This window comes from Massilia norwichensis (assembly GCF_024753245.1).
Lineage (GTDB): Bacteria > Pseudomonadota > Gammaproteobacteria > Burkholderiales > Burkholderiaceae_D > Telluria > Telluria norwichensis.
Genome location: NZ_JANUGX010000001.1, coordinates 341631 through 399157, shown reverse-complemented (window position 1 = coordinate 399157; position 57527 = coordinate 341631). Strand labels below are relative to the sequence as shown.

Below are 57527 nucleotides of genomic sequence, written 5' to 3'. Positions count from 1 at the left end.
CGCAGCCAGCGGTCGCTCAGGTAGCCGCTAAGTAAAGTACCGCCCAGGCCCGCCGCAGCGATGATTGCGCCGAGGACAATGCCGGCGCGGCTGGATGGCATGTGGAAGCGCCGGTCGAACAGGGCGGGCGCCCACGACAGCATGCCGTAGCCGATCATCGCCAGCAACGCAGGATACGTCAGCAGGCGCGCGAAGGCAGGTCGGTGCTGACCAAGGAAAGCCAGGAACTCACCGACGGTGCAATGCTTCGCATCTGCGCTTTGCTCGCGCCGCACTGGTTCGCGTACGCTGAACAGCAGGGCGCCGAGCACGATGCCGGGTGCGGCGGCTGCCAGGAAACAGATGCGCCAGGCTGGCAATACGCCCAGCAGGGGCAGCGCCATCCCTTCTTTCGGGATCGCACCAAGGAGCCAGCCCCCCAGTAGCATGGATGCGCCGGAACCCACCGCCAGCGAGGTGTAGTAGAAGGCCAGAGCCCTCCCACGTCGCTCGGGTGCCACGTAGTCGGCGATGATCGAATAGGCAGCGGGAGCAAGCACCGCTTCGCCGACGCCAACCCCCATGCGTGCGAGGAAAAGTACTGTGTAGGAGTTGGCAAACCCGGACAGAGCAGTCATCACTGTCCAGAACAGCAAGCCCCAGAAAATCAGGTTACGCCGCACTGCGCGATCGACGAGACGCCCGAGAGGCAGTCCCATCAAGGTATAACAGATCGAAAAGGCATAACCCTGCAACAGGCTGAACGAGGTGTCCGAGATCTGAAAATGGGCGCGGATCGGACGCACCAGCAGGGCCGGCAACTGGCGGTCGAGCTGGGAAAACAGGGTGACCAGGAACAGCACGCCGATTACCCAGGCGGCGTAGCCCAGGCTGGGATAGGGGGCTGCCAGCCGTTGTCGGGGAAGGATTTCCATGTCGTTTTCCAGGTTCGCGTTAGAAGCGGAGCTCGAGCTTGATGCCGAAGGTGCGCGGGTCGCCAGGGGTCTGGTTGTTATAGCCCTGGATGTAGAAGGAGTTCGAACGGGCCCAGTAGTATTTGCCGGCCAGATTCTTGCCCCACAGGCTGACGCGCGTCCGGTCGCCCGCCAGCTTGAGCGTGACCATGGCATTCAGCAGTCCGAATGCCGGCTGGGTGTTCGAGGCGACTTGCCCGGCCGTCAGGGGCTGGAAGGGCAAGGTATTGGTGTTCACTGGCTGGAAGTAGGCCACTTTGGAGCGCCAGTTGTAGTCGAGGTGCAGGTCGAGCTGCCCGAGCGGCGTGACCAGCGGATAATCCGCTCCCAGAGCGGCGGTGGTCTTGGCGGTGGTGACAAATGTCAGACCCTTGAACGGACCGTTGTCGAATTCCGGATCGGTCAAGCCGATGCCGGCGCTCAGGCTCAGGTCCGCCAGGCGCAGCACGGCGTCGAGTTCAAGGCCCTTGACGGTGGCGTCGCCGGCATTCATCACCGAGCTGATGGTCGTCGTGCTGCCGGGTGGGAACTGCGGCGTGATCTGCTGGATGTCCTTGTATTTGGCCAGATAGGCAGCCAGGTTCAGGCGCAGCCTGTGCTCGAGCAGTTCCATCTTCGAGCCTGCCTCGTACGACATCACCTGTTCTTTGTCGAAAGGCGCGTAGCCGAACGCGCTGGTGGCGCCTCCGGGCTGGAAGCCGCCAGATCGGAAGCCGCGCGACACCTTGCCGTACACAAGCGTGCCGCTGCCCAGCTTGTAGTCGAGGCCGAGCGTCCACGGCGTGTAGCGGGCGTGCAGCGCGGGCGGCACGTAATGGCAGCTGCCTTGGTCGAGCCCGGCTGCGGCCAGGGCGCAGCCGGCGTTACCCGCCAACATGGCACCGCTCTGTAGCAGGTAGCGCGGGGTGGAATAGTCGACTTCGCGCTCGTCCCTGACCAGGCGCACACCGGCGGTAGCACGCAGCTGCGGCAGCACGGCATAGGTCAGCTGCCCGAATACGCTCGCCGAAGTCTGGCGCGAGTCGAATGCGTTGAGGCGCCCGAGGGTATTGGCTCCGGAGGGTGTCGTCACCAGGCTGCTGTCGCGCAGCCCCTCGCTGAAGTAATAGGCCCCGGCGATCCAGTCGAGGCGGTCTTGCATGGCGTTGCCATACACCTGCAGCTCCTGTGTGAACTGGTGGCCGCTGACGGCGTAGCGCTGCAACTGGTTGACGAACACCGGGGTCGCGTCGAGGTCGTAGCCGCTGACGGTCGACAGATGACGGTATGCGCTGATGGATTTCAGCGTGGCCGGTCCGGCGTTCCATCGCAGCGTCGCGGTTGAGTTGTTTACATCGGTCGTATTGCGCGGATTGAAGCCGGCCTGGCTGGTATAGCCGCCGTCCTGGACATATTGCGCGACGGGGGCCAGCGTGCGTGCGGCGATCGCAGGATCGAAGTAATTGACGATCCAGACCTGGGACGCCGCATCGCTGCTGAATTTGTCATAGGTCAGGTCGACCAGCAGATCGCGCAGCGGCCTGCTGCGAAGCGAGGCGCGGAAGTAGCGCCGGTCCTCGTCGCCGAGCTGCTCGCCGAGCGGCGCGCTGCGCCCGTATCCTTCGTGCCTGAGTCCATCGGCCACCAGGCGCAGGGCCGTGGCCTTGCCCAGCGGGAGATTGAGGATGCCGGTCAGCGCGCGCTGGTCAAAGTTGCCCACGCCCGCGGTCAGGCTGCCTTCGAACGCCTGCTGCGGCGCCCTGGTCGTCATGTTCAATGCGCCGCCGATGGTGTTGCGGCCGAACAGCGTGCCCTGCGGTCCGCGAATCACCTCGACCGCATCCATGTCGACCAGGGCCGCGTTGGCGCCCGCGGTCCGGGCGTAGTACACGCCATTGACGTAGATGCCGACGGTCGGGTCGTTATTCGACGAGATCGAGGTCGGCGCAATGCCGCGCATGCCGATGATCATGTTGTTCTTGCCGACCGGGGTATCGCTGATGAGCAGGGATGGGGCATTGGCGCTGAGCGCCTTGATGTCGCCGATCTGGCGCCTGGACAGTTCTTTGGCGTCGATGGCCGTGACTGCCGCCGGGACCTCCTGCAGTGCCTGTTCGCGGCGTTGCGATGTGACGATGACTTTCGGTACTGCGGGCGCCGCATCGGTCTCCTCTTGCGTGCCGGATGGTGGCGCGTCGGGCGCCATTTCAGGCGGTGCGGCGAGCGCGGCACCGCCGAGGATGGACATGGCGCAGCTGCCCGCCAGCACGCGCAGTGGGGCGAATGGGATCATGCTTGTCTCCGTGATCGTTGTTATCGTTCTCGACCGGATGAAGTCGACGCGCCGCGCGCATTGTTGGCCATGCTTGCGCGGTGCGATGTCCGGATGCGGCGAACCGCCGCAGGTGCTATTCGGGCGTGCGGCAGGACGCGGCGACCTTGTGACCGTCCGGGTCGCGGATATACGCAGCGTAGGCATTCGGCGCGACCGGGCGCGGGCCGGGCGCGCCTTCGTCAGCGGCTCCCAGCTCGAGCGCGCGGCGGTGGAATTCGTCGATCGCCGCCCGGTTCGGCGCGGCCAGGCCGATGGTCAGGCCATTGCTGGCCGTGGCCGGATCGCCGTTGCGCGGGTAGCCGACCATGAACTGGGGCGCATCGATGCCCCAGCCGCAGATACGGCCTTCGATGTCCAGCAGGCGCGTGAAGCCGAGCGGCGCCAGCACGTGGTCGTAGAATGTCCTGGCGCGCGCAAGGTCGTGCGTGCCAAGCGTGAAATGGGTAAGAATGCTCATGCCGCGTTCTCCTGTTTTCGATGCGTGAATGTTCGATACTCGGGTCAGCGCTTGCTGACCCTGATGTCGGTGGATTCCAGGTCCCAGGTCGTCGCGGTGCAGCCTTCTTCGCGCAACTGGTACTTCAGCACTCGTCCCTGCGGATTCTTCGGCATCGCGCTGCGAAATTCGATGTAGCGCGGCAGTGCGTAGTAGGGAACGGCATCGATCGCCCAGTGGAACAGGGCTTCCGGCAAAAGGGCACAGCCTGGCTTCAGGATCGCCGTGACCTTGACGTCGTCCTCGCCTTTGTCGGAAGGAACCGCATGCACCGCGACCTCCTCGATGTCGGGGTGGGCGGCGAATGCCGCTTCCATCTCGAAACTGGAGATGTTCTCGCCGCGGCGGCGCAGGTAGTCTTTTTTGCGGTCGACGAAATAGAAGAAGCCGTCCTCGTCGAACTTGCCGATGTCGCCGCTGTGGAACCACATATTGCGCATCACCTTCATGGTGTCGGCCGGACGGCCCCAGTAACCCATGAACATGATGTCGGGACGCAGCGGGCGCACCACGATCTCGCCAGGCGTGTTGACGGGCAGTTCGCGGTCGAGGTCGTCGACGATGCGCACGTCGAAATCGGGAATGCGTTTGCCGGAGGAGCCCGGCGCCGCATATTCTCCGCCCGGCAGCGAGGTGATCACGCTGGCTTCGGTCAGACCGTAGCCGTTGCCGCCGACCTGCTTCGCGCCGAAGCGCTCGCGCCAGATCTTCTTGGTCTCCTCGGTGAAGGGATTGCCGCGCACGGTATGGATCTGGCCGAAGCAGCGCCGCATCGCGTCGCTGTCCGGCGCTTGGGCCAGCAGGCCGCCCATGCCGCCCAGGATCGAGGCGATGGTGGCGCCGCTGCGTTCGACCTCGGGCCAGAAATTCGACACCGAGAAGCGCGGCACGATCGCCACGCGCGCACCGACCAGGATGTTCGACAGCACGCCGACGCACATGGCGTTCATGTGAAAAAGCGGCAGGGGAGTGATGGTGATGTCGTCGGCGGTGGCCGGGCCCGCGCGCAGTTGCAGGCGGGCCAGGTTGCACATGTAGTTATAGCTCAGCATGCAGCCCTTCGATGGGCCGGTGGTGCCGGAGGTGTAGACGATGCATGCCAGGTCCGACGGCGCCGGCTTGGTGAGAATCGGCTCGTCGCATTGGCCGCGGTGCTGGTCGAGCGGATCGATGCGGATCGGGCAGGGCGGCAGCGCTTCCAGCGCGCCGCGGTACAGGATCAGCGCCGCATCCGGCAGACCCTCCGCCACCTGGGCGATGCGCTCCACGTAGTCGGCCTCGCAGATCAGGATGCGCGCCTTCGAGTCGGCGATCTGGTGGCGCAGGAATTCGCCGCGCAGCGCCGTGTTCACGGGCACGCTTACCGCGCACAGCTTGTTCGCCGCGATCCAGCCCGCCACTGCGTCGATATTATTGTCGAGCATGGTGAGGACGGTGTCGCCGGCACGCAGGCCCAGCCCGGCCAGCGAGTGTGCGAGGCGGGTCGACATTTGGTCGAATTCGCCATAAGTGGTCAGTTCGCCGCCAAAATCGAGCAGCACGCGTTCGGGGTGGGCCGCGACAGCCCTGTCGAGTGCGGCGATGACGGTGTCCTGTTGACCCACCGACCAGGTATCGGGGTTGCCCATGCCTGCCATGTCGTCTCCTGTTTTGCGTTTATTTGTGCTTGAAATATAAACACAAACTCAAAAAGTGTCAAAGAAAAGCTTGAGGCCGCCTGAATGCGCGCTTTCCGCACCAGTGGCCTTGCGCTACAATCGCCGTTCCAGGAACGCTTGCGAAAAAATTAATGACCGGTTCAGTCAAAGCAGTAAAGAAGACGGTGGCGCCGAAGCCGAAGGCTGGCGCCAAGGCTGCGCCTGACGTGAAGGTGGCGGCGCGCGCCAAGCCGGCGGCCAGACCACCCGCCACGCCCGCGGCCAAGGCGACGCCGCGCGCCAAATCGACGGCAGCAGCCGTGGCCAAACAGGCCGTCAAGCCGGCCGCGAAGCCTGCGCCCGAGCTTGAGAAGGCGCGTGCGCCGCTGGCGGCCCGCACGGCAGCGCCCAAGGCCAAGTTGAACAAGCGTTCGAGCGACACCATCGCCAAGATCCTGGCAGTCACCGAAGAAATCATCCTGCGCTCGGGGGCGGAGCGGATCTCGATCCTCGACGTCTGCGAGGAAGTCGGTATTTCGCGTGGCACTTTCTATCGTTATTTCTCTTCGCAAGACGACCTGCTGGACGCTTTTTCGCGCTACAAGCGCGACCAGTTCCATGCCACCTTGCTGACGATTGCGGCCTCGAACGACCCGGACGAACGCTTCCAGGCGCTGCTCGACTTCATCGACAACTACCTTGAAACCAGCCGCGCGCGGCGGTTGCTGCTGGTGGCTCCGGACTACGCCACACGCTGGCTACAGCGTATCTTCACCGACTCGGTGCACCGCTTCCAGGACATCCTGGCCATGGTGTTCGACGCCTGGGAAGAACGGCATGGCATTGTGATCGACCGCGAACTGGTGTGCGAGCTGATGGTCCGCTACATCATGAGCGACGTGCTGGTGCCGGCCGGTCCCGACCGCCGTAACCTGATGCGCCGCATCGAACGCTTCGTCCACATGCTGGTATCGGGTAGGGTGGCGCGCCGCTAGCCTTGCTTTGACCCGCAGTCAAACCGATCCGCTGTCGCCGGCGTGCCCGGCCGTGTTCCAATCGCCGTGTTCGGGATTCCGATAACGACACGATAATCCGCGCGAGCGGAAGGAGACGGCATGACGGGGATGAAGCAATACGACGCGGCCATCGTCGGGGGCGGGCACAATGGCATGGCGGCTGCCTGCTACCTGGCCGCCGCCGGCAGGAAGGTGGTGGTGATCGAGGCGCGCGACAAGATCGGCGGCATGGCCTCCAGCGGATACCTGATCCCGGAGGCGCCGCGCCACCTGGTTCATCCCTGCGCGCTCGACCTGATGTCGCTGCGCGTGCATCCCATGATGCCTTGCGAGCTGCAACTGGAGCGTCACGGTTTTCGCCAGGTCGACATGGAGCCCGGCTACGTCTATCTCCACCCGGACGGCAATTCGTTGGTGTTCGGCCGCAGCGCGGCGCAGACGGCGGTCGAGATCCGGCGCTTTTCGGAACGCGACGCCGACGAGTTCCTGGCGCTGATGAAGCTGGTCGATGCTTTCATCGACATGGCGATTCCGATGATGCGGGTCGATCCGGCCCGGCTCAACCTCGGCGCCAAGTGGCAGTCGCTGCAGGCGCTGCTGAAGCACCGCAAGCTGAAACCCGAGCTGATGGCGCTGATCGGTAGCCCGGCCTACACCTCGATCATGGAGCGCTTCGAACATCCGGTGACGCAGTCGGCCCTGTGCTGCCTGCTGGGCGCCGCCGGACCGATCGCCGCCGAAGCCACCGGCATCTACTTTGCGCTGTTGGGCTTCATCCACCGCTTCGGCCTGGGGCGCGCGGTCGGCGGCATGCAGACCCTGTTGGACGCCCTGGCGGCCCGTCTGCGCGAACTGGGCGGGGATATCCTGTTGTCCTCGCCGGTCGCCGAGATCCTCGCCGAGGACGGGCGGGCCGGCGGCGTGCGGCTGGCCGACGGCCGCTTGGTCGAGGCGCGCGCGGTGATCGCGTCCCTGCACCCGAAGATGGCGCTGGAGATGGTCACGCCGGGCGCGCTCGATCGCCGGACCCTGACCCGGGTCGCGCTGGCGCCGTCCAACGCCCACGGCGCCTCACCGTTGAAGGTGGACGTGGCCTTGTCGGGCCAGGTCGCTTATTCGCGCCACGAAGCCTTGCGTCCAGATGGGCTCAGCCTGCGCAAAAGCGTGCTGCTGGTCGGCACCGCGGAGGCAGTGCTCGACAACTTCCGCTGTGCCGCACGCGGCGAGGTGTCCAGGCTGCCCTACCTCTGGATGACCGCACCGTCCGCCGTCGATCCCGGCCAGGCGCCGCCGGGACAGGATATCGTCTACCTGTATCCGGTGGCGATGCCGGTCGAGCCGCGCGAAGGCTGGGACGCCATCCGCGCCCGCGTCGGGCAGCAGGTGATCGACCAGGCGGCGGCCTACATGGACGGGCTGAAGGAATACGAGATCGGCCGGCGCATCGAGGCCGCTCCGGACCTGGCCGCGCGGCTGAACGTGCATCGCGGGTGCGTGGTGCACATCGATACCAGCCCGGCGCGCAGTGCGCTGATGCGCCCGGCGGCAGGGCTCGGCGGCGATACGCTGCCGGTGGTTGGACTCTTCCTCGGCGGCGCGGGCGTGCACCCCGGCGGCGGCATCAACGGCTTGCCCGGAAGGATCGCGGCACAGCGGGTCGAGCGCTTCCTTTCGGGGCCTTAAGACGCGTCGCGCGTCAGCGGATCCAGCGCGCTGCGCTCGCGTTCGACCGCCGACAGCACGAAGGCTACCGCGAACCGGCGCCATGTATCGGCGCCCGTGCCGCCGGCCACGTCCAGTCCGGCCAGCGTCGCCACCGTGTAACGGTTGACATAGGCACTGGTGGTTGCCAGCGCCGACATCGCCAGCAGCAAGTCGGCGTCGACGTCGGCGCGGAAGGCGCCGCTGGCAATGCCGCGCGTGAGCGTCGTGCGCATCTTTTCATTCAACTGCGGCGCCATGCCGGTAAAGCTGTTGCGCGGCGTGGTATGGGTCTCGTGATAGCGGATACCCTCCTGCGCCAGCGCGCGCAATTCCTCATCGTGGTAGGGCAGCAGCATCCGGTCGAGCAGGGCGCGCAGCGCTTCACGCGGGGGCAGGTGGTCCAGCTCCAGAGCTAGCAGCGCGTCCATGGCCAGCGCCGACGACTCGTCCAGTACGCAAGCGAACAGCTCTTCCTTGCTGCGGAAATAGTGGTAGACCAGCTGCTTGGTGACGCCCGCTGCCTGGGCGATGTCGTCCACACGCGCATCCGCCAGGCCCCTGGCGGCGAACTCGCGGCGCGCGGCCGCGGCGATACGCCTGAGGGTGTCGCGCTTGTTGGGCGGCGCCTTGGCCGAAGCGGGGCTGGCGGCGGGGCTGTTGGTGGTTTCCGGCAGGTCGGGCATGGCAATCGGTTCGATGGAGGCCAGCCATCTTATCCCACGCCGCTTGACCCTCAGTCAAATAAAACAGCTGGCTTCGATGTCCGCGGGCCGCCGTCTTGCAGCTAACATGTGAACACGATCAAGGGAAATGTTCATATAAGGAGGCAGGATGAGTACCGCCAGCGACACGATCGACCTGGAAAGCGCCTATTCGGCCGTATCCGACACCTACAAGGGCAAGGGTGACATCCATGCCGCATGCCGGCAGGCCAGTGAGCGCTCGCCGATCTTCATCGGCGACTTCATCCGCCAGTTCGAAGTGCCGACGAATGCCGGCATGCAGCAGGGCACGCGTCCGACCTTTGCCCTGTTCCGCCACAAGGACGTGATGGCGGTCTTGCGGGATGCCGAGGCCTACACCAGCGGCTTCATCGCAGAGGGACTGGGCGCCTTCTTCGGCGGCCTGATCGTGCTGGCGATGGACGGCGAACAGCACCGCCAGGTTCGGGCGCTGCTGCAACCGGCCTTCATGCCGGAAACCGTGAATAAATGGCGCGGCCAGATCGACGCCGTCATCCGCAAGGACTTCCTCGAGCCGATGATGGGGGACAAGAAGGCCGACCTGATGGAATTCGGGCTGGCGTTCCCGATCCGCGAGATGTACGCGCTGATGGGCTTCCCCACCGATGACCCGCAAGTCTATCGGCGCTACGCCGGCTGGGCGCTGGCGATGGTCGGTGGTAACCAGGTCGATCCTGCCAAGGCCGACGAGGCGCGCCGCAATGCCGGCATCGCGGTCAAGGCCTTGTACGACGCAATCATGGAAGTCGTGGTGCGGCGGCGCGCGGAGGGCAGCCAGGGCGACGACCTGATCGGCCGCCTGCTGCGCGCCGAGCACCAGGGCCGCATGCTGGACGACCACGAGGTCACCACCTTCGTGCGCTCCCTGTTGCCGGCGGCGGGCGAAACCACGACGCGCACCTTCAGCTCGGTCATGACGCTGCTGCTGACGACGCCGGGCCTGCAGGATCGAGTGCGCGACGACCGCAGTCTGGTGCCGAAGCTGATCGACGAAGCGGTCCGCTTCGAGCCGGTCGCGACCTTCAAAGTGCGCGAAACCGCCAGGGAAGTCGAATTCCACGGGGTGACGATCCCGAAAGGCGCCTTCGTCCAGTGCATGGTCGTCGCCGCCAACCGCGACGAGGACGTGTTCGAGAACCCGGACGTGTTCGACATCGACCGCAAACTCAAGCCTTCATTCGGCTTCGGCTTCGGCCCGCACATGTGCATCGGCCAGTTCGTCGCGAAACTGGAGCTGGGCTGCGCCGTCAATGCGCTCCTCGACCTGTTTCCCGGCCTGCGCCTCGATCCCGACATGCCGCCCCCGGTCATCGAAGGCGCCCAGTTGCGCGGCGCCGCTCATATCCACGTACTCTGGGACTGAAGCCATGAGGACTTTCACGACGGTGCCCGAGCGCGCCGATTTCGATTACCAGTGCCTAGTGGGGCCGCAGCAGGTGACCGGGGCCGGCCTGGCCGACCTGCGCGACCACTTCGGCCTGAAGCTGACCAAGCATATGCCCTTCGGCTGCCTGCGCGACGCGGAAGGGGACATCTACGCGATGGTGCGCGCGCTCAACGCGCCCGGCAGCAGCCCGAACCCGACCAAGTTCATCTACCAGTCGACCCGGGTCGGGGATGGCGGCCAGCTGCGCATCGACAGGGAACGCAGCGCCGCCCAGGCCCCGACGATGTTCCCGCGGCGCTGGCTGGACGGCGATGTCGCCGGCTGGGCCAGCCTCGATGACGACCCGGGCCAGGCATGGCGGATCACAGGCTCGGGATCGCACTTCGCCTGGCACGAAGAAGGCCTGTTCGCGCTCGAGGGGCGTCTGCTCGGCAAGGGCATGCAATGGTACCTGCCGGGCCGAGACTGGGGCACCTTCTATGTCTCCCAGCTGTACGACGTCAGCGGCACGTGCGAAGGACGTCCGGTGAAAGGTTTCATTACGCTGGACCAGGCATGGATGGCCGAGGGTGGCGCCATCCACTTCCAGAAGGACCTGGTGGTCAACAATGGCATGCACGTGATCTGGTGGACTTTCGCCACCGTCTACACGGACGGCAGCTGGGACCTTGGCTCCTTCATGGTCGGCCACGGCAAGCTCGGTTATGCCATCTTCCAGAACGAGAAGGGCGAGATCCGCTGCACCACGGATATCGAGGGCGAGGTGGTGCACAAGCCGGGCAGCTATTTCGTCGAGCGCGCCCACATCGTGCTCGACGGCGCCGAGATCTGGGAATTCGTACCGGACCCGAAGGGCGAGATGATCGACTTCGTCGGCGGCTTCCCGATCACCGCCCAGCAGGAGGGCCGCTGGCGGCGGCGCGGCGATATGCGCGAGCCCGACCGCTCGCTCGGCTGGGGCGAGACCGACCGGCGCAACGGCAGCGCGCGCAACGTGCGGCCGTCGCCGCCTGACGAGGGGGTTTCCGCATGAACAGGCCAGAGAACATGGGCGCCGACGCCATCCGCCGCTTCCTGCACGCCCAGGTGGCATGCTGGAACGCGGGCGACAAAGCCGGCTTCCTCGAGGCCTATCGCGAGGCCGCGCCGCGCGGCCTGCTGATCGAATACGTCGGCCGGCCGGCGTCCGATGGCTGGGCGGTGCTGGAAGCGATGTGGGAGCGGCAGAACGCGGCCGTCGAGATCGAGGAAGCCGTGCTCATCGTCAACGGCAACGAAGCGGCCTGCCACAACCGCAACCGGCTGAGGGGCGACGACAAGGTCATCGACACCATCGAACTGTATCGCTTCGAGCGGGATGGCAGGCTGCTCGTGCGCTACTTCATCAGGCAGGAATGAGCCTGCAAGAGAACGGTCGACATTTTTGAAAAATGCGTCTATATTGAACATAAAAAAGAAATCTGTTCATTAAATTCTTCCCGCGCCAGATCGTCCAAAACGACAGCGGGAGAGGAGACGAGCATGGCCGGACTCTCGCACGATGACGCAAAACCCCTGACAGGGCCGGCGGCATGAGCCGCCTGCCGCCGGTGCCGCTCGAGGCATTGCCGCCGGATCTGGGCGCGGCGGTCGAACGCGGCCGCGCCAGCCGCATGCTCGGTTCCACGCTCCCGGTCCAGGTCTGGGCGCATCGGCCGGAAGCGGCGGCATCCTGGCTCGCCACCCTCGAGGCGATGCACCTGCGCGGCGTACTGCCTGGCCGCCTGAAGGAACTGGTGCGTCTCAAGATCGCCTCGATCACGAACTGCAAGGCCTGCCAGCTGGCGCGCAAGGACGATAGCGTCGGCGAGGAAGATCTGGCCTGCCTGTCCTCGAGCGCGGCGCGCTTCACGCCGGCCGAGCAGGCCGCACTACGCTATGCCGAGCTGTTCGCGGCCGACTACACGGCGATCGACGACGCTCTATTCGACTTGCTCAAGCGTCACTTCGCCATTGCCGAGATCGTCGAGCTGAACATGTTCTGCGCGCTGATGCTGGCCGGCGGCCGCATGACCTATGTGCAGCAGGCCTACGAGGACAAGCCATGAGCAAGCTGCCCATCCTGCAAGGCATCCGCGTGATCGAATTTGCCGGTGGCATCGCCGGTCCGGCCGCGGGACTGCAGCTGTCGGAGGCCGGCGCCGACGTGATCCGGATCGAGCCTCCCGGCGGCGCACCCGACAGCGATGCCGTGCTGTTCTCGGTGCTCAATCGCGGCAAGCGGCGCCTGGGGCTTGACCTCGACAGCACGGCCGGGCGCGCGGAGCTGACGCGACTCCTGGACGACGCCGACGTGCTGCTGCATGACATGGGACCGGCGCAGGCCGCCGCGCAAGGCCTGGACGATGCCGCGCTGAGCCGCAGCCATCCGCGCCTTGTCATTGCCGCCATCGCCGGCTGGCCGGGCAGGCATCCGCTGGCGAACGCGCCGGCACGGGAAACCCTGGTGCTGGCGCGTCTGGGCCTGCTCGACGAGCAGCCCGGCCACCGCGACGGCCCGGTCTTCGTGCGCATGCCCTTCGCCAGTTGGCTGGCGGCCTGGTTCTGCGCCGTCGGGATCATGGCCCGCCTGATCGCGCGCCGCCGCGACGGCCGCGGGGGCGTCGCCCACACCAGCCTGGCCCAGGCCGCCCTGGCGCCGATGAGCATGCACTGGTCGCGTGCGCAGCAGCCGACGCCGGCGTTCGCCCGGGGACTGTCGAAAACGACGCCGATCCCGCTGCACCGCTGCCTGGACGGCGACTGGGTCCACGTGCATTATTCGCCCGACAAGGCGCCCTGGATGGCCGAGGCGCTGGCGGCCATGGGGCCTGCGGCGGTGGCGGCGGAGAACGCCAAATATCCGCCCAGCCATGTGGCGCCGAATTTCGGCGCCAACAAGGCCATCATGGCCACCCGTCCGGCACGTGAGTGGGTGGAACACTTCTGGGCGCACGACGTCGCGGCACAGGTGGCGGCGCCCTTCGGTGCTATCTATGCCAGCACGCAGGCCCGGACCAACGGCTATGTGGTCGCGCTCGACGACCCGCGGCGCGGCAGGGTGCTGCAGCCAGGGCCGGCCTATACGGGCGAGCCGCCGCCGCGTGTGCGTGGACCTTTGCAGGCTCTCGAACAGGGGGCGCCGGCGGCGCCCCGGCCCCGGCCCCAGGCTGCGCCCGCGGCGCCGGCCTGCGACGCCGCCTTGGCGCCGCTTGCCGGCATCAAGGTGCTCGACCTCGGCGCCTACCTTGCCGGCCCCTTTGCCACCATGCTGCTGGCGGACCTCGGCGCGGAGGTGATCAAGGTCGAACCGCCGAATGGCGACGCGATGCGGCGCCTCGAGCGCGTCTTCGCGGGTACGCAGCGCGGCAAGCTGGGCGTCACCCTCAAGCTCGGCGTACCCGGCGCCACGCCTGCGCTGGCCGCCCTGGTGCGCTGGGCCGACGTGGTGCATCACAACATCCGGATGCCGGCCGCGCGCAAGCTGGGCGTCGACCATGCCGCCCTCCGTGCGATCAAACCCTCGCTGGTGTTCTGCCATATCAGCGCGTATGGCCCGGCGGGCGAACAGAAAGACTGGCCGGGCTTCGACCAGCTCATGCAGGCGGCCTGCGGCTGGGAGACTGTATGCGGCGGCGCCGGCAATCCGCCGATGTGGCTGCGCTTCGGGGTCGGCGACTATTTCGCCGCCTTGTCCTCGGTATTCGCGGTCTTGCTGGCGCTGTACCGGCAAGGCGAGGACGGGCAAGGGCGGATGGTCAGCGCCTCGCTGCTCGGCGCGACCCTGCCGACCCTTGCCGAAGCGGTGATGCTGGCGGATGGCTCGATCACCCCCATCGCGGCATTGGACGGGGCCCAGACCGGTGTGTCGCCGGACCATCGCCTCTACCGCTGCCAGGACGGCTGGCTGGCGGTGGCGGCGCTGGACGCATCCGAAGCGCAGGCCCTGGCCGCGCTGGCCGGCGCACCCGCGCAACGCGAGGCCTGGTTCGCGGCGCGCCGGCGCGAACAGGCGCTTGCGCTGCTGCGTGACGCGCGCGTGCCGGCCGAGCCGGTGCTTGAGCGGCAGGGCGAGGCCTTCCACGACGATCCCGGCCATGCGGCCGCCAGCCTGCACGCGCGCTACCGGCATGCCGTGTACGGGGAACTCGAGCAGGTCGGCGCGTTCTGGGACTTCGGCGACCTGCCGCTGACGCTGGATCGAGCGCCGCCGGCCCTGGGCCAGCACAGCCGGCAAGTCTGGGAAATGCTCGGCCTGGACGCCCTCCAGGTCGCCGCGCTCGAGCAACAGGGCTTGAGCACCACCATGCAAGCATCGGACCGACATCCGTGAACGAACTCGATTTTTCAGGCAAGACCGTGTTGGTCGTCGGCGGTTCCAGCGGGATCGGCAACGGCATAGCCCAGGCCTTCCGAGCCCGCGGCGCCGAGGTGTACGTGTGGGGCACGCGCCCCGGCGCCGCCGATTATGCCGATTCGCCCGATTCGGACCTGGAAGGCCTGCACTACGCCCGGGTCGACGTCGCCGACGCCGCGGCGGTGGCGGCAATGGCGCCGCCCTTCGAGCGGCTCGACGTGCTGGTCTGCGCGCAAGGGATCGTGCGCTATCGGCGCGTGGAGTTCAAGGTCGATGCTTTCCGCGAAGTGGTCAACCTCAACCTGGTCAGCCTGATGGCTTGCGGCGACCGCTTCCACGGCATGCTGGCGCGGGCCGGGGGATCGATGATCATCGTCAGCTCGGCCGCCGCTTTCCACTCCACTGTCGGGACGCCGGCCTACAACGCATCCAAGACCGGCGCCTTCGGCCTGACGCGTACCCTGGGCGAGGCCTGGGCGCGCGACGGCATCCGCGTCAACGGGATCGCGCCCGGCCTGGTGGCGACCAAGCTGACGCGCGTGACGACCGATCACCCCGACCGGCTCGAGTCGGCGCTGAGGAAAATCCCGCTGGGACGGCTCGGCACCCCGGGCGACATGGCCGGGGCGGCGCTGTTTCTCGCCTCGCCGCTGGCGGCGTACGTGCTCGGCCAGACCCTGCTGGTCGACGGCGGCCTGCTGCTCGCCTGAGCGGAGCCGGACGAACTTACACTATCGGGAGACAAGACATGGCATGGGATTTCGAGACCGATCCGCAGTTCCAGGCGGAGCTGGACTGGATGGCGCAGTTCGTGCGCGACGAGGTGGAGCCGCTCGAACACGTACTGGGCAGCCCCTGGAACATCCACGATGCACGCTTCGACCTCCTGGTGCGGCCGCTGCAGCGCCAGGTGAAGGAGCGCCGCCTGTGGGCCTGCCACCTGGGGCCGGAACTGGGCGGGCCCGGCTATGGACAGGTCAAGCTGGGCCTGATGAACGAGATCCTCGGGCGCGCGCTGTTCGCGCCCATCGTGTTCGGCGCCCACGCGCCCGATTCCGGTAACTGCGAGATCCTGGCCGCCTACGGCACGCCGGACCAGAAGAAGCGCTTTCTCGAGCCCTTGCTTGCCAACGAGGTGGTCTCCTGCTTCGCCATGACCGAGCCGCAGGGCGGCGCGGATCCGAAGGTCTTCACCTCGCGCGCCGTGCGCGACGGCGCCGGCTGGGTGATCGACGGCCAGAAGTGGTTCGCCTCGAACGCGCGCTATGCCGCCTTCTTCATCGTGATGGCGGTCACCGATCCGACCGTCTCGCCCTACCAGGGCATGAGCATGTTCGTGGTCCCGGCCGATACGCCTGGCATCGAGATCATCCGCAACGTCGGGGTCGCCGACGATCCCGAGGCCACGCACGCCTATCTGGACTTCCGCCAGGTGCGTGTCGGCGCCGACTGCATGCTGGGCGCGCCAGGGGAGGCGTTCGCGATCGCCCAGGTGCGCCTGGGCGGTGGGCGCGTGCACCACGCCATGCGCGTCGCCGGCCAGGCGCAGAAGGCGCTCGATGCGCTGTGCGAGCGCGCGCTGTCGCGCAGCACCCAGGGATCGGCCCTGTCGGACAAGCAGATGGTGCAGGAAAAGATCGCCGACGCCTGGATCCAGCTCGAGCAGTTCCGCTTGCTGGTGATGCGCACCGCCTGGCGCATCGACAAGTACCACGACTACCAGAAGGTCCGCAAGGACATCGCGGCGGTCAAGGCGGCCATGCCGAAGGTCCTGCACGACATCGCGTCCAGCGCCCTGCAGGTGCACGGCTCGATCGGCGTCTCGGCCGAGATGCCCTTCGTCGGCATGATCGTGCGCGCCTACCAGATGGGACTGGCGGACGGCCCGACCGAGGTGCACAAGGTGACGCTGGCGCGCCAGCTGCTGCGCGACTACGCGCCGTGCGAGGCATTGTTCCCTCCCTACCACCGTCCGACCGCGGCGGCCGCGGCCGCCGACAAGTTCCGCGCGGTGCTCGCGTGAACGCGACGGCGGCGCAGGCCGGCGCGCATGAGGCGCTCGACCTGGATGCGCTGGCGCGCTGGATGGACCGGCAGGGCCTCGGCGAGGGAGCGATCGGGACCGTCACGGCCTTGACCGGCGGCACCCAGAACATCCTGCTGCGCTTCCGGCGCGGCGCCGGCGCGGAATATGTGCTGCGTTGCCCGCGGCCGGGCGCGAGTCCGGAGGCCCGGCGCGGCTTCCTGCGCGAAGCGCGGCTGCTGCGGGCGCTGCATGCGAGCGCGGTGCCGCATCCGGAACTGATCGCCGCCTGCGACGACAGCGAGGTGCTGGGCGTGCCGTTCTACCTGATGGCGCCGGTGGAGGGTTTCACGGCCACGCCCCATCCGCTGCCCGCGCCCTACGCCGTGAATGCCGACTGGCGCCGGCAACTTGGGCTGGAAATGGTCGACGGCCTGCTGCGGCTGGGGAAGATCGACCCGGGACGGGCCGGGCTGGCGGATTTCGGCAAACCAGACGGTTTCCTCGAGCGCCAGGTGCCGCGCTGGCTGCGCCACCTCGACGAATGCCGGCAGTACGCCGGATGGCCGGGGCCGCGGGCGCTGCCCGGGGTGGACGAGGTGGCGCAGTGGCTGCGCGAGCGGGTGCCGGCCCGGTTCACGCCCGGCATCCTGCACGGCGACTATCACTTCGGGAACGTCATGTTCCGGCGCGACAGCCCACGCCTGGCGGCCATCATCGACTGGGAGCTGGCGACCATCGGCGACCCGCTGCTCGACCTGGGGTGGCTGGTCGCCACCTGGCCGGACGCGCAGGGCCGCGGCGCCGGCACCATCCGCATCGCGCCAGCGGCTGGCCTGGCCACGCCGGCCGAGCTGGTGCAGCGCTACGGCGCCGGCAGCCGGCGCGACCTTGCCGCCATCGACTGGTACGTGGCGCTGGCGCGCTTCAAGCTCGGCATCATGCTGGAGGCAAGCCATGCCCGCTCATGCGCCGGCTTTGGTCCTCGCGACACCGGGGTGCAGCATCACGCCGCGGCCGTGCGGCTGCTGGAACAGGCGCGGGACGCCATCGGGGCCGGTCATGCATAGCGCCGCGGCGGAAAAGGATGAAACGGCACCGCAGCGCGGCATGCACCTGGCGCTGGGCGCAATGGTCGCCTGCCAGGTCGGCCTGCATGCCTGCGTGCAGGGTGTGCGCCTGGCTGCGCCCCTGAACGTCCTGCGCCTCGGCTGCTCGGCCTGGTCGGTGGGCCTGGTGATGACAATGTTCGCGCTGTTCCCGGCGCTGCTGGCGCTGCCGGCCGGTCGCCTGGCGGACCGCCGCGGCTACCACCTGCCGGTACGCATCGCCGCCGTTTGCTCGCTCGGCGGCACCCTGCTGGCGGGCGCACAACAGAACCTCTTCACGCTATGCGCGGCCGCCGCCCTGTGCGGCGCGGGGTCCGGCTTCGGCATGATTGCGATCCAGCGCAGCGCCAGCCGGCTGGCTCGCAGCGACAGCGAGCGCCTGCAGGTGTTCAGCTGGATCGCGCTGGCGCCGGCGCTGGCCGGGCTGTTCGGACCAATGCTGGCGGGCCTGTTGATCGATCACGCCGGATTTTCCGCGGCCTTCCTGGCGCTGGCGCTGCTGCCCGCCGCCACCTTGCTGGCGGCGCAGGCGGTGCCGCGCGAGGCGCCGCGTCCGGTCCCGGAACCGGGTGGGCGCAAGAGCTCGGCCTGGGACCTGCTGCGGCTGCCATCCCTGCGCCGCCTGCTGTTCATCAGCTGGGTGGTCTCGCTCAGCTGGGACGTGCACGGTTTCGCTCTGCCACTGTTGGGCGTCGAACGCGGCCTGAACGCTTCCGCGCTGGGCCTGGTGCTGGCAGCCTATGCGGCGGCGTCGATGACGGTGCGGCTGCTGATGCCCTTGGTCGTGGGACGCCTGTCGCGCCGGGCCTTGCTGTGCGGCGCCTTGGTGCTGACCTGCGCCGTGTTCGCCGCCTATCCGCTATTCCTTAGCGCGTGGGCCATGGCGGCCTGCGCGGCCATCCTCGGCATCGGGCTGGGACTGGTGCAGCCGGCCATCCTTGCCACCCTGCACGAGGTGACGCCGCCCGAGCGCCAGGGAGAGGGCCTGGCGCTGCGCTCGATGGCCCTGCACGCATCGATGGCCGTGATGCCGCTGCTGTTCGGCGCTATCGGCGCGGGCATCGGCGCCGCGGCCTTGTTTTGGCTCATGTCGGCCGCACTCGGCCTGGGCAGCCTGCAGGCGCGCACCATCCATCCCGATCGCGGCAGCTGAACATGCTGCGAAACGACGGCACGAAGCATTCACGAGGAGAACATATGGAACTCAAGGACAAGCGCCTGATCGTCACCGGCGCCGCCGGCGGCATCGGCGCCAGTGTGCTGCGCGGCCTGGTCGCGGCCGGAGCGCGGGTGGTCGCGATGGATGTGAGCGACGCCGCGGGCCGCGAACAGGCCGCGCGCGCCGATGCGGCCGGGCCCGGGGCCGTCAGCTATTTCCACTGCGATGTCCGTTCCCGGTCCGAGGTGGAAAGCGCGTTCGGCGCGGCCGTTGCGTGGCTGGGCGGTCTCGACGGGCTGGTCAATATCGCCGGCATCGAGCGCGCCGCGCCCGCCGAGGCGATCGGCGACGCCGACTGGGACCTGATGTTCGACGTCAATGCGCGCGGCACCCTCAACACCAACCAGGCCGCCTTCGCGCACCTGCGCGAGCGCGGCGGGCGCATCCTGAACTTCGGCTCGGCGGCCGGGGTCATGGGCCTGCCCGGCTGTGCCCATTACTCGGCGGCGAAGGCGGCGGTGCTGGGCTGGACCCGCACCGTGGCCAAGGAATGGGGACGGCATGGCATCAGCGTCAACGCCGCCGCCCCCGGCATGTGGACGCCGATGTACGAAGCGCACCGCGCGCGCATGGATGCGGAAGCGCTGGCCGCGCACGACCGCATGATGGCCGGCCTGATCCCGCTCGGCGGCAGGCTGGGGGATCCGGATCGCGACATGACGCCCTTCGTCGTGTTCATGATGGGCGAGGGCGCCCGCTTCATCACCGGCCAGACGCTGGCGGTCGATGGCGGGCTGATGATCCCCTGAGGGCGGCGCCAGGGGCGTGCGTATTGCTTGGCATTTCTGCGTAAATAGAGCACTATCTTGAAAAGTGTTCAAATAACGATGGAGGATGACAATGAGCAGTACCAAGAACGTGAGCCTGGAGAGCGCCTACTCGGGCGTGGCGGACAACTACCGCGGCGAGGACGTGGACCTGCATGCGATCTACCGCGACATGCGCCGGAACTCGCCGATCATCGCCGAGAACTTCATGGGCAAGCTGGGCGTGCCGAACATCGCCGGGCTGGATCCGAACCGCCCGACCTTTACGGTGTTCAAGTACAAAGAAACGATGGCGGTGCTGCGCGACGCCGCCAACTACACCAGCGGCTTCATCGCCGAAGGGCTGGGCGCCTTCTTCGACGGCCTGATCCTGACCGGCATGGACGGCGAGGCGCACAAGAAGGCGCGCGCGCTGCTGCAGCCGATCTTCATGCCCGAGGTCGTGAACAGCTGGCGCGACACCAAGATGGATCCGATCGTGCGCGAGGAATTCCTGCTGCCGCTGGTCGCCAACAAGAAGGCCGACCTGATGGACTTCGGGCTGCTGTTCCCGATCCGCCTGATCTACGCGCTGATCGGCTTCCCCGGCAACGACCCCGAGAAGATCAAGCAGTACGCGGCGTGGGCGCTGGCGATCCTGGCCGGGCCCCAGGTCGACGCCGAAAAGGCCGCGCAGGCGCGCAAGGCGGCCATGGAGGCGGCCAAGGCGCTGTACGACGCCACCCGTGAAGCCGTGGTCGAGGTGCGGGCCAAGGGCGCCGAGGGCGATGACCTGATCAGTCGCCTGATCCGCGCCGAAAGCGATGGCCGCCGCTTCGACGACCACGAGGTCACGACCTTCGTGCGCTCGCTGCTGCCGGCCGCCGCCGAAACCACCACGCGCACCTTCGGCACCTTGATGACCCTGCTGCTGGAACGGCCGGACCTGCTGGCGCGCGTGCGCGCCGACCGCAGCCTGGTGCCGAAAGCCATCGACGAAGCGATCCGCTTCGAGCCGGTGGCCACCTTCAAGGTGCGCCAGGCGGCGCAGGACCTGGAACTGGCCGGCATGGCGATCCCGAAAGGCGCGATGGTGCAATGCATCGTCTCGTCCGCCAACCGCGACGAGGAGGCCTTCGAGCGCAGCGAGGAATTCGACATCGACCGCAAGCTTAAGCCCTCGTTCGGTTTCGGTTTCGGGCCGCACATGTGCATCGGCCAGTTCATCGCCAAGACCGAGCTGCAGGTTGCGGTCAACGCCGTGCTCGATCTGATGCCGAACCTGCGCCTCGACCCCGGGCAGGCGCCGCCGCGCATTACCGGCGCGCAACTGCGCGGGCCGAAGCACGTCCATGTGATCTGGGATTGATCGATCCGCCAAAAATGAACAGAAAGCGAAAATGTGTTTAATGTTTTCGTTTTCTGTTCTAAAATTGACAGCAGAAGAAAACCGTTCGCTGTTGGGGCGAATTCCATTTCCTTGGAGACAAACATGAAATTTGAAGACCTGATCCTCGTCAGCGTGGACGACCATGCGATCGAACCGCGCGGCGCTTTCGACCGCCACATGCCGGCCAAATTCAAGGGCCGCCAGCCGCGGGTGGACAACATCAAGGGCCGCGACGTCTGGGTCTTCGAAGACCGTGCGACGGGCTACATGGGCCTGAACTCGGTGGTGGGGCGCCCCAAGGACGAGTACGGCATGGAGCCGCTCTCCTACGAGCAGATGCGCCGCGGCACCTGGGACATCAAGGCGCGCGTGGACGACATGAACGCCAACGGCGTGCTCGGCTCGCTGTGCTTCCCGACTTTCCCGGGCTTCGCCGGCCAGCGCTTCCAGATGATGAACGACAAGGAAGTCAGCCTGGCGGCGATCCAGGCCTACAACGACTGGCACCTGCACGACTGGTGCAATGCCGCGCCCGGCCGCTTCATCCCCCTCATGATGGTGCCCTGGTGGGACATGCAGGCCGCGGCCGCCGAGGTCAAGCGCCTGGCGGCCCAGGGCGTGCACGCGCTGACCCTGTCCGACAACCCGACCGTGCACGGCTACCCGTCGATCCACAACGACCACTGGGACCCGCTGTGGAAGGCCTGCGCCGACAACGACGTCGTCATCTGCTGCCACATCGGCACCGGGGTCAAGGCGGCCCACGCATCGGACGAATCGCCGATCGACGCCTGGATCACGTCGATGCCGATCTCGATCTCGAACTCGGCGGCGGACTGGATCTGGGCGCCGATGTGGAAGAAGTATCCGAAGCTGCGCATGGCCCTGTCGGAAGGCGGCATCGGCTGGATTCCCTACCTGCTCGAGCGCGCGGACTTCACCCACAGCCACCACCACGAATGGACCAACTCCAACTTCGGCGGCAAGAAGCCCAGCGAGATCTTCAATGAACACATCATCACCTGCTTCATCGAAGATGCGTTCGGCCTGAAGAACCTGGATTCGATCAACGTCGACAAGGTGACCTGGGAGTGCGACTACCCGCACTCCGACTGCACCTGGCCGTATTCGGCCGACGTGTTCTGGAAGCAGGCGCAGCACCTGTCGGACGAGGTGATCAACAAGATCACCCACTTGAACGCGATGCGCGAGTTCTCCTACGACCCCTTTGCCATTCTAGGCCGCGAAAACTGCACCGTCGGCGCGCTCAAGGCGCAGGCCACCCACGTCAGCATCGAGCCGGCTCTCGGCCTGGGCGGCGCGGCGCCGGAACGCGATCCGAGCCGTCCGGTGACGTCCGGCGACATCAACAAGATGTTCGCCGCCGCCGACGCCCAGACCGCGCTCTGAGCGCACGCCGGCGCAGGCCGGCATTCGTCGCTGCGCGCCGGCCTGCGCGCGCAGCGGTCGATCCACGCCCATTCGAACCATGAGCGACCATGTCCATTGACCAGTTCACCTACAGTCCCATTCCGCCCGAGGCGGAGGCGATCCGCGCGCAGGTGCGGGGCTTCCTCGCCGACGCGCTGGCCGCGGTCCCGCCGAGCCGGCGCGCCGAATCCTGGATGGGCTTCGATGCCGGCTTCAGCCGCCGCCTGGGCGAGCGCGGCTGGATCGGCATGGCCCTGCCGAAACGCTATGGCGGCGCCGAGGCCAGCCCCTTCGCGCGCTATGTGGTGATCGAGGAACTGCTGGCGGCCGGCGCGCCGGTGTCCGCGCACTGGTTTGCCGACCGCCAGAGCGGTCCCCAGATCCTGCATTACGGCAGCGCGGCCCAGAAGGATTTCCACCTGCCGGCCATCTGCCGCGGCGAGCAGTTCTTCTGCATCGGCATGAGCGAGCCGAACTCCGGCTCCGACCTGGCTTCGATCAAGAGCAGCGCGCGGCGCGCCGGCGACAAATGGATCGTCAACGGCCAGAAGGTGTGGACCACGAATGCCCAGCGCTCGCACTACATGATCGCCTTGCTGCGCACCGATCCCGAGAGCCGGCGCAACGAGGGGCTGTCGCAATTCATCGTCGACCTGTCGCTGCCCGGCATTACGATCCGTCCGATCAAGGACCTGACCGGCGCCAGCCACTTTAACGAAGTCTTCTTCGACGACGTGGAACTCGACGCCGGCGCCCTGATCGGCGCCGAGGGCCAGGGCTGGGCCCAGGTCACGGCTGAACTGGCCTTCGAGCGCAGCGGGCCGGAACGCTTTCTGAGTTCGATCGCGCTGCTGCAGTCGCTGGTCGAGGCGGTGGGCGCCGACCCCGACGCCTTGCAGGCAAGGGAGATCGGCCGCCTGACGGCGCGGCTCATCAACCTGCGCCAGATGTCGCTCGCGGTCACCGCCCACCTGGCGGCCGGCCGCAATCCGGCCTGGGAAGCTTCGGTGGTCAAGGACCTGGGCACCAGCTTCGAGCAGGAGATCCCGGAGCTGGCCCAGGCGCTGCTGGAGGTCGTGCCCGCCACGCGCGGCGGCAGCGAGCATGCGCGGATACTGGCCTACCTGATGCAGGAGGCTCCTTCATTTTCACTGCGCGGCGGTACGCGCGAAATTCTCCGCGGGATCATCGCGCGCGGACTGGGAATGCGTTAATCATGAGACAAATGTTCGATTCCACGGTCGAGCGCCTGTTCGCCGACCTGGCCAGCCCCTCGGCGGTGCTGGCCTGCGAGGACGGCGCCTGGCCGCAAGCGATGTGGGCGGCTGTCGAGGAGTCCGGCTTTCCGCTGGCGCTGGCGCCCGAGGCACTGGGCGGGGCCGGCGCCAGCTGGGCGGACGTGTGCGGCGTGATCCGCCTGGCCGGTCGCTACAACCTGCCGCTGCCGCTGCCGGAAGCGATGCTCGCCAACTGGCTGCTGGGCGCGACCGGGCTGGCGCCCGCCGCCGGCGCGGTCAGCGTCGTCGGCGCCGGCTCGCTGCGGCTGCAGAACGGTGCGGTGAGCGGCGAAGCGCTCGAGGTGCCCTGGGGCGACACCGTACCGCTGGTGGTGGCCGTGACCGGCGGCCCGGAGCCGGCCGTGGTGCTCTTGCCGACCGAAGCGGCCAGCCGGCGCGATGGCGCCAACACCGCCGCCGAGCCGCGCGCGACGCTGTTGTTCCAGGATGTGGCGCCGGTGGCGCAGGCCAGCCTGCCGCAGGGCTGGCCGGCCGATGTGCTGCTGCTGGGCGGCGCCATGGTGCGCGCCGCCCAGATCGCCGGTGCGCTGGAAGGCGTGCTGGCGCTGGCAAGCACGTATGCCGGCGAGCGCGTCCAGTTCGGCAAGCCGATCGGCAGCTTCCAGGCGATCCAGCACCAGCTCGCAGTGCTGGCAGAGCACACGGCCTCGGCGGTCATGGCGTCGGAAGCGGCGTTCGCAGCGGCGGAAACGCGCATCGTCCGGCTGCAGGCGATCGCGGCCAAGATCTGCGCTTCCGAGGCGGCCGGCATCGGCGCCGGCGTGGCCCATGCCGTGCACGGCGCGATCGGCTTCACGCACGAACATACGCTGCACCTGAGCACGCGCCGGCTATGGTCCTGGCGCAGCGAGTTCGGGTCGGCCAGCGCCTGGTCGCAGCGGCTGGGCAGGGCAGTCTGCGCCGCCGGCGCGGAAAGCTTCTGGCCCGGCGTCACCGCCGGCCATGTCGCTACCCTGCAGGAGCAGAGCGCATGAGCCCATTCCTGAACATCGAGCGCGAGGGCGCGATCCTGACCGTGCGCATGGACAGTCCGGAGACCCGCAACGCCCTGACCAGTCCATCGCAGATGCAGGAATTCGTCGACCTGTGCGCGGCGGTGCGTCTGGATCGCAGCGTCAAGGTGGTGATCCTGACCGGGAACGGCCCGGCCTTTTGCGCGGGGGGCAACGTCAAGGACATGGCCGAGCGCGGCGGCATCTTCGCCGGCTCGCCCTACGAAGTCAGCGAAAGCTACCGCAACGGCATCCAGCGCATCCCGCTGTGCCTGTACAGCCTGGAGGTGCCGGTGATCGCGGCCTTGAACGGCCCGGCGATCGGCGCCGGCCTCGACCTCGCCTGCATGTGCGACGTGCGGATCGCGGCCGACAGCGCCAAGTTCGCCGAGAGTTTCGTCAAGCTGGGCATCGTTCCGGGAGACGGCGGCGCCTGGCTGCTGCCGCGCATCGTCGGCATGCCCAAGGCCAGCCTGATGGCGCTGACCGGCGACACCATCGACGCCGCCACCGCCCTGGCCTGGGGCCTGGTGACCGAGGTGGTGCCGGCGGCGCAGCTGCAGGAGGCCGCGCTGGCGATTGCGCGGCGCATGGCCGCCAATCCGTCACACGGCCTGCGCCTGACCAAGCGCCTGCTGCGCGAGGGCCAGCACATGCGGCTCGATTCGCTGCTCGAGATGTCGGCCGCCTACCAGGCGCTGGCCCATCACACCGAGGACCACGCGGAAGCGGTATCGGCCTTCCTGGGCAAGCGCGAACCGCAATACAAGGGCCGCTAGGCCCGATCTACATCAGGAGAGGCAGCATGCGCAGTGTGTTCCGTGAAGACCACCATATGTTCCGCGAGATGGCCCGGCGGTTCATCGAGAACGAGATCGTGCCCCACCTGGCAGAGTGGGAGCACGCCGGCATCGTGCCGAAGTCCGTATGGCGCAAGGCCGGCGAGGTGGGGCTGCTGTGTTCGACCGTGCCCGAAGAATATGGCGGCGCCGGCGGCGACTTCGGCCACTCGGCCGTGATGATCGAGGAACTGGCGCGCGTGAACGCCACCGCGATCGGCTTCACCACCCATTCCGAGATCGTGGCCCCGTATATCGTGGCGTATGGCAGCGAGGAACAGAAGCAGCGCTGGCTGCCGAAAATGGTCAGCGGCGAGACGATCGGGGTGATCGCCATGAGCGAACCGGGGATCGGCTCGGACCTGCGCTCGATGCGCACCAGCGCGCGGCGGGACGGCGACGATTACGTGGTGAACGGCCAGAAGACCTTCATCACCAACGGCGGCAACGCCGACCTGATGGTCACCGCCACCAAGCTGGACCCGAACGCGAAGGAGCTGACCCTGATCTGCGTCGAGGCCGATCGCCCGGGCTTCTCGAAGGGCAAGCTGCTGGAAAAGATCGGCCTGAAGGGCCAGGACACCTCGGAGCTGTTCTTCGACGAAGTACGGGTGCCGGTGGCGAACCGCCTGGGCGAGGAAAACAAGGGCTTTTCCTACCTGACCCACCAGCTGGCGTGGGAGCGCACCATCATCGGCCTGCGCGCCGCCGCCAGCATCGAAGCCCTGCTCGACGACACGCTGGAATACGTCCGCGAACGCAAGGTGTTCGGCAAGCCGGTGTTCGACTTCCAGAACACCAGGTTCAAGCTGGCCGAATGCAAGGCCCAGGCCACGATGCTGCGCGTGTTCGTCGACGACTGCCTGGCCAAGGCCATGCGCGGCGAGCTGTCGGCCGAGGTGGGCGCGATGTGCAAGCTGCTGGGATCGGAAATGCAGGGCAGGGTGCTCGACGAGCTGCTGCAGCTGCACGGCGGCTATGGCTTCATGAGCGAGTACAAGATCAGCCGCGCCTGGGTCGACGCCCGCGTCGCCCGGATCTACGGCGGCACATCGGAGATCATGAAAGAGATCATCGCCCGCTCGCTGTAGCGCCTGGCTCAGCCTCCGCTGGTCCGTATCAGGAACTGGCGGAAGGCTTCGGCCGGCTGTCCCTGCGGGCGGTCGCGGTGCCAGATCAGCCCGACCTCCATGTCCGGCACGAGGTCCAGGATCGGGCGCGCCTCGATCTTCTTGCCCTCGAGCGACCAGTGGCGGTACACCATGTCCGACAGGATGCTGACCCCGAAGCCATGGGCGATCAGGCCGCGCAGCGCTTCCATCGAGCTGGTGCGGAAGGCGATGTGGGGCTGCACGCCGCGCGCTTCCCAGTAGCGCCGGGTCGACTCCTCGCTTTCGTCCACCGTCACCTGGATATACGGGTAGGCCGCGATGTCGGACAGGGCGGCATTGTCCTTTCCGAGCAGGGGATGGTCGGCGGCCATCCACAGCTGGCGGCGCGAACGCACCAGCACATGGTGGCCAAAGTGTTCGCGCTCCGGAAGGTTGGACAGGATCACCACGCCCATGTCCAGGCGCCCGGACCCGACTTCGTCTTCGATGGCTTGGCGGTGCATGTCGGCCAGGTCGATGTCGACACCGGGATACTGGTCGCGGAAGCGCGCCAGCAGCGGCGGCAGGAAATAGCCGAGCAGGGTGTAGGAAGCGCCCACCCGCAGCGGGCCCGCCAACTGCAGGGCCGGCAGATGCTGTTCGCGCAGGCAGTCGGCCAGCGAGTCGAGGATGCCGCGGGTCCGGTGGTAGAAACGCTGGCCGTCGGCGGTCAGGGCGACCCCGTGGGGCTTGCGGTCGAACAGCCGCAGGCCCAGTTCCTGCTCCAGCAGCAGCACCGCGTTGGTGATCGCCGACTGCGATACGTGGGCGCGCGTGGCGGCCATCGAAAAACGGCCGGTCTCAGCGGCGGCGACGAAGTAGCGCAACTGGCGCAGGCTGACGTTATCGGTGCTGGGCATGCGTTTTTCTGATACCTGGGCTCATGATTTTTGATTTTACGATAGTTGAACATTTTTGTAGACTCTGTTCATAAAAATTCTTGACGGAGACATTGCATGAACTCGCCGCTAACGCCTGCCGCCGCAGTAGAACTGCGCGCCGTCGCGCTCGACGACAAATACACGGTCGACCAGGGACGCATCTACCTGAGCGGCGTGCAGATGCTGGCGCGCCTGCCGATGCTGCAGAAACAGCGGGACCTCGATGCCGGCCTGAACACGGGCGGCTACGTGTCGGGCTACCGTGGCTCGCCGCTGGGCGGCCTGGATCTGGCGCTGTGGAAGGCAAAAAAGCACCTCGACAGCCACGACGTGGTGTTCCAGCCCGGCCTGAACGAAGACCTGGCGGCCACCGCGGTGTGGGGCACGCAGCAGGTGAACCTGTACGACAGCGCCACACGCGACGGCGTGTTCGGCATGTGGTACGGCAAGGGACCGGGCGTCGACCGCTCGGCGGACGTCCTCAAGCACGCCAATGCCGCGGGGACCTCGTCCAAGGGCGGCGTGCTGATGCTGGTCGGCGACGACCATGCCGCCAAGTCGTCCACTGTGGCGCACCAGTCGGAACACCTGCTGGTGGCCTGCGGCATTCCGGTACTGTACCCATCCAGCGTGCAGGAATTCCACGACTACGGCCTGCACGGCTGGGCGATGAGCCGCCATGCCGGGCTGTGGGTGGCGATGAAATGCGTGACCGACGTGGTGGAATCCTCGGCCTCGGTCGAGATGGATCCGCAGCGCCTGCGCATCGTGGCGCCGGATACGCCCCTGCCGGAGGGTGGGCTGGGCATCCGCTGGCCCGACGGCCCGCTGGAGCAGGAGGCGCGCCTGGTCGAGAGCAAGTGGTATGCCGCGCTCGACTACGTCCGCGCCAACAAGCTGAACCAGGTGGTGCTGGACGCGCCGGATGCGCGCTTCGGCATCGTCGCCGCCGGCAAGGCCTACCTCGACCTGCGCCAGGCCCTGGCCGACCTCGGCCTGGACGACGCGGCCTGCCGCGCCATCGGCATCCGCATCCTGAAGGTCGGCTGCGTCTGGCCGCTGCACGCGGACGACGTGCGCGAATTCGCAGCCGGGCTCGAGGAGATCCTGGTGGTCGAGGAAAAGCGCCAGGTGCTCGAATATGCGATCAAGGAGCAGCTGTACAACTGGCCGAACGAGCAACGGCCGCGCGTGTACGGAAAATTCGACGAACGCGGCATGGAGGGTGGGGAATGGGCCTCGCCGCGCGGCGAGTGGCTGCTGCCGGCGCGCTACGAGCTGTCGCCGGCGCTGATTGCCAAGGCGGTCGCGCGCCGCCTGGGCCAGGCCGGCCTGCCGCGGCATCTGCGAGCCGCGATCGACGCCCGCATCGCCGTGATCGAGGCCAAGGAGCGCGAGGCGGCGCGGCCGCGCGTGACGGCGGAGCGCAAGCCGTGGTTCTGCTCGGGCTGCCCGCACAATACCTCGACCAGGGTGCCGGAGGGCTCGCGCGCGCTGGCGGGCATCGGCTGCCACTACATGGCCTTGTGGATGGACCGCCGCACCGAGACCGTGGCCCAGATGGGCGGCGAGGGCGTGAGCTGGCTCGGCCAGATGCATTACACGCGCGACAAGCACGTGTTCGTGAACCTCGGCGACGGGACCTACTTCCATTCCGGCCTGCTGGCGATCCGGGCCGCGATCGCGGCCAAGGCCACGCTCACCTACAAGATCCTCTACAACGACGCGGTCGCGATGACCGGCGGCCAGCCGGTGGACGGCACCCTGACCGTAGCGCAGATCGCCCAGCAGGTCGTGAGCGAAGGCGCGGTGCGGGTGCTGGTGGTGAGCGACGAGCCGGAAAAATATGCCGCGCGCGCCGGCCTGCCGGATGCTGTGACGGTGCATCACCGCGACCAGTTCGACGCCCTGCAGCTGGAGCTCAGGGAAGTCGCCGGGGTATCGGTCATGATCTACGACCAGACCTGCGCCACCGAGAAGCGTCGCCGGCGCAAGCGCGGCGACTATCCGGACCCGGCGCGGCGCGCCTTCATCAACCCGGCGGTCTGCGAGGGCTGCGGCGACTGCTCGGTGGCGTCGAACTGCCTGTCGGTCGAACCGCTCGAGACCCCGTACGGCACCAAGCGCAGAATCAACCAGAGTTCCTGCAACAAGGATTTCTCTTGCGTGAACGGATTCTGCCCGAGTTTCGTCACCGCCGAAGGCGCCCAGCTGCGCCGGCCCCGTGCCGTGGCGGCGGCCGCCGCCGAAGCTCCCGTCGTTCCGGAACCGGTGCAAGCCACGCTCGAGGGTGTCTGCGGCATCGTCGTGCCGGGCGTGGGCGGCACCGGCGTGGTGACCATCGGCGCGCTGCTCGGCATGGCGGCCCACCTGGAAAACAAGGGCGTCAAGGTGCTCGACATCACCGGCCTCGCGCAAAAGGGCGGCGCGGTGCTCAGCCACGTGCAGATCGCGGCGCATCCGGACAGCATCCACGCGACCCGGGTGCCGACGGGTGAGGCGGCCCTGCTGATCGGCTGCGATGCGATGGTGGCGGCTTCCGCCGACGCCTTGTCGCGGGTGCGGCGCGGCCGGACGCGGGCCATCGTCAACAGCGCGTCGGTGCCGGCGGCGGCCTTCCTGTCGAATCCCGACTGGAAGTTCCCGGGCGCCGCGGCCGAGGACGACCTGCGCACCGCCATCGGCGAGACCTGCGAGTTCGTGGACGCGAATGCGCTGGCGCTGCGCCTGTTTGGCGACACGATCTACGCCAACCCGCTGCTGCTCGGCTACGCCTGGCAAAAGGGCTGGGTGCCGCTGGGACGCGCCGCGCTGCTGCGCGCAATCGAATTGAACGGTGTCGCGGTCGAGAAGAACCAGCAGGCTTTCGAGGCTGGCCGGCTGGCGGCGCACGATCCGGCTGCGCTCGGCGCACCCGCCACGGCGGCACCCGCGACCCCGGCCGCGCAGGCCAGGCCGCTTCCGCTCCCCGTGACCCTCGATCGCCTGATCGCCCAGCAGGTGGCGCTGCTGACGGCCTACCAGAATCCGGCATATGCCCGGCGCTACCGTGAGTCGGTGGAGCGCCTGCGCAAGGTGGAGGCCGGGGTCGACCCCGGCGGGAGGCTGGCGCTGACCGAGGCGGTGGCGCGCAACCTCGCCAAGCTGATGGCTTACAAGGACGAATACGAGGTGGCGCGCCTGCATAGCGCGCCCGAGTTCCTGGCCGAGCTGCGCAGCCAGTTCGAGGGTGAGCCGGGCAAGGATTACCAGCTCCATTTCCACCTGGCGCCGCCCATGACCGCCGCGCGCGACGCCGCCGGCAGGCTCGTTAAGCGAAGCTACGGCCCATGGATGATGCAGGCATTCTCCGTCCTGGCCCGCTTCAAGGGTTTGCGCGGCACGCTGCTCGACCCCTTCGGCAAGACCGCCGAGCGGCGCCGCGAGCGCGCACTGGTCGAAGACTACTTCGCCCTCGTGCGCCTGTTCTGCGAGACCCTGGCCCCTGAACACCTGGATACCGCGCTCGAGCTGGGACGGCTGCCCGAAAAAATACGCGGCTACGGCCACGTGAAGGAAAAAGCCATGGACGCGGCGGCCGAACGGCGCGCCCGGCTCATGGCGCTCTATGGCGCTTCGGCCCACCAAAACAAGACTTGAAGGAGATAGGCATGAAAATACTGGTACCAGTCAAACGCGTGGTCGACTACAACGTCAAGGTCCGCGTCAAGTCCGACGGCAGCGGCGTCGATGTCGCCAACGTCAAAATGTCGATGAACCCGTTCGACGAGATCGCGCTGGAAGAGGCGACCCGCCTGAAGGAAGCCGGCAAGGTCACCGAGATCGTGGCCGTGACCTGCGGCGTGACCCAGGCCCAGGAAACCCTGCGTACCGGCATGGCCATCGGCGCCGACCGCGGCATCCTGGTCGAGACCGGCGCCGAGATCGAGCCGCTGGGCGTGGCCAAGGTGCTCAAAGCCCTGGCCGACAAGGAGCAGCCGCAGCTGATCATCCTGGGCAAGCAGGCGATCGACGACGATTCGAACCAGACCGGCCAGATGCTGGCGGCGCTGCTGGGCTGGCCCCAAGCGACCTTCGCTTCGAAAGTCGTGCTGGAAGACGGTAAAGTGACCGTGACCCGCGAAGTGGACGGCGGCCTGGAAACCGTGGCCCTGACCCTGCCGGCCATCGTCACCACCGACCTGCGCCTGAACGAGCCGCGCTACGTGACGCTGCCGAACATCATGAAGGCCAAGAAGAAGCCGCTCGAGACCATCAAGCCGGAAGACCTGGGCGTCGACGTGACCCCGCGCCTGAAGACGCTGAAAGTGTCGGAGCCGGCCAAGCGTTCGGCCGGCATCAAAGTGCCGGACGTGGCGACCCTGGTGCAGAAACTGCGCACCGAAGCCAAAGTCATCTAACCAAGGATAAGAGAACATCATGGTCGCACTCGTAATTGCTGAACACGACAACGCCTCGCTGAAGGGCGCCACCCTGAACACCGTGACCGCGGCCGCCCAGTGCGGCGGCGAAGTGCACGTGCTGGTCGCCGGCGCCGGCTGCGGCGGCGTCGCCGAGCAGGCTGCGAAGATCGCAGGCGTCTCGAAAGTGCTGGTCGCCGATGCGCCGCACTTCGCCGATGGCCTGGCCGAGAACGTCGCCGAGCAGATCCTGGCGGTCGCCGGTTCGTATTCGCACATCCTCGCCCCGGCTACCGCCTACGGCAAGAACATCCTGCCGCGCGTCGCCGCCAAGCTGGACGTGGCCCAGATCTCGGAAATCACCAAGGTCGATGCGCCGGACACCTTCGAGCGTCCGATCTACGCCGGTAACGCTATCGCCATCGTGCAGTCGGGCGACAAGGTCAAGGTCATCACCGTGCGCAGCACCGGCTTCGACGCCGCTGCCGCCGAAGGTGGTTCGGCCGCCGTCGAATCGATCGCTGCAGTCGCCGATTCGGGCAAATCGTCCTTCGTGGGCCGTGAACTGGCCAAGTCGGACCGTCCGGAACTGACCGGCGCCAAGATCGTCGTCTCCGGCGGCCGCGGCATGGGCTCGGGCGACAACTTCAAGCTGCTGGAGCCGCTGGCCGACAAGCTGGGCGCCGCCATGGGCGCCTCGCGCGCCGCCGTCGACGCCGGCTACGTGCCGAACGACTGGCAGGTCGGCCAGACCGGCAAGATCGTCGCCCCGACCCTGTACATCGCCGTCGGCATCTCGGGCGCCATCCAGCACCTGGCCGGCATGAAGGACTCGAAGACCATCGTCGCCATCAACAAGGACCCGGAAGCGCCGATCTTCTCGGTGGCCGACTATGGCATCGTGGGCGATCTGTTCGAGGTCGTGCCGGCGCTGGTGGAGGAGTTGGGATAAGCAGTGACACCGCCGTTCCCGCCGGGGCGGGAACGGCGTTCATATCGACCTCAATATTTTTCCGCCACCACTTCCGGATCGAACACCTCCTGGGGCGTGCGCACGCTCGGTCCCAAGATCGGGCCGACCAGTTCGTGGCCCCAGGTCGACAGCTTCTCCGGATTGAGTTCGAAACCATCGTCGTGCCACGGCTCGAGCTCGGCGATGCACTCGATGGCGAAGCCGGACGGCGTGAAGTGGTAGAAGGACATGTGTGGGTCCTGGGTATGCTGGCCCAGGGTCATCATCATCTGCAAGCCCTTCTTGCGAACCAGGTCGTAGGTCTCGCCGACGTCGCGCACCGAGTTGACGGTGATGCCGACATGTTGCACGCCGGCCTTGCCCGGGCCGAAGCCGTAGGCGATGTCGTGGCTGGTATGGTTGTTGAGGCTGGCGCGGAAGAAGCCCGTCTTGCCCTTGCCGGCGCCGGCGCCGTAGTAGCGCATGCCCATGACGACGGTCAGGAAGTGTTCGAGCTCGGGTCCGAACTCCGGGGTGATCAAAACCACGTGGCCGACGCCGCGCTCGCCGCAGGTGAAGCCGCCGTGCGGGCGCCCCGGCTGGAAGGAACGCGGCATCCATTTCTGTGCATAGAACAGCTCGTGCTGGTAGCCGACGGGGTCACGGAAGCGCACCAACTCCTTGACGCCGCGGCGCTCCCGCAGAGCTTCGTCGGCGACGATGAGCTCGACCCCATGCTCGCGAAAGCGTTCGACCGCCGCCTGGAATTCGAGTTTCCCTTTTGCTTCCCAGCCGATGTAGGCCAGCCGATCGATCTTCCCTGGGTGGAAGGCGATCCGGTGGCGCCGGTCGTCCATCCTGAAGTACAGCGAGTCCTGATCGCCTTCCGGGGCAGGGCCCGTCTGGAAACCCATCACCTGGGGGCCGTATTCGCGCCAGGCGTCCAGGTTGGCAGTCTCGAAGCCGAGGTAGCCGATGCCGATGATGTCCACTTGTCTCCTCCTTTGGTTTTATGTGCAGTGCGTGAGCGCTAGATGGCCAGCAGACCGCCGTCGACGACCAGGTCGGAGCCGGTCATGAAGCGCGCTTCGTCCGATGCCACGTAGAGCGCGAGCGAGACGACTTCCTCCGGCTCGCCGGGGCGGTCCTGCAGCACGCCGTCGAGGATGATGCGGCGCGTGGCCGGGTTGTCGACGAAGGCCGCGGTGCCGGGCGTGCGCACGAAGCCCGGGCTGATGCTGACGGCGCGGATGCCCAGCGGCGCGCCTTCCACCGCCAGCTGCCGCGTGAAGGACACGACCGCGCCCTTGGCCGCGCTGTGGGCGCTGATGCCGGCCGCGCGGGAGCCGCCCCAGGCCGCGGTCGAGGCGATGTTGATCACCACGCCCCCCTGCGCCGCCAGGTGTTTCCACGCGATGCGGGTGGTAAAGAAGATGAGGTCGAGCTCATTGCGGATGGTGTAGTGCCAGTCTTCCACCGACATCTCGCCGACCGGCCCGAACCTCGCCGCCGAGGCATTGTTGTACAGGATGTCGATGCGGCCGCATTCCTCGGCCGCGGCCTCGACCCAGCGCCTGGCCTGCTCGTGGTCGCCGAGATCGACCGGCGCGCTGCCGTGCAATGTGTAGCCCTCGGCCGCCATCAGGCGCGCGGTTTCCTCATGCCCGGCACGGTCGACGTCGCAGCCGACCACGGTCGCGCCTTCGCGCGCAAAATACAGGGCGGCCACGCGGCCCTGGCCGCCGCCGGTGCCCGTGATCAGGGCGACCTTTCCAGCTAATCGGTTCATGGCGAGGCTCAGGCCGGCGCCTGGATGACGATGGCTTCGGCCGGGCAGGCGGCCGCGCCTTCGCGCGCGCTCTCCAGCAGTTCGTCGGGGACGACATCGCTGTCGACGTAGGCGATGCCGCCGGAATCGAGCTTGTAGATCTCGGGGCAGATAGCGGCGCAGAGGCCGTAACCGCAGCAGCGGCTGCGTTCGATGATTACGCGGTGAAGCACTTGATCGCTCATGATTCGTCTCTTTAATAATTATCCGGCCGCGTCGACCGTGAGACGATTATGCACACAAATCAAAAAACTGTCACGTTTTGTGCGATCAGAACAGGATGTTGCCGACCTTCGCCGCCGCCTTGCTCAGTGACTGGCCGAGCTTCTCGACTTCGGCGTCGGCGTACTGGCCGCGGAAGGTCACCGCCGACATCGCGTAGGCAATCGCACCGGTGCGGTCGTCCACGGGCGCCGCGACCGCCAGGATACCTGTCGAAAAATAGCCGTCGTCGATCGCCCAGCCCTTGGCGGCGGCATCGAGCACCTGGCGCTGGTAGTCCTCGAAGCTCAGCGGGCGCGCCCAGCGCACCTTGTCGAACACGGCGCGCAGGCGTTCCTCGTCGAGGCCGAGCCTGGCGGCGAACAGGCGTCCGCTGGCGCCCATCAGTACCGGCAGGCGCTGGCCGATCGCCATGTCGATGCGCAAGTCGCCAGGACTGGTTTCCGAGCTGACCAGAACGATCCGGTCATTGCCCATCCGCCGCCACAAGGTGACTGTGACGTGGTGCGCGGCGGCGAATTCCTGCATCAGCGGGCGCACGACGTCCAGGCGCTGGCCCTGCGTGACCAGATGCTCGACCAGCTTGGCCAGGCCCAGCCCCGTGGTATAGGTTTTCGACAGCGGGTCGAAGTCGAGCATCTCTTCGGCCACCAGCGTACGCAAGGTGTTGAAGCAGGTGCTGGGATTGATCGACAATTCGCGCGCGATGTCGGATGCACGCTCCGGGGAACCGGAGGCGGTCAGGAAGCGCAGGATGCGGACCGCATTCACGACCGGCTTGACGGTCACGCCGGTCGAGGAATCGGTTAATTCGTCGTTGCTGGTAGCGCTAGGCATGGAATGCTCCAGAAAATGCAATTCTAATATCAGAATCGTTCCGGAGCAAGCGCGCCGCAGCGAACAAGAAGGCCCTAGTCGCGCACCAGCAGCAGGCTGCCGGCCAGCGGGCCACCGCCCGAAGCGACCACCGAGACCTGGTGCGGCCTCACCTGGCGCGCGCCGCCGCGATTCCATAGCTGGGTACAGGCTTCGTGCACATAGCCGAGGCCGTGGGTGCGGCCGCCCGACAGCTGCCCGCCATTCGTATTCACCGGCAGCGCGCCGTCGAGGGCGATGCGGCGTCCGCCTTCGACGAAGCGGCCGCTTTCGCCGCGCGGGCACAGGCGCAGCGCTTCCATCCACATCATGGTCAGGATCGAGAAGCCGTCGTACAGCTGCGCATTGCCGACATCGCCCGGCTTGAAGTCGGTACGCGACCACATCATGTCGGCGGCATCAACGGTGGCCATCGCGGTCAGGTCGATCTGGTCCCAGGACCACGGCTGGCGCAGGGCGGAACCGATCGCTTCGATACGCACCGGCGGATTCGGAAGATCCCTGGCCGCGTCGGCGCGCGACAGGATGATGGCGGTCGAGGCATCGCAATGGACGTCGCAGTCGAGCATGCGCAGCGGCGTCGAGATCATGCGCGAGGCCATGTAGTCGTCCATGCTCAGCGGCGTGCGGTAGATCGCCTTCGGGTTCAGCGCCGCGTTGGCGCGGCAGGTGAGGGCGATCTGCGCCAGCTGCTCGGGCGTGGTGCCGTATTCGTGAAAATGGCGCTGCGCGTACATCGCCATCAGGCTGATCCCGGACAGCACGTTGAACGGCGTGTACCACTGCCAGAAAAAGCTGCTGTCGCGCCCGACGGTCTTGTTGGTCAGCGCGCTGGCGCCCTTGTCGGTCTGGCGCCGGGTCGCTTCGGTAATGGTGCGAAATACCAGCACGTGGCGGCACAGTCCGGCCGCGATCGCCATCGCGCCATTGATCATGCCGGCCAGCGGCCCCGGTCCTTCATAGCCGCCGCCGAACCAGTTGACCTTCAAGCCCAGCGTGCCGATCAGCGCATTCGGTCCGACCGGCGAAAACGCGTCGCCGTTGTTGTTGTCGCCCGGCCAGCAGGCGACGCCGTCGATCTCGTCGCGCGTCAGGCCGGCGTCGGCAATCGCTTCCAGGCAGGCGTCGAGCGTCAGGCGCATCGCCGATTTCGCCGACGGGCGGCCGACTTCCGACTGGCCGATGCCGGTGATCGCCACGTCCTTTTCGTAGATCCGGTCGAACATCATGCAGCCCTTTCGAACAGTGGAAGCCAGACGTCCTCGACCTGCTCGAAGCGGACCTGGACCGGCATGCCGATCGCGACCTGGTCCGGCTCGGTGCCGACGATGTTGCTCACGAAACGCAGGCCCTCCTGGTCGGCCAGCCCGACGATGGCGACCACATAGGGCAGCTGCAGGTCCGCGCGCCAGGCCTGGTGGTTGACCGTATAAGTGAGGACCTTGCCGCGTCCCGAGACGGCGCGCGGCCCGACTTCCAGGCTGAGGCAGCGCGGACAGATCGGCGCCGGCGGATGGAAGAAGCGTGCGCAGGCATTGCAATGGTGCATCTGCAGCCGGCCCTCGGCGCCGCCTTGCCAGAAGGCCCGGTTGTCGGGAGTGAGTGCGGGGAGTTTTCTCGTCATGCCTTGGCCTCCGGCGAGTGCTTACGGACTATCGGTAGGGAGATTCTACAACTATGTAGACAGAAATTGAAAATATGTTTAAAGTTTTCAGCAAGGCGCACCCTCCAACCTAGCAGAGAAGAAAGATTCCGCCATGCCGCAGCGACTCGATTCCCGTACCTTCGTAGTAACCGGCGGCTTCGGCGCGCTGGGCCGTGCCGTCGCCGCACGGCTGGTCGCCGAGGGCGCGCGCGTCGCCCTGCTGGACCGCGCCCCGGCACCTGGCGGCCTTTCCGATGGCGTGCTGGCATTCGGCGGCGTGGAACTGGGCCAGGAGGCCGCCTGCCAGGCGGCATACGCGCAGGTCGCCGAGGCCCTCGGCGCGCTGGACGGCGTCGTCAACGTGGCCGGCGGCTTCACCTGGGAGACGGTCGAGGGCGGCGCCCTGGCGTCCTGGGATCGCATGTACGAGACCAATCTGCGCACCGCCGTGGCCAGTTGCCGGGCGGCGCTGCCGCACCTGCTGGCGGGCCGTAGCGAGCGGATGAGCGGACGCATCGTCAACGTAGGCGCGGCCGCGGCGCAGAAGGCCGGCATGGGCATGGGCGCGTATGCCGCGTCCAAGGCCGGCGTGGTGCGCCTGACCGAAGCACTGGCGGAAGAACTGAAGGACCGCAGGGTCACGGTGAACGCCGTCCTGCCCAGCATTATCGACACGCCGGCCAACCGTGCCGACATGCCGGACGCCGACTTCAGCCGCTGGGTGGCGCCCGACAAGCTGGCGGCGGTGATCGCCTTCCTGCTGTCGGACGATGCTTCGGCGCTGACCGGCGCCAGCATCCCGGTCAACGGCCGGGTGTAGCAAGCCGCGGCGCGCCCGTGGACAAATATAACAAAGGACGGAGACAGGAATGAGACTGGTTACTTACCGCGACGCGTCCGGCACCATGCGCCCCGGCGCCTTGATCGAATCCGACACGGCGATCGTCGACCTGAGCAAGGCCGCCAGCGCTACTGGCCTGGGTGGGTGGCCGGCCTTCGCCAGTATCCTGGCGCTGGTCGAGGCGGGCGACGAAGCCATGCAAGAGGCGCGCCGCCTGGCCGCGCGTGCGCCCGCGGGGACGGTCGTCGAGCGCGCGGCCGTGAAACTGTGCGCACCGATACAGCCGCCGCCGCAGATGCGCGACTGCTCCTGCTTCGAGCTGCACCTGAAGCAGAGCTTCGCGGCCGCGCGCCGCGCCCGCGTGGCCCACCTGCCCAATCCCGAGGAAGCGTTGGCGCAGATGAACACCCGCGCCGACGAGCGCGTGATCGCCACCTTCAACCGCCAGCCGATCTATTACAAGTGCAACCGCTTCGCCGTGATCGGACCGGACGAGGATGTCATCTGGCCTTCGTACAGCAAGGCGATGGATTTCGAACTCGAATTCGCCTGCTATATCGGACGCAAGGGCAAGAACATCCCGCGCGAGCGGGCACGCGATCACATCGTCGGCTATACCATCTTCAACGACATGAGTGCGCGCGACGCGCAGGCCATGGAAATGGGCGGCATGCTGGGGCCGGCCAAGAGCAAGGACTTTGACACCGGCAACGTGATGGGGCCCTGCCTGGTCACCGCCGACGAGCTGCCCGATCCCTACGACCTGGCCATGATCGCCCGGGTGAACGGCGAGGAATGGGGCAGGGGCAGCACGCGCGACATGCGCTGGCGCTTCGAGGACGTGATCGAGCATATCTCGCGCGACGAAACGCTGTACCCGGGCGAGGTGCTCGGATCCGGCACGGTGGGCAACGGCTGCGGACTCGAACAGCTGCGCTACCTGAAGCCGGGCGACCTGATCGAACTCGAGGTCGAGGGCATCGGGATCCTGCGCAGCCGCATCGTGAAGCCCAAAGGAGACTAGCATGGTCGGAAAAAGGAACGGCGCGGCGATCGACTTCGCCGAATTCAGGCAGGGCTGGCGCATCCTGCTGCTGGCGATTGCCGGCGTCATGATCAGCATTAATGCCGCGCTCTTGTACGGCTTCGGGGTGCTGGTGATCCCCTTGCAGCAACAGTTCGGCTGGGAGCGCCCGGCCTTGCAGGCGGCGATCAGCTTCCTGTTCGGCGGCGCCGTGATCGGCCTGCAGCTGGTCGGCTGGCTCAACCTGCGTTTCGGCATCAAGCGCGTCACCCTGGTGTCGCTGTTCACGATGGCGCTGGGCTATCTCGCCACCACGCAAATCCGGGGTTCGATATGGTCGCTGTACGCCGCCTTCTTCTTGCTACCCATCGTCGGGATGGGGGCGCTGGCGGTCACCTGGACCCAGTTGCTGAACCTCTGGTTCGTCCGCAACCGCGGCCTGGCGCTGGCGCTGGGCCTGTCGGGCACCGGGATCACGGCGGCGCTCACGCCGCCGCTGTTCGCCTGGGGCGTCGCCAACTGGGGATGGCAGGCGCCGTTCGTGATCCTGGCGCTGGTCAACGTCGTGATCGGAATGCCGCTGACCCTGGCCTGGTTCCGCCTGCCGCCGGCCCACGCGGCGGCGGATGCCGGTGCCCTTGCGCCAGGCGCCGCGGCCGCGCCGGCGCTAGCCGGCATGCGCTTTCGCGCCGCCCTGGCCTCGCCCAAGTACTGGATCTGCAACCTGGCCCTGTGCCTGGTGGTGTCGGCGGTTATGGGCATGGTCACCAGCACCGTGCCGATGCTGCGCGACCGCGGCCTGGCGCTGGCCAGCGCCACCCAGGTGTTCGCATGGTTCGGCATCGCGCTGGTGCTGGGTCGCCTGCTGGTCGGCTACCTGCTGGACCGGCTCTGGCCGCCGGCCGTGGCGGCCGTCAGCCTGGCCTTGCCGGCCGCCGGCGCGTCGATCTTCCTGTCCGGCAGCACCGACCCTGTCCTGCTCAGCGTCGCCGCGGCGCTGGCCGGCCTGGGCGCGGGCGCCGAATTCGACATCGCGGCATTTCTCATCGCCCGCTACTTCGGGCTGAAGGACTACGGCCGCATTTTCGGACTGCACCAGGGTCTGATCACGGTGGCCTCGGCCGCGGCGCCCCTGATGTTCGGCGCCATGTTCAGTGCGACGGGCGCCTACACGATGATGCTCGGCTACTGCGCGGCGAGCACGCTGGCAGGCTCGCTCCTGCTGCTCACGCTGGGGCGCAGTCCGCAGCCCGCGGTCCAGGCGCGCGCAGCCGCCTGAAACCTTTCTGAACAATGAGGAAGCAAGCATGTCGCTCAATTCAATCGTGATCGCCGGGGCCGGGCATGCCGGCGTGCAGGTAGCGCTGTCCCTGCGGCAGGAGGGCTATGCAGGCCGGATCGCCCTGGTCAACGACGAACCCTGGCTGCCTTACCAGCGGCCACCCTTGTCGAAAGCTTACCTGCTGGGGAAGATCGACGCCACGGCGATGCAGTTCCGCCCGGCGCAGTTCTACGCCGAGCAAGGCATCGACCTGGTGGCCGACCGTGGCGCCGCGGTCGACCGCCAGAATCGCAGGTTGCTGCTGGCCTCGGGCCAGGCGCTCGACTACGATCACCTGGTACTGGCCACCGGCGCCCATAACCGTCCGCTGAACGTCCCGGGCGCAGCATTGACCGGCGTCTTCGGGCTCAAGACCCGGGCCGACGCCGAAGCGCTGGCGCCGCTGCTGGCCCAGGCCCGGCGGGTGGTCGTGATCGGCGCCGGCTTCATCGGACTCGAATTCGCGGCGGTCGCGGCGGCGGCCGGCGCCGCCGTGGAGGTGCTGGAGCTGGGCGAGCGTCCGATGGCGCGCGCCGTGTCGCCGCAGATGTCCGAGCTGTTCCGCGTGGCGCACGAGTCCTGGGGCGTCAAGTTCCGCTTCCGCACCGCGGTCTCGGAAATCGAAGGCGACAACGGCAGGGCGGTGGCGGTGCTGACCTCGAATGGCGAGCGGCTGGCGGCCGACCTGGTCGTGTACGGGATCGGCGTCGTCCCGAACGTGGCGCTGGCGCTCGAGGCCGGCCTGACCATCGACAACGGCATCACGGTCGACGCCAACCTCCTGAGCTCCGATCCGCATATTTCCGCGCTGGGCGACGTTGCCTCCTTTCCCTGCCTGCAGAACGGCGAACGGCTGACCCGCCTCGAATCGGTCCAGAACGCCGTCGACCAGGGCCGCCTGATCGCCGCGCGCCTTTCCGGCAAGCCGGCGCCGTATACCGCCTTGCCCTGGTTCTGGACCGACCAGGGCAGCCTGAAGCTGCAGATCGCCGGGCTGGCGCTGGGCGCCGACAATCACGTCGTGCTGGGCGAACCCGGCGCGCAGCAGGTCTCGGTACTGTGCTTTGCCGGCGAACGTTTGCTGGCGGTGGAGTCCTGCGGGCGCGTCGGCGACCACATGGCGGCGCGCAAGATCCTGGCGCGCCGGCCGGCGCTGACGCCGGCCGTGGCCGCCTCGCCCGGTTTCGATCTCAAGACATGGGAAGCGCAGAATCGCTGAAATCGTCCAGCCAGTCCTGGTCATCCAGGCACAGCGCCTGCGGGCGTTCGCTGAAATCCCAGGTCGAGCCGACGATGCGGATCGCCTGGAGCGCGCGCTCGGGCTGTTGGGCATAGCAGCGGCCGGTGAGGTGGGCATGCGGCTCGCGGTCGATGTCCTTCAGGCGCCCGAGCGAGATCAGGGCGCAGCGGCGCAGGACCAGGGCCGCTTCGGCTTCCTCGGCCGGCAAGGCGCCCAGCGCCCAGCGCGCCATCCCCTTGCGCATGTCGACGCCGGCATACGGCGCCGGCCCGAGGATCGCACTGCCTTCGACTTCCCACTCGAGCACCAGCACGCCGTCGCGCATCAGGCGCGCGGGCGCGCGTCTGTCGACGTGGCGCGGCACCTCGACGTCGTAGCGCCGGTAGCGGTCGCCGCGCGCGGCCGCGGCGATCGCCAGGCCCGCCAGGTCGAACATGTGGGTGCACTGCTGGGTCGCGTCGGTATGCAGCGTGACCGAACTGGCGATGCGGTCAAGGCGCATCCCGGCCAGGCGGTTCAGCTCCGGTGCGGCGCCAGGGCAGGCGGTGAAGGGATGGCGCGGCGTTTCTCCGCGCACCGCGGTGACGATGCCGCCGCGGTGGTCGACCACGACACGGAAATGATGGAAGTCGTCCTCGAGGACGGCGCGCACCTGCCCGCCCTGTTCGTCCTGGCGGGCGGCCAGCTCGATGCGCCTGCGAAAGCGTTGCATGAGGGATTCCCGGTATGAGTTATTGTCATGAATGTGTACAATAACAGAAAATATGTTCAAAAGTGAGGAGACTGGCATGGAACTTCTGAAAGGCAAGGTGGCACTCATCACCGGCGCCGGCGGCGGCATCGGACGCGGCGTGGCGCGCCGTATGGCCCGCGAGGGGGCGGCGGTGGTCATCGCCGAGATCGACCGCGAGAGCGGCGCCCGCGTGGCGCGCGAGGTGGAGGAGCTCGGCGGCCGGGCGCTGTTCGTGCATACCGACGTGCTGCGGAAGGAATCCGTGCTGGCCGCGGTGGAGGCGGCGGTCGCGCATTTCGGCGGCCTGGACATCCTGGTGAACAACGCTTTCGTGCCGACGCCGAACGTCTTGCTCGAGGATAAAACCGACGAGATGCTGGAACAGACCCTGACCTCGACCGTCAAGGCCTGCTGGTGGGCAATGCGCGCGGCGCTGCCGCACATGCGCGCCCGCGGCGGCGGCAAGGTCGTGAACTTCTATTCGATCGACGTCGACATCGGCGCCTGGCTGCATGCCGACTACAACACCGCCAAGGCCGGCATCGTCGGCCTGACGCGCAGCGCGGCGGCAGAGTGGGGGCGCTTCAATATCACCGTGAACGCGATCGCGCCGACGGCGATGGGCGCCACCTTCCACAAGCTGGCGGCCGAGAACCCGGGATTCGCGGAGCGCTCGGCGGCCATGCGCCCGCTGGGGCGCTGCGGCGACCCGGAAGAGGACATCGGCCCCGTGGTCGTGTTCCTGGCCAGCGACATGTCGCGCTACGTCACCGGCGAATCCTTCCACGTCGATGGCGGATTGCACCTGCCAGGATATAACTCGAGGCCGGCCCATGTGCCGGTCAGGGATTATTGACGGTGTACACGGAAACCGGCGCCAGCGTCGCCCGTCCCGCGAGCGGCAAGCGCAACCGGCGCGCCGAGTCGACCATCGCTGCGATCCTGGCGGCAACCGAGGCGATACTGCTGCGTGAAGGATCGGAGCGTATTTCGGTACTCGACGTATGCGAGCTCGCGCAGGTGTCGCGTGGCACCTTCTACCGCTATTTCTCGTCGCAGGACGAGCTGCTGGACGCGTTCGCGCGCCACAAGCGCTCGTCTTTCCAGAAGGCGATGGCGGATGCCGTCGTTCCCTACGAGGAGCCAGACCAGCGCTTTCTTGCCCTGGTGCGCTACCTGGACGACTATGCTGCGCACGGGCAGGCCCGGCTCCTGCTGCGCGCCGCCCCCGAGTACGCGCTGCGCCTGTTCGGGCGGCTGTTCCACGAGTCGCTCGTGCGCATCGACGAATTGATGCACGGCGTGTTCGATTCCTGGGACCTGCGCCTGGGTATCCGCATCGATCGCGAACTGATCTGCGAGCTGCTGATCCGCTGCGTGCTGAGCGAGCTGGTGGTGCCGAACAAGCGGCCGGAGGACGGCGTCCAGCGCATCGTCGCATTCCTGTATTCGATCGTCGAATGCGAGTCGCGCGCAACGCCGAAAAAATAAAACTAAACACATTTGCCATTTCTGTCTATTTTTGGCATGATGGGTCCTGATGCAAAGCACCGACCGAGTGCGGACTGATGGAGACACCCAGCGCCTGCGGTCGGGATAATCAATCCTCATAGGGAGACGCCGCATGCTCATCGACCTTCACGCCCACGCCCCGCACCCCGGTTACTACAACCAGCACCCGCACTGGGGTCCCTTCTTCGAACAACGTCCTGATGGCGACATCAAGCTGCGTGTCGGCCACTGGATCCTCTCGCTCGGCTCCCCCGAACGGCGCGCCGCGCTGAAGAAAGCCCAGGCCGAGGGCAAGAAGCTCGACATCAACCAGTATCTCGACCGCTGGGCCGACCCGAAGACGCGCCTGGCCGGCATGGACGCGGCGGGGCAGAGCGCCCAGGTGGTGTCCGTTCCTTCGCACTGCTACATGTACTGGGCCGAGGCGGAATTCGGCGTGCCCTTCGCGCAAAAGGTCAACGACGTGCTGGCCGAGTACTGTTCGGCCGCGCCGAACCGCCTGATGGCCTGGGCCCATGCGCCGCTGAACGTGCCGCACGAGGCGGCCAAGGAAATCCGCCGCGCCTGCACCACGCTCGGCGCCAAGGGCCTGGTGGCGGGCGGCGCCAACTTCGGCGGCCTGGAGTTCGATTCGCCCGAGCTGGACCCGGTGTGGAAGGCGCTGTGCGACCTCGACCTGCCGATGTTCGTGCACGGCTATAACCAGTCGGTGACCTGGGGCGAGGACGCCAACAGCGACAACTACGAGACCACCGCGATCGTCGGCATGAACTACGACGAGACCAAGTGCTTCTGGAACATGATCAACGGCGGCGTGTTCGACCGCTTCCCGAACCTGAAGGTCTACATCACCCACGGCGGCGGCTTCGTGCCCTACCAGCTCGGGCGCCTCGCGCAGACCAACCCGAACCTGGACGTGGCGCACAACAAGAAGCCGGTGCTCGAGTACCTGAAGAACTTCTACTTCGACGTCGAACTGCACGAGCTGCCGATGCGCCAGGCGATGATCGAGGTCATCGGCGCCGACCGCGTGCTGTATGGCTCCAACTTCGGCGGCAGCGATGCGGTCCGCCATGACCTGACCGACGGCTTGCGCCTGTCCGACGAGGACCTGCAGAAGATCCGCTGGAAGAATGCCTGCGAACTGCTGCACATCGATCCGTCGACCCTGGTCGAGGTGCCGAAACCGTCGGCGCTGGCGGCATGAAGCTCGCACGCTGCACCGATGGCGGCGCGCCGTTCTGGGCGCTGGTGGATACGGTCGCGCAGACGCTGCGCCCGATCGCCGGCGCTTTTGCGGACTGGGGCCCGGCACTGACGCGCGCGATCGCCGCCGGCCGCGCCGGCGAGGGGAGGGAAGGCTTGCCCTTTTCCGGCCCGGCGCGCCCGCTGTCCGGCGTGCGCCTGCTGCCGCCGGTCGAGCCGGTCAACCGCGTGGTCGTGGCGGGCGCCAACTACGCCAAGCACCTGGCGGCGGATTTCGGCCTGAAGTCGCCGCAGCAGCCGATCGCCTTCCTGAAAGCCTACGGCGCGCTGATCGGCGCGAACGACCCGATCCGCTATCCGCCGCTGACCTCGGAGCTGGATCACGAGGTCGAGCTGGTGGTGGTGATCGGCGACGCGCCGGTCGACCCCGAGAATCCGCTCGCCAGCGTGCTGGGCTACACGGTCGGCAACGACGTATCGGCGCGCGACCTGCAGCGCAGCGGTCCGGCCGGCATCGGCATGGACCTGTTTGCCGCCAAGAGCCAGGACCGCAGCACCGGGGTCGGGCCATGGATCGTGACGCGCGACGAATTCCCGGCCGGCAGTCCGCATCTGCGCCTGACGCTCAAGGTCAATGGCGATGTGCGGCAGGACAGCAATACCAGCGAGATGACCTGGGACGTCGGCCAGCTGCTGCGCTTCGTCGAGGCGCGTTCCAGCTTCGCGGGCGGCGACATCATGTTCACCGGCTCGCCCGCCGGCGTGGGGCAGGGCACCGGATTGTTCCTGCAGCCGGGCGACGTGGTCGAAGCGAGCGTGGAAGGTATCGGCACCATTAGAAACGTCGTCGGGCCCAAGCCCGGCGCCTGAGGAGACAGAACGATGATCGACAATAATCAAATCGTGGTGGTGGTCGGGGCTGGGCTGATGGGTACCGGCATCGCCCACGCATTCGCGAGCAGCGGGTTCGCTACGCGCCTGGTCGACAGCAATGGCCAGGCCCTCGACAAGGCGCTGCAGAACATCCACGCCATCATCGACGGCGGCGTCAAGCTCGGCAAGCTGGTGCCGGAAGCGGCCGCCGCCGCCAAGGAGCGCTTGAGCGTCCATACCGCCCTCGCGGAGGGCGCCCCAGGGGCCAGCCTGCTGGTCGAAACGGTGTCCGAGAACCTCGCGCTCAAGAAGGCGGTGCTGGCCGAAGCGGTGCCGCTGCTGGCTGAAGGCGCGCTGCTGGCGACGAATACCTCGGCCTTGTCGGTGACCGAGATCGCGGCTTCGGTACCGCGGCCGGAGCGGGTGATCGGCATGCACTTCTTCAATCCGGTGCACAAGATGAAGCTGGTGGAGCTGGTGCTGGGCATCGCCACCGATGCCGACACCGTCGCGCGCAGCCGTGCGTGGTGCGATGCGATCGGCAAGACCTCGATCCTGGTCAACGAGTCGCCGGGCCTGACCACCAGCCGCATGTCGGCCATGCTCGGCAACGAGGCGATGTGGATGCTGCAGGAGGGTACCGCCAGTGCCGAGGATATCGACACCGCGCTGCGGATGGGCTTCAACCACCCGATGGGACCCCTGGAACTGGGCGACCTGACCGGCTGGGACACCCGTTTGTCGGTGCTGCGCTACCTGCATGCGACGCTCGGCGAGAAGTTCCGCCCATGCCCGCTGATCATCAAGATGGTCGCCGCCGGCCGCCACGGGCGCAAGACCGGCCACGGCGTCTACCGCTACGACGAAGCCGGACAGCGGGTGCCGGGTTCGGGCCTGAAGGCGAGCGCGCTATGAAGGATGTCTACATCGTCGAGGCGCTGCGCACCCCGGTCGGCAAGTACAAGGGCAGCCTGGCCGGCGTGCGCGCCGATCACCTGGCGGCGCACCTGCTGAATCAGCTCATGGAGCGCGCCGGGATCGATGCCGGCGCGGTCGACGACGTCATCTTCGGCTGCGTGACCCAGGTCGGCGAGCAGTCGGCCAACATCGCGCGTACGGCCTTGCTCGGCGCCGGCTGGCCGGCATCGATTCCGGGCCTGACGATCGACCGCAAGTGCGGTTCCGGCGAGGTGGCCGTCCACCTGGCGGCCGGCATGATCGCCGCCGGCGCCGCCCGGGTGGTGGTGGCGGGCGGCGCCGAGAACATGAGCCGGGTGCGCATGGGCGGCAATCGCGAGATCTATGGCGAAGCCTTCGGCTGGATGGCATCCGACCGGTACGAGTTGACCAGCCAGGGCGAGGCGGCCGAACGCATCGCCGACAAGTGGAATTTCAGCCGCGCCGAACTGGACGCATACGCGGTCGAAAGCCACCGGCGCGCCGCCGCGGCCGCGCAGGCCGGCCATTTCCGGCGCGAGATCGCCGGCGTGCCGGTGGCGGCGCTGATGGAGCGCGGCTGGGCGGAGTCGGCGCCCGCAACTTTGGATGCCGACGAGACCATCCGTCCCGGCACCAACGCCGAGAAGCTGGCCACGCTGAAGTCGAGCTTCCGCGAGGACGGCAAGCTCAGCGCCGGCAACTCCTCGCAGATCTCGGACGGCGCGGCGCTGCTGCTCCTGATGTCCGGGGAGGCCGTGGACCGCCTCGGCCTCAAGCCACGCGCCCGCATCCGTGCTTTCACGACCGTTGGCTCGGACCCAACCCTGATGCTGACCGGGCCGGTGGCCGCGACCCGCAAGGTGCTGGACATGGCCGGGCTGGCGGTCGCTGACATCGACCTGTTCGAGGTCAACGAGGCCTTCGCCCCGGTGCCGCTGATGTGGGCGCGGGAACTGGACGTTCCGCTCGACCGGCTGAACGTGAACGGCGGGGCGATCGCGCTCGGGCACCCGCTGGGCGCCAGCGGCGCCCGCATCATGACCTCGCTGCTTCACGAACTGGAAAGGCGCGATGCGCGCTATGGCTTGCAGGCGATCTGCTGCGCCGGCGGCATGGGCACCGCGACCCTGATCGAGCGGATCTAGGCGCAAGACGGCAGGACGGCAGGACGGCAGGACCGGCACAGAACCGGCCGCCGCTGGCAGTACGACAGTACCGCAGCACGACAACAGGAGACAGCAATGCATATCGACTTGAGCGGCAAGCGCGTCATCGTCACCGGCGCATCGCGCGGCATCGGCCTGGCCATTGCCCGCGCCTTCGCGGCGGAGGGCGCCCGCGTCGCCATCTGCGCCCGCAGTGCGGAGGCGATCCAGGCGAGCGGCGCCGAACTGGCGCACCAGGCGCAGGCGGTCATCGCCCGCGCCGTCGACGTGACCGACAGCGCCGGCGTCAAGGCCTTCGTCGAGGAAGTCGCCGCCAGCTGGGGCGGTGTCGACGTATTGATCAACAACGCGGGGCAGGGCCGCGGCGGCAACCTCGACACCCTCACGCCCGAACAGATCCTCGAACACGCCAATATCCTGCAGATGGGGCATTTCCGCTTCGTGCAGGCGGTAGTGCCTCATATGCGCCGCCAGCGCTGGGGGCGCATCGTCGAGATCAATGCCCTGGCCGGCGCCATCCCCACGCCCGACGGCATTCCCTCGGTAATCAATCGCGCCGCCTGCCTGGCGCTGTCGAAGTCACTGGGCATGTCGCTCGCCAGGGACAACATCCTGGTCAACTCGCTCAACATGGGCTGGATCGATACCGGCCAGTGGGAGCGCCATTTCCGCGAAGTGGGGCCAGGCGTCACGCGCGAGGAATTCGACAGGATGGTACTGAAGGTCGTGCCGCTGGGGCGCTTCGGCAAGCCCGAGGACGTGGCCGGCATGGCGCTGTTCCTGGCCAGCGAGTACGCGAGCTTCATCAGCGCGGCGTCGATCGACATCGCCGGCGGGCTGCAGGGACAGATTGCCTACTACCCGACGCTTAAGCGCGAATTCACGGAGATGGCCCGCGAACGCTTTGCTGGCGCAACTGCCGAATGAGCGGAATGTCTCTTTGAAAATTCTAAATACAGAATCTTAATCGAACAGTAGAATAACTGATTTATTCTTGCTACAATCAAAACCCGTCAAGAGTCTCGTTTCCGTTGGGCCGAAGACAGTCGAGCAGCACGGTTCATGGGAGGACTGGACAAGCAGTGCTGAGCGATTTTCAAACGATTCGCCATAACGATAACGACAGGAGACAGGTCCATGAAGCACGCAAGCGGTATTCCCATTCTTGCAGGCCACGCAATGCGCGGCATCGCGGCGGCAGCCGCATTCGCCTGCGCCGGCCAGGCGCTGGCGGGCGAGATCGAGGTCAGCAACCCCGACCTCAAGGTAAGGCTCGATACGACGGTGCGCTACACCGGCGGCGTCCGTACCGAAAAGCCCGACAGCCGGCTGCTGAACAACTACATCTACGACGAAGGCGATTCGAAGTTCGACCGCGGCGACATGGTCACCAATCGTCTCGACCTTCTGACGGAATTCGATGTCAGCTACAAGAACAAGGTCGGGGCGCGCGTCTCGGCCGCCGCCTGGTACGACCATGCCTACGACGACCACACGGTCAGGTCGCCGGCCGGCTTCGCCACAGCCTACCGTAACAACCAGTACAACAACGAGGTGGCGCGCTATGTGAACGGCCCCTCGGGCGAAATCCTCGACGCCTTCGTGTGGGCCAACCTCGACCTGGGCAAGGTGCCTGTCAACGTCAAGGTGGGACGCCAGACCAACGTGTGGGGCGAAGGCCTGCTGCTCGGCGCCCACGCGATCTCGTACGGGCAGTCGCCGGTGGACGGCGTCAAGGCCGCGATCAACCCCGGCGTCGAAACCAAGGAGGTATTCCTTCCGGTCGGCCAGATCCATGCCAGCGCCCAGGTCACCGACAACCTGACCCTGGTCGGCCAGTATTACTATGAGTGGAAGCCGACCCGCATCCCGCATGCCGGCACCTACTTGATGGGCGCCGACACCGCGCCGTCGTCCGACCTCCTGGCCTTCCCGATCCCGGGCGTCGCAGCCCAGATCATCGAGGCGCGCAAGCCCAGCCAGCGTGGTAACTGGGGCGTCGGCGCGCGCTGGAACGTCGAGGCTATCGAGTCGACCTTCGGCGCCTATTTCCGCCAATTCGACGATTATTCGCCGGAGCTCGGCGTCCAGTTGCTTAATTTCAAAGGCCCGTTGCCGACCCAGGCGCGTTTCCTGTATCCGCAGGACGTCAAGCAAATGAGCCTCTCCTTCGGACGCGTCATCCATTCCGTCGCGGTGGGCGCCGAACTCTCCTACCGCAAGAATGGCGCGCTGAACACGCCGTCTTCGGTGGTGACCGATACTGGGGCGCGCGGCAATACCTGGCACGCGGTAGTAAACGGCATCTACATGCTGCCGGCGACGTCGGTCTGGCAGACCGGCACCCTGGTTGCCGAGCTGGCCTACAACCGGCTCGACAAGGTCACCACCAATCCGGCCCTGTATCGTTCGGTGGGTGCGGCCACCTGCGTCGATTCGCGCACAGGCAAGGCCGGTTCCGGCAACAAGGACGACGGCTGCTCGACCAAGGACGCCTGGATCGTGGCCTTGAAGTTCACGCCCCAGTACCTCAACGTGCTGCCGTCGTGGGACTTGAGCATTCCCGTCAGCATCAACTACGGACTGTCCGGCAACGCGCCGACTTCCGGCGGCGGCACCGAGGGTGAGCTGCGCTGGTCCGTCGGGGCCAGCATGACGTATGCATCGAAATACGAATTTGCACTGAACTATGCCGACCGCAACTTGCCCGTGCGCGAACTGAACGGCAAGATCACCGGTGGCGCCGCGCACAGCAATTCGTCGGTCGGGGTCATCGACCGCGGCTGGCTGTCATTAACCTTCAAGACGGCATTCTGAAAACGCCGCGAAACAGGAGACAAGACATGAACAAGCATCGACTCGCAATGGCGCTGCTGGCCTGCCTGGCTGCCACTTCCCGCGCCGAAGTGACCGCGGAGGACGCCAAGCAGCTGGGTTCCACACTGACCCAGATCGGCGCCATCAAGGCCGGCAACAAGGAGGGCACGATCCCGGCCTACACCGGCGGCCTGACCAAGGCGCCCGCCGGCTTCAAGCCCGGCAGCGGTGTCTGGGCCGACCCGTTCAAGGACGAAGCGCCGATCCTGCGCATCGACGCCAAGAACTGGCAGCAGAACGCCGACAAGTTGTCCGACGGCCAGAAGGAGCTGTTCAAGAAGAATCCCGACTTCTACATGGACGTGTACCCAAGCCATCGTACCGCCGCCTTGCCGGAGGCGGTGCTGGCCAAGACCGTGCGCAATGCCACCTCGTGCAAGACTGCCAAGAACGGCCTGGCGGTCGAGCAGGACTGCCGCGGCGGCATCCCGTTCCCGATCGCCAAGACTGGTTACGAGATGATGTGGAACCAGCAACTGCGCTACAAGGCCGACACGACCACCAAGTCTTCGCGCTCGTGGGTGGTCGATTCCAGCGGCAAGGCGGTGATGACGGCCCAGCAGCAGACCTTCGAGGAGACGCCTTACTACCACGCCGACCTCGACGGCCGCGACGAGCAGATGTACTGGCGCACCTATTCGGTCACCAGCGCACCGATCCGCAAGGCGGGCGAGGTGACCGGCCTGATGGACTTCCTCGACCCGACCCAGAAACCGCGCCGCGCCTGGAGCTATGCGCCTGGCCAGCGCCGTATCAAGCTGGCGCCCGAATTCTCCTACGACACCCCGGTGGCGAGCATGGGCGGCGTGACGCTGTTCGACGAGCTGTTCGTATTCTCGGGCCAGATGGACCGCTTCGACTTCAAGCTGGTCGGCAAGAAAGAGATGTACGTCCCTTACAACGCTTACAAGCTGTACTTCGGCTGCGGCGTGGAAGAGCAGTTCAAGGAAAAATACCCGAACCCGGCCTGCTGGCGCTGGGAGCTGCACCGCATGTGGGTGGTCGAGGCGACGCTCAAGCAGGGCTTCCGCCACGCCTACGCGAAACGCACCTACTACATCGACGAGGATACCTACGGCGCCATGCTGTACGACGCCTACGACCGCAGCGGCCAGCTTTACCGCTCGATCTTCAACTCGATGGTCCAGCTGTATGACGTCAACGCGCCTTACACCGTCAAGAACGTGATCTTCGACTTCAACAAGGGCATGTATGCGCTGGTCAACGACGGCCTGGTCGGCGGCTACGGGGTGGTCACCAAGCCGCGTTCGAACCGCGACCTGAACCCGGAAAGCATCGTGGCCAAGGAAACGGCCCGCTGATCCGGGCGATCAGCCTGACAGGCCTGTGCGGCCTGTACCGGCCGTGGCCTTCGCGCCGCGGCCGGCTGCCCGGAACCACGCATCACCACGGAGTCAGCTGTGAACAGTTTTCATCCCTTTCGCCCGCGCCCGGCAGCACCGGCCCGGGTCTTGCGCCCTGCGCTCGCGCTCCTGTTGGCCTGCCTGGCGGCAGCCGCCGCTGCCGCACCCCCAAGCCACGACCCCATCGACCTGCCCGCCGCTCTTTCGCAGGCGGCGCTCAAGCGGCCGCTGTCGGGAATCGCCGCACAGGAAAATACCATGATCGCCGTCGGCGCCCGCGGCACCATCCTGGTGTCCAGGGACACCGGCAAGACCTGGAAGCAGGTGCAGTCGCCGGTGAGCGCCGACCTCACCACCGTGCGCTTCGTCGCGCCGGGCAGCGCCTGGGCGCTTGGCCATGACGGCGTCGTGTTGCGCAGCCTTGATCACGGCGCGACCTGGAGCAAGGTTCTCGACGGACGCAGCCTGCTTGCCCTCCTGAACGCGCATTACCGCAAGCTGTCCTCCGCCGGGGATGCGGGCGCTGCGGCCATCCTGGACGAGATCGCGCGCGCGGCAGCGCAGTCGGCCACGCCAGATGTCCTGGCCCACCCCTTCCTGGACATCCGCATCGACACCGGGGGCGAAGGCTTCCTGGCGGGCGCCTTCGGCCTGCTCCTGCACACCCGCGATGGCGGCAATCGCTGGGAGCCGTGGCTCGAACGGGCGGCCAATGACCGCCGCATGCACCTGTACGCGCTCGAGTACACGGCCGACGGCGCACTCTACCTGGCCGGCGAGCAGGGCCTGCTGCGGCGCTATGACCGCGCGAGTGGACGCTTCGTGGCCCTGGAATCCCCGTATGCGGGCACCTTCTTCGGGCTGAAAGCAAGCGAGGCCGGACTGGCGGCATTCGGCCTGCGCGGCAACGCCTACATCAGCGCCGACAAGGGCGCCAGCTGGCAGCGCATCCCGCTCGCCACCCAGGCGACGGTGGTCGACGCGCTGGCTTGCGCGCCGGGCGAGCTGGCCTTCGTGACCCAGGCGGGTCAGGTTCTCCTCAGCCGCAACGGCCAGGTCGCCGACGCGGGCGTGGCGCGCGCTGGCGACCTGGCCGGCGCCGTGCTGGCGGGACCAGGCCAGCTGGCGCTGGCCGGCAGCACCGGCGCAAGACTCGCCCGGATTCCGGGCTGTGGCGCGGATAGCGCAAGAATTGGGAAGAACTGACATGGCAGCGCACAGCGAACAACCCCGCATGCCCGTGGTCCGGGACGTGCAAGACTTCGACCGGCATTCCGGCAACTTGCTGGAACGCCTGATCTTCAACCACCGTTTACTGGTGCTGCTGGCCTGCCTGCTGGCCACGCTGTTCCTCGGCTATTCGGCCACCCGTATCAAGGTCAACGCCAATTTCGAGCGCATGATTCCGCTCGGCAGTCCCTACATCCAGAACTACCTGGCCTACAAGAAGCAGCTGCCCGGCCTCGGCAACACGGTGCGGATCGTGGTCGAGAACAAGACCGGCGATATCTTCGATCCCGCCTACCTGGACGTCATGCGCAAGGTGAACGACGACCTGTACATGATCGACGGCGTCGACCGCTCGTGGATGAAGTCGATCTGGATGCCGATCGTGCGCTGGCGCGAGGTGACGGAAGACGGCATCACTGGCGGCCCGGTGATGCCGGCGCAGTTCGACGGCAGCGCCGCCGAGCTGGCCAAGCTGCGCGACAACGTCGGCAAGGCCGGCATTGTCGGGCGCCTGGTGGCGCTCGACATGAAGTCGAGCATGATCGTCGCGCCGCTCCTCGACACCGATCCGAAGACCGGCCAGCCGCTCGACTACGGCGCCTTCTCGCGCAAGCTGGAAGAAAAGATCCGCACCTACGAGAGCGCCAAGGTCGGCATCCATATCGTCGGCTTTGCCAAGATCGTCGGCGACCTGATCGATGGACTGAAATCGGTGATGCTGTTCTTCGCGGTCTCTGTGGCTGTCGCCACCCTGTTCGTTTACCTGTACACGCGCTGCCTACGCAGTACGGCGCTACTGGTGTCGGCGGCGGTGCTGGGTGTGGTCTGGCTGTTGGGCCTGATGCAACTGCTCGGTTACGAACTGGACCCGTATTCCATCCTGGTGCCTTTCCTGATCTTCGCGATCGGCCTGTCGCATGGGGCGCAGAAGATGAACGGCATCATCCAGGACATCGGACGCGGGACCCACAAGTACGTCGCCGCGCGCTATACCTTCCGCCGCCTGTTCGTGGCCGGCGTGACGGCGCTGCTGGCCAACATCGTCGGTTTTGCAGTGCTGATCATCATCGACATTCCCGTGATCCGCGACCTGGCGATCACCACCAGCATCGGCGTATCGGTGCTGGTCTTCACCAAGCTGTTCCTGATCCCGGTGGCGCTGTCCTACATCGGTATCGGCGCCAAGGCGGCGCAGCGCGCCCTGGAATCCGACCGCGACATGGCCGAGGGCCAGTCGGCGCTGGGCCGCGTGTGGGGACGCCTCGACGGACTCACCGGCCGCCGCATGGCCATCGGCACGACCGCCGTGGCGCTGGTCGTGACCGCCGTCTCGGCGATCGCGATGCAGGGCCTGCGCATCGGCGACCTCGACGCCGGCGCGCCGGAGCTGCGTCCGGACTCGCGCTACAACCGCGACAACGCCTACATCACGCGCCACTACGGCCTGTCGAGCGACCAGTTCGTGGTGATCATGAAAACCGACGACGAAGGTTGCCGCCTGTATTCGGCATTGACCAAGATGGATGGCCTGGCGCAGCTGCTGCGCGACGACCCGGCGGTGCAGGCCACCACCTCGCTGGCCGAGACCGTGCGCTTCACCACCGCCGCGATGTCGGAAGGTAGCGGCAAGTGGATGACGATCAGCCGCAACCAGTCGATCACCGACGGCGCGATGTCGGCGGCGGCGATCGCCACGCCCGACATCACCAACCAGAGCTGCTCGGTGTCGCCGCTGGTGGTCTACCTGCGCGACCACAGGGCCGACACCGTGGCGCGCATCCTCAAGACTTCGAGCCAGTATGCCCAGGCCAACAATACCCCGGCCGGGGCCAAGGAGCCGGTGGCCTTCCTGCTGGCGGCCGGTAGCGCCGGTATCGAAGCCGCCACCAACATCGAGGTCGGAAAAAGCATCGTCATGATGTACCTGGCCGTCTACGGCTCGACCGCCTTGCTGTGCCTGATCACCTTCCGCAGCATCCGCGCCACCGTCGTGGCCCTGATCCCGCTGGTGATCACCACCATCCTGTGCAAAGCGCTGATGGTCTGGCTCGGGATCGGCCTGAAGGTCGCGACGCTGCCGGTGATCGCGGTCGGGGTAGGGGTCGGGGTCGACTACGCGCTCTACCTGCTGTCGGTGCAGCTGGCCTGCCAGCGCCGCGGCGACAGCCTGCGCGCGGCCTACCGGCGTTCGCTCGACTTCACCGGCAAGGTGGTGGCCCTGGTGGGCATGACGATGGCGGCCGGCGTCGTGACCTGGGCCTGGTCGCCGATCAAGTTTCAGGCCGATATGGGCATCCTGCTGACCTTCATGTTCTTGTGGAATATGTTGGGTGCGCTGGTGCTCACGCCGGCGCTCTCCTATTTCCTGCTCAATCCCCGTCGCGCCCAGGACGATACGCGCGTCAGCCCTACCTTGGAGAAAAACTATGTTTGACCTGCTGCTGTCAGCCGACATGATGCTGCCCGACCCGGACGGCATGACCGACCTGCTGGTGAACAAACTGGGCGTCCACAGCCATCCGAACTGGCGCCAGGCCTTCGATAACCATCCCTACATCGCCCATTTCCTGCGTGTCCACAAGTCGCTGGCGGTGGCGCCGACGCGCCTCGAGCCGCAGTGGCACCTGGATCACGATAACCCGGGCGACCCGATGTTCCACGAATTCCTCGAGAGCCTGAAGGATTACCAGGGGCGCCACCGCCCGATGCTGACGCACTCGGTGGTGCTGGCGCTGCAGGGGCCGAAGTTCGACATCTTCGTGGACAAGCTGATGCGCCGCGGCCTGGCCTTCCGCATGGCCCAGCGCACCCCCGAGATGCCCTTCGACCGCCTGTGGCTGGGCGCTACGCCGGAGCGTCCGCGCTATACGCCGGACGTCGACGGCGGCCTGTGCATCGAGGTGATGCCGACCGAGCCGCTGCAGATGCCGCCCGAGACCTTCGCCAGCCCGCCGGCGCAGCCGCGCGAGCCGAAGCCGGGCGACATGGTGAGGATCAGCGCGCGCGCCTTCCTGGTGCGCGATCTCGACCACACCCTGCGCTGCTGCTCAAGCAACCTGGACTGGGAGCCGCGTGACGGCGTCGAACTGTTGAAGCGCGAAGGCCAGCGCCGCGCGGTGATGCCCTTCGCCGTCGCCAACAGCGCAGCCCTGCACGTGATCCAGCCGACCGCCTGGAATACGCCGGCCGCGCACTACCTCAACAACTGGGGCCCCGGCCTGTACTACATCCGCATCGCCGTGAACGGCTTGCAGGCCAAGGCCGAGGACTTGCGTGCGCGCGGGACGCGCTTCACCTGGGTCGAAGAAGCGGAGTCGGCGGGCGGGCGTCCGCTGATCCGGATCGAGCCTTCGGAATTGCGCGGCCAGGTCGTCGAATTCGAGGAAGCCTGACATGGACCAGAGCGAATCGATCGTCGTCAACGATGCCGTGACCATCGAGCGCGACGGCACCCTCGGCTGGGTAGTGCTGACCCGCCCGGGCCAGATCAACGCCATCAACGACGACATCCGCGCCGGCGTGCCGCAGGCGCTGCGCGAACTCGACGCCGACCCGGCCATCCGCGTCATCGCGA

General features: G+C 67.3%; 51 protein-coding genes (2 of these 51 cut by a window edge). 38 read left to right on the top strand and 13 right to left on the bottom strand.

Annotated elements, in window-relative coordinates:
* From NX782_RS01720 to NX782_RS01705, 4 genes are all read right to left on the bottom strand, one after another.
* On the bottom strand, positions 1-914 hold the 5' portion of the coding sequence (locus tag NX782_RS01720; RefSeq protein ID WP_258843760.1) for a spinster family MFS transporter. 421 nt of this gene lie to the left of the window's left edge; only the first 914 of its 1335 coding nucleotides appear in the window; its start codon is at positions 912-914; its stop codon lies off the left edge, out of view.
* 19 nt (positions 915-933) lie between these two features.
* Positions 934-3225 (bottom strand): TonB-dependent receptor, encoded by a 2292-nt coding sequence (locus tag NX782_RS01715; protein WP_258843759.1) that lies wholly within the window; start codon positions 3223-3225, stop codon positions 934-936.
* A 115-nt stretch (positions 3226-3340) separates the two neighbouring features.
* A complete protein-coding gene (locus tag NX782_RS01710; RefSeq protein WP_258843758.1) occupies positions 3341-3724 on the bottom strand; it encodes a VOC family protein in 384 nt (127 codons plus the stop codon).
* Between the two features lie 44 nt (positions 3725-3768).
* Positions 3769-5400 (bottom strand): ATP-dependent acyl-CoA ligase, encoded by a 1632-nt coding sequence (locus tag NX782_RS01705; protein ID WP_258843757.1) that lies wholly within the window; start codon positions 5398-5400, stop codon positions 3769-3771.
* Between the two features lie 152 nt (positions 5401-5552).
* Between NX782_RS01705 and NX782_RS01700 the strand changes: the two genes are divergently transcribed.
* Complete coding sequence (locus tag NX782_RS01700; protein ID WP_308632758.1) at positions 5553-6395, top strand: TetR/AcrR family transcriptional regulator; 843 nt, start codon at positions 5553-5555, stop codon at positions 6393-6395.
* Between the two features lie 120 nt (positions 6396-6515).
* Complete coding sequence (locus NX782_RS01695) at positions 6516-8099, top strand: phytoene desaturase family protein (protein ID WP_258843756.1); 1584 nt, start codon at positions 6516-6518, stop codon at positions 8097-8099.
* On the opposite strand, the gene NX782_RS01690 is transcribed toward NX782_RS01695, so the two are convergent.
* The gene (locus tag NX782_RS01690; protein WP_258843755.1) at positions 8096-8803 is read right to left on the bottom strand and encodes a TetR/AcrR family transcriptional regulator; all 708 of its coding nucleotides are present in this window, start codon (positions 8801-8803) and stop codon (positions 8096-8098) included. The two genes, NX782_RS01695 and NX782_RS01690, sit on opposite strands and share 4 nt — an antisense overlap.
* Before the next feature lie 148 nt (positions 8804-8951).
* Here NX782_RS01690 and NX782_RS01685 point away from each other — a divergent pair, with 148 nt between their 5' ends.
* The 16 genes from NX782_RS01685 to NX782_RS01610 all read left to right on the top strand — a co-directional run bounded on the left by NX782_RS01685 (position 8952) and on the right by NX782_RS01610 (position 26763).
* Positions 8952-10226, top strand: coding sequence for a cytochrome P450 (locus NX782_RS01685; protein WP_258843754.1), 1275 nt, complete (start codon positions 8952-8954; stop codon positions 10224-10226).
* Positions 10227-10230: 4 nt separating this feature from the next.
* Complete coding sequence (locus NX782_RS01680; RefSeq protein WP_258843753.1) at positions 10231-11283, top strand: hypothetical protein; 1053 nt, start codon at positions 10231-10233, stop codon at positions 11281-11283.
* A complete protein-coding gene (locus NX782_RS01675; protein WP_258843752.1) occupies positions 11280-11648 on the top strand; it encodes a Cif family virulence factor in 369 nt (122 codons plus the stop codon). The genes NX782_RS01680 and NX782_RS01675 overlap by 4 nt, the downstream gene beginning before the upstream one ends.
* Before the next feature lie 173 nt (positions 11649-11821).
* On the top strand, positions 11822-12337 hold the full coding sequence (locus NX782_RS01670; protein WP_258843751.1) for a carboxymuconolactone decarboxylase family protein: 516 nt from the start codon (positions 11822-11824) through the stop codon (positions 12335-12337).
* Positions 12334-14601 carry a CoA transferase gene (locus NX782_RS01665; RefSeq protein ID WP_258843750.1) on the top strand — a complete coding sequence of 756 codons (2268 nt, stop codon included), beginning with the start codon at positions 12334-12336 and terminating at the stop codon, positions 14599-14601. The genes NX782_RS01670 and NX782_RS01665 overlap by 4 nt, the downstream gene beginning before the upstream one ends.
* Entirely contained in the window at positions 14598-15335 is a 738-nt protein-coding gene (locus NX782_RS01660) for an SDR family NAD(P)-dependent oxidoreductase (protein WP_258843749.1), read from the top strand. Before NX782_RS01665 ends, NX782_RS01660 begins: the two co-directional genes overlap by 4 nt.
* A gap of 38 nt (positions 15336-15373) precedes the next feature.
* Complete coding sequence (locus tag NX782_RS01655) at positions 15374-16648, top strand: acyl-CoA dehydrogenase family protein (RefSeq protein WP_258843748.1); 1275 nt, start codon at positions 15374-15376, stop codon at positions 16646-16648.
* Complete coding sequence (locus NX782_RS01650; protein ID WP_258843747.1) at positions 16645-17718, top strand: phosphotransferase family protein; 1074 nt, start codon at positions 16645-16647, stop codon at positions 17716-17718. Before NX782_RS01655 ends, NX782_RS01650 begins: the two co-directional genes overlap by 4 nt.
* A complete protein-coding gene (locus NX782_RS01645) occupies positions 17711-18910 on the top strand; it encodes an MFS transporter (protein ID WP_258843746.1) in 1200 nt (399 codons plus the stop codon). The genes NX782_RS01650 and NX782_RS01645 overlap by 8 nt, the downstream gene beginning before the upstream one ends.
* Positions 18911-18954: 44 nt before the next feature.
* Positions 18955-19725: an SDR family NAD(P)-dependent oxidoreductase gene (locus tag NX782_RS01640; protein WP_258843745.1), complete on the top strand. Its 771-nt coding sequence runs from the start codon at positions 18955-18957 to the stop codon at positions 19723-19725.
* A 91-nt stretch (positions 19726-19816) separates the two neighbouring features.
* Entirely contained in the window at positions 19817-21091 is a 1275-nt protein-coding gene (locus NX782_RS01635; RefSeq protein WP_258843744.1) for a cytochrome P450, read from the top strand.
* Between the two features lie 123 nt (positions 21092-21214).
* Complete coding sequence (locus NX782_RS01630) at positions 21215-22522, top strand: amidohydrolase family protein (RefSeq protein ID WP_258843742.1); 1308 nt, start codon at positions 21215-21217, stop codon at positions 22520-22522.
* 89 nt (positions 22523-22611) lie between these two features.
* A complete protein-coding gene (locus tag NX782_RS01625; protein ID WP_258843741.1) occupies positions 22612-23757 on the top strand; it encodes an acyl-CoA dehydrogenase family protein in 1146 nt (381 codons plus the stop codon).
* Positions 23758-23768: 11 nt separating this feature from the next.
* Positions 23769-24815, top strand: a complete 1047-nt coding sequence (locus NX782_RS01620; protein WP_258843739.1) for an acyl-CoA dehydrogenase family protein — start codon at positions 23769-23771, stop codon at positions 24813-24815.
* Positions 24812-25612 carry a crotonase/enoyl-CoA hydratase family protein gene (locus tag NX782_RS01615; protein ID WP_258843738.1) on the top strand — a complete coding sequence of 267 codons (801 nt, stop codon included), beginning with the start codon at positions 24812-24814 and terminating at the stop codon, positions 25610-25612. Before NX782_RS01620 ends, NX782_RS01615 begins: the two co-directional genes overlap by 4 nt.
* Positions 25613-25638: 26 nt before the next feature.
* Positions 25639-26763 carry an acyl-CoA dehydrogenase family protein gene (locus NX782_RS01610; RefSeq protein WP_258843737.1) on the top strand — a complete coding sequence of 375 codons (1125 nt, stop codon included), beginning with the start codon at positions 25639-25641 and terminating at the stop codon, positions 26761-26763.
* An 8-nt stretch (positions 26764-26771) separates the two neighbouring features.
* Here NX782_RS01610 and NX782_RS01605 read toward each other — a convergent pair whose 3' ends face one another.
* Positions 26772-27683 carry a LysR family transcriptional regulator gene (locus tag NX782_RS01605; protein WP_258843736.1) on the bottom strand — a complete coding sequence of 304 codons (912 nt, stop codon included), beginning with the start codon at positions 27681-27683 and terminating at the stop codon, positions 26772-26774.
* 96 nt (positions 27684-27779) lie between these two features.
* Here NX782_RS01605 and NX782_RS01600 point away from each other — a divergent pair, with 96 nt between their 5' ends.
* From NX782_RS01600 to NX782_RS01590, 3 genes are read left to right on the top strand one after another with little or no spacing between them, the layout of a single operon-like run.
* The gene (locus NX782_RS01600) at positions 27780-31343 is read left to right on the top strand and encodes an indolepyruvate ferredoxin oxidoreductase family protein (RefSeq protein WP_258843735.1); all 3564 of its coding nucleotides are present in this window, start codon (positions 27780-27782) and stop codon (positions 31341-31343) included.
* Between the two features lie 11 nt (positions 31344-31354).
* Positions 31355-32104: an electron transfer flavoprotein subunit beta/FixA family protein gene (locus NX782_RS01595; protein ID WP_258843734.1), complete on the top strand. Its 750-nt coding sequence runs from the start codon at positions 31355-31357 to the stop codon at positions 32102-32104.
* Positions 32105-32123: 19 nt separating this feature from the next.
* Positions 32124-33056: an electron transfer flavoprotein subunit alpha/FixB family protein gene (locus NX782_RS01590; protein WP_258843733.1), complete on the top strand. Its 933-nt coding sequence runs from the start codon at positions 32124-32126 to the stop codon at positions 33054-33056.
* Positions 33057-33106: 50 nt separating this feature from the next.
* Here NX782_RS01590 and NX782_RS01585 read toward each other — a convergent pair whose 3' ends face one another.
* The 6 genes from NX782_RS01585 to NX782_RS01560 all read right to left on the bottom strand — a co-directional run bounded on the left by NX782_RS01585 (position 33107) and on the right by NX782_RS01560 (position 37606).
* Entirely contained in the window at positions 33107-34048 is a 942-nt protein-coding gene (locus tag NX782_RS01585) for a VOC family protein (RefSeq protein WP_258843732.1), read from the bottom strand.
* A gap of 38 nt (positions 34049-34086) precedes the next feature.
* Entirely contained in the window at positions 34087-34845 is a 759-nt protein-coding gene (locus NX782_RS01580) for an SDR family NAD(P)-dependent oxidoreductase (RefSeq protein WP_258843731.1), read from the bottom strand.
* 8 nt (positions 34846-34853) lie between these two features.
* Positions 34854-35069, bottom strand: a complete 216-nt coding sequence (locus NX782_RS01575; protein ID WP_258843730.1) for a ferredoxin — start codon at positions 35067-35069, stop codon at positions 34854-34856.
* An 85-nt stretch (positions 35070-35154) separates the two neighbouring features.
* Positions 35155-35943, bottom strand: a complete 789-nt coding sequence (locus NX782_RS01570) for an IclR family transcriptional regulator (RefSeq protein ID WP_258843729.1) — start codon at positions 35941-35943, stop codon at positions 35155-35157.
* 74 nt (positions 35944-36017) lie between these two features.
* Positions 36018-37211, bottom strand: a complete 1194-nt coding sequence (locus NX782_RS01565; protein ID WP_258843728.1) for a thiolase family protein — start codon at positions 37209-37211, stop codon at positions 36018-36020.
* Positions 37208-37606, bottom strand: coding sequence for a Zn-ribbon domain-containing OB-fold protein (locus NX782_RS01560; RefSeq protein ID WP_258843727.1), 399 nt, complete (start codon positions 37604-37606; stop codon positions 37208-37210). Before NX782_RS01560 ends, NX782_RS01565 begins: the two co-directional genes overlap by 4 nt.
* Before the next feature lie 133 nt (positions 37607-37739).
* Here NX782_RS01560 and NX782_RS01555 point away from each other — a divergent pair, with 133 nt between their 5' ends.
* Genes NX782_RS01555 through NX782_RS01540 form a run of 4 tightly spaced genes read left to right on the top strand, consistent with a single transcriptional unit; the run spans position 37740 to position 42032 of the window.
* Positions 37740-38447 (top strand): SDR family NAD(P)-dependent oxidoreductase, encoded by a 708-nt coding sequence (locus NX782_RS01555; protein WP_258843725.1) that lies wholly within the window; start codon positions 37740-37742, stop codon positions 38445-38447.
* 49 nt (positions 38448-38496) lie between these two features.
* Positions 38497-39492 (top strand): fumarylacetoacetate hydrolase family protein, encoded by a 996-nt coding sequence (locus NX782_RS01550; RefSeq protein ID WP_258843724.1) that lies wholly within the window; start codon positions 38497-38499, stop codon positions 39490-39492.
* 1 nt (position 39493) lies between these two features.
* Entirely contained in the window at positions 39494-40771 is a 1278-nt protein-coding gene (locus NX782_RS01545; RefSeq protein WP_258843723.1) for an MFS transporter, read from the top strand.
* Positions 40772-40799: 28 nt separating this feature from the next.
* Positions 40800-42032, top strand: coding sequence for an NAD(P)/FAD-dependent oxidoreductase (locus NX782_RS01540; protein WP_258843722.1), 1233 nt, complete (start codon positions 40800-40802; stop codon positions 42030-42032).
* Here the strand turns inward: NX782_RS01540 and NX782_RS01535 are convergent.
* Complete coding sequence (locus tag NX782_RS01535) at positions 42004-42765, bottom strand: DUF2889 domain-containing protein (RefSeq protein ID WP_258843721.1); 762 nt, start codon at positions 42763-42765, stop codon at positions 42004-42006. The genes NX782_RS01540 and NX782_RS01535 overlap by 29 nt on opposite strands.
* A gap of 76 nt (positions 42766-42841) precedes the next feature.
* Between NX782_RS01535 and NX782_RS01530 the strand changes: the two genes are divergently transcribed.
* The 13 genes from NX782_RS01530 to NX782_RS01470 form a co-directional block, all read left to right on the top strand.
* On the top strand, positions 42842-43642 hold the full coding sequence (locus NX782_RS01530) for an SDR family NAD(P)-dependent oxidoreductase (RefSeq protein ID WP_258843720.1): 801 nt from the start codon (positions 42842-42844) through the stop codon (positions 43640-43642).
* A gap of 2 nt (positions 43643-43644) precedes the next feature.
* A complete protein-coding gene (locus NX782_RS01525; protein ID WP_258843719.1) occupies positions 43645-44277 on the top strand; it encodes a TetR/AcrR family transcriptional regulator in 633 nt (210 codons plus the stop codon).
* A gap of 133 nt (positions 44278-44410) precedes the next feature.
* The gene (locus NX782_RS01520) at positions 44411-45505 is read left to right on the top strand and encodes an amidohydrolase family protein (RefSeq protein ID WP_258843718.1); all 1095 of its coding nucleotides are present in this window, start codon (positions 44411-44413) and stop codon (positions 45503-45505) included.
* Positions 45502-46374, top strand: coding sequence for a fumarylacetoacetate hydrolase family protein (locus tag NX782_RS01515; RefSeq protein WP_258843717.1), 873 nt, complete (start codon positions 45502-45504; stop codon positions 46372-46374). Before NX782_RS01520 ends, NX782_RS01515 begins: the two co-directional genes overlap by 4 nt.
* A 12-nt stretch (positions 46375-46386) precedes the next feature.
* Positions 46387-47292: a 3-hydroxyacyl-CoA dehydrogenase gene (locus NX782_RS01510; RefSeq protein WP_258843716.1), complete on the top strand. Its 906-nt coding sequence runs from the start codon at positions 46387-46389 to the stop codon at positions 47290-47292.
* The gene (locus tag NX782_RS01505; RefSeq protein ID WP_258843715.1) at positions 47289-48461 is read left to right on the top strand and encodes a thiolase family protein; all 1173 of its coding nucleotides are present in this window, start codon (positions 47289-47291) and stop codon (positions 48459-48461) included. Before NX782_RS01510 ends, NX782_RS01505 begins: the two co-directional genes overlap by 4 nt.
* Before the next feature lie 96 nt (positions 48462-48557).
* Positions 48558-49409: an SDR family oxidoreductase gene (locus NX782_RS01500; protein ID WP_258843714.1), complete on the top strand. Its 852-nt coding sequence runs from the start codon at positions 48558-48560 to the stop codon at positions 49407-49409.
* A 210-nt stretch (positions 49410-49619) separates the two neighbouring features.
* Entirely contained in the window at positions 49620-51299 is a 1680-nt protein-coding gene (locus tag NX782_RS01495; RefSeq protein WP_258843713.1) for a DUF1302 domain-containing protein, read from the top strand.
* Positions 51300-51325: 26 nt separating this feature from the next.
* Positions 51326-52681 (top strand): DUF1329 domain-containing protein, encoded by a 1356-nt coding sequence (locus NX782_RS01490; RefSeq protein ID WP_258843712.1) that lies wholly within the window; start codon positions 51326-51328, stop codon positions 52679-52681.
* A 99-nt stretch (positions 52682-52780) separates the two neighbouring features.
* A complete protein-coding gene (locus tag NX782_RS01485; RefSeq protein WP_258843711.1) occupies positions 52781-53929 on the top strand; it encodes a WD40/YVTN/BNR-like repeat-containing protein in 1149 nt (382 codons plus the stop codon).
* Between the two features lies 1 nt (position 53930).
* Complete coding sequence (locus NX782_RS01480) at positions 53931-56387, top strand: efflux RND transporter permease subunit (RefSeq protein ID WP_258843710.1); 2457 nt, start codon at positions 53931-53933, stop codon at positions 56385-56387.
* Complete coding sequence (locus NX782_RS01475; RefSeq protein WP_258843709.1) at positions 56380-57345, top strand: VOC family protein; 966 nt, start codon at positions 56380-56382, stop codon at positions 57343-57345. Before NX782_RS01480 ends, NX782_RS01475 begins: the two co-directional genes overlap by 8 nt.
* 1 nt (position 57346) lies before the next feature.
* Positions 57347-57527, top strand: partial view of an enoyl-CoA hydratase/isomerase family protein gene (locus tag NX782_RS01470; protein ID WP_258843708.1) — the 5' portion only. It continues 626 nt past the right edge of the window; only the first 181 of its 807 coding nucleotides appear in the window; the start codon lies at positions 57347-57349; its stop codon lies beyond the right edge, outside the window.

Excerpts from the sequence above, each read along its gene's own strand:
- NX782_RS01715 (WP_258843759.1), bottom strand. The coding sequence starts at position 3,225 with ATGATCCCATTCGCCCCACTGCGCGTGCTGGCGGGCAGCTGCGCCATG.
- NX782_RS01710 (WP_258843758.1), bottom strand. The coding sequence starts at position 3,724 with ATGAGCATTCTTACCCATTTCACGCTTGGCACGCACGACCTTGCGCGC.
- NX782_RS01705 (WP_258843757.1), bottom strand. The coding sequence starts at position 5,400 with ATGGCAGGCATGGGCAACCCCGATACCTGGTCGGTGGGTCAACAGGAC.
- NX782_RS01700 (WP_308632758.1), top strand. The coding sequence starts at position 5,553 with ATGACCGGTTCAGTCAAAGCAGTAAAGAAGACGGTGGCGCCGAAGCCG.
- NX782_RS01695 (WP_258843756.1), top strand. The coding sequence starts at position 6,516 with ATGACGGGGATGAAGCAATACGACGCGGCCATCGTCGGGGGCGGGCAC.
- NX782_RS01690 (WP_258843755.1), bottom strand. The coding sequence starts at position 8,803 with ATGCCCGACCTGCCGGAAACCACCAACAGCCCCGCCGCCAGCCCCGCT.
- NX782_RS01685 (WP_258843754.1), top strand. The coding sequence starts at position 8,952 with ATGAGTACCGCCAGCGACACGATCGACCTGGAAAGCGCCTATTCGGCC.
- NX782_RS01680 (WP_258843753.1), top strand. The coding sequence starts at position 10,231 with ATGAGGACTTTCACGACGGTGCCCGAGCGCGCCGATTTCGATTACCAG.
- NX782_RS01675 (WP_258843752.1), top strand. The coding sequence starts at position 11,280 with ATGAACAGGCCAGAGAACATGGGCGCCGACGCCATCCGCCGCTTCCTG.
- NX782_RS01670 (WP_258843751.1), top strand. The coding sequence starts at position 11,822 with ATGAGCCGCCTGCCGCCGGTGCCGCTCGAGGCATTGCCGCCGGATCTG.
- NX782_RS01665 (WP_258843750.1), top strand. The coding sequence starts at position 12,334 with ATGAGCAAGCTGCCCATCCTGCAAGGCATCCGCGTGATCGAATTTGCC.
- NX782_RS01655 (WP_258843748.1), top strand. The coding sequence starts at position 15,374 with ATGGCATGGGATTTCGAGACCGATCCGCAGTTCCAGGCGGAGCTGGAC.
- NX782_RS01645 (WP_258843746.1), top strand. The coding sequence starts at position 17,711 with ATGCATAGCGCCGCGGCGGAAAAGGATGAAACGGCACCGCAGCGCGGC.
- NX782_RS01640 (WP_258843745.1), top strand. The coding sequence starts at position 18,955 with ATGGAACTCAAGGACAAGCGCCTGATCGTCACCGGCGCCGCCGGCGGC.
- NX782_RS01635 (WP_258843744.1), top strand. The coding sequence starts at position 19,817 with ATGAGCAGTACCAAGAACGTGAGCCTGGAGAGCGCCTACTCGGGCGTG.
- NX782_RS01630 (WP_258843742.1), top strand. The coding sequence starts at position 21,215 with ATGAAATTTGAAGACCTGATCCTCGTCAGCGTGGACGACCATGCGATC.
- NX782_RS01625 (WP_258843741.1), top strand. The coding sequence starts at position 22,612 with ATGTCCATTGACCAGTTCACCTACAGTCCCATTCCGCCCGAGGCGGAG.
- NX782_RS01620 (WP_258843739.1), top strand. The coding sequence starts at position 23,769 with ATGTTCGATTCCACGGTCGAGCGCCTGTTCGCCGACCTGGCCAGCCCC.
- NX782_RS01615 (WP_258843738.1), top strand. The coding sequence starts at position 24,812 with ATGAGCCCATTCCTGAACATCGAGCGCGAGGGCGCGATCCTGACCGTG.
- NX782_RS01610 (WP_258843737.1), top strand. The coding sequence starts at position 25,639 with ATGCGCAGTGTGTTCCGTGAAGACCACCATATGTTCCGCGAGATGGCC.
- NX782_RS01605 (WP_258843736.1), bottom strand. The coding sequence starts at position 27,683 with ATGCCCAGCACCGATAACGTCAGCCTGCGCCAGTTGCGCTACTTCGTC.
- NX782_RS01600 (WP_258843735.1), top strand. The coding sequence starts at position 27,780 with ATGAACTCGCCGCTAACGCCTGCCGCCGCAGTAGAACTGCGCGCCGTC.
- NX782_RS01595 (WP_258843734.1), top strand. The coding sequence starts at position 31,355 with ATGAAAATACTGGTACCAGTCAAACGCGTGGTCGACTACAACGTCAAG.
- NX782_RS01590 (WP_258843733.1), top strand. The coding sequence starts at position 32,124 with ATGGTCGCACTCGTAATTGCTGAACACGACAACGCCTCGCTGAAGGGC.
- NX782_RS01580 (WP_258843731.1), bottom strand. The coding sequence starts at position 34,845 with ATGAACCGATTAGCTGGAAAGGTCGCCCTGATCACGGGCACCGGCGGC.
- NX782_RS01575 (WP_258843730.1), bottom strand. The coding sequence starts at position 35,069 with ATGAGCGATCAAGTGCTTCACCGCGTAATCATCGAACGCAGCCGCTGC.
- NX782_RS01570 (WP_258843729.1), bottom strand. The coding sequence starts at position 35,943 with ATGCCTAGCGCTACCAGCAACGACGAATTAACCGATTCCTCGACCGGC.
- NX782_RS01565 (WP_258843728.1), bottom strand. The coding sequence starts at position 37,211 with ATGATGTTCGACCGGATCTACGAAAAGGACGTGGCGATCACCGGCATC.
- NX782_RS01560 (WP_258843727.1), bottom strand. The coding sequence starts at position 37,606 with ATGACGAGAAAACTCCCCGCACTCACTCCCGACAACCGGGCCTTCTGG.
- NX782_RS01555 (WP_258843725.1), top strand. The coding sequence starts at position 37,740 with ATGCCGCAGCGACTCGATTCCCGTACCTTCGTAGTAACCGGCGGCTTC.
- NX782_RS01550 (WP_258843724.1), top strand. The coding sequence starts at position 38,497 with ATGAGACTGGTTACTTACCGCGACGCGTCCGGCACCATGCGCCCCGGC.
- NX782_RS01545 (WP_258843723.1), top strand. The coding sequence starts at position 39,494 with ATGGTCGGAAAAAGGAACGGCGCGGCGATCGACTTCGCCGAATTCAGG.
- NX782_RS01540 (WP_258843722.1), top strand. The coding sequence starts at position 40,800 with ATGTCGCTCAATTCAATCGTGATCGCCGGGGCCGGGCATGCCGGCGTG.
- NX782_RS01535 (WP_258843721.1), bottom strand. The coding sequence starts at position 42,765 with ATGCAACGCTTTCGCAGGCGCATCGAGCTGGCCGCCCGCCAGGACGAA.
- NX782_RS01530 (WP_258843720.1), top strand. The coding sequence starts at position 42,842 with ATGGAACTTCTGAAAGGCAAGGTGGCACTCATCACCGGCGCCGGCGGC.
- NX782_RS01520 (WP_258843718.1), top strand. The coding sequence starts at position 44,411 with ATGCTCATCGACCTTCACGCCCACGCCCCGCACCCCGGTTACTACAAC.
- NX782_RS01515 (WP_258843717.1), top strand. The coding sequence starts at position 45,502 with ATGAAGCTCGCACGCTGCACCGATGGCGGCGCGCCGTTCTGGGCGCTG.
- NX782_RS01510 (WP_258843716.1), top strand. The coding sequence starts at position 46,387 with ATGATCGACAATAATCAAATCGTGGTGGTGGTCGGGGCTGGGCTGATG.
- NX782_RS01505 (WP_258843715.1), top strand. The coding sequence starts at position 47,289 with ATGAAGGATGTCTACATCGTCGAGGCGCTGCGCACCCCGGTCGGCAAG.
- NX782_RS01500 (WP_258843714.1), top strand. The coding sequence starts at position 48,558 with ATGCATATCGACTTGAGCGGCAAGCGCGTCATCGTCACCGGCGCATCG.
- NX782_RS01495 (WP_258843713.1), top strand. The coding sequence starts at position 49,620 with ATGAAGCACGCAAGCGGTATTCCCATTCTTGCAGGCCACGCAATGCGC.
- NX782_RS01490 (WP_258843712.1), top strand. The coding sequence starts at position 51,326 with ATGAACAAGCATCGACTCGCAATGGCGCTGCTGGCCTGCCTGGCTGCC.
- NX782_RS01480 (WP_258843710.1), top strand. The coding sequence starts at position 53,931 with ATGGCAGCGCACAGCGAACAACCCCGCATGCCCGTGGTCCGGGACGTG.
- NX782_RS01475 (WP_258843709.1), top strand. The coding sequence starts at position 56,380 with ATGTTTGACCTGCTGCTGTCAGCCGACATGATGCTGCCCGACCCGGAC.